Genomic DNA, 55,940 nt, shown 5'->3' on the forward strand with positions numbered 1-55,940 from the left:
GGCGGCGGCTGCACCAAGTCGCGCATGGTGATGTCCTCGTACAGCAGCGCGCTGTAGCCCATGATGCGTATGCCCATGATCCGGTCCTGATCGGACTGGTGTTCCAGGAGGATCAGCAGATACAGCATGATGCCGTCGCGCCGCCGTACGCGCCAGACCAGATCGCCGCGCCGATCGCGCTGCCAGCCGCTGACGTAGTTGGTGGGTAGCGGCTCCAGGGTGTCCAGATCCAGCATGGCCAGCAAGGCGGGGGGCAGGATGCCCTGGAACAGGGCGCGGACCATGTGGGGGCTGCTGAACAGCTTGCGGTAGTACTGGTCGTACAGATTCATGCGCGTGTCCCAATGAAAACGTATCAGGGACACTTACTTTATGCCGGATCACGGGCGATTTGTCTGGTGGCGCATGGTTTTGTCCATGGCGGGAAATACCGGCGAGATAATCCCGAGAACGGCATGGACAGCGCGGCCGATATGCCGCAATGCCCATGCAGGGCCGTCATCATGCGCCGAGGCGCGTAGCCCATCGGTTCAGGCGCGCGCCGATACGGCGGCGCAGCGGCAGGAGCGCCAGCCCCAGCAGGCCGGCCAGCTCGCCGCCCAGCGCACCGCCACCGCCGCCACTGCCGGTTTGCACCGGAGGCGTGACGGGATTGGGCGGATCCGTAGACTCCGTCGGGGTTCCGCCAATATCGCTGTAGTCCACGACCCGGCTGGACTCGGTATGCGCGATACCAAGCAGGATGGGCTGGCTTGCGCCTTGCACGATGAGTTCTCCGTCTTTCTCAAATTGCGTGACATATTTGTCGGAGTACTTGACGGGTGTAGTGACATCTCCAGTGGCCGATGGCAAGTAGATGAGAACTTCCACGCTTTTGTTGCCAGACATCACGCGATACTGTACCGACTCCTGGTGCGGGAGACGGTTGTTCTTGCCACTCATGACAGTTTCAGCCGTGGTGTTCAGGAACAAGCGACGCACCACCAACCCTTCCGGCACGCCCTGGGGAAATTCCAGCGTGATGATCGTATAGTTGGCAAATGCAGGCAAACCATTGTCCAAACCATCCGATTGAATGGTTTTGGCGCTTTGCTGCAGCCGCGATGCGTAATTGTTGATCCAGGTAGCCGTGTAGTTTGCAAAATTGGCACCGAACAGCCGTTGTCCTTCCTCTTCATAGGCCGCGGCCACGGCGGGCAGTTCCGCCGTGGCCCACTCGCGCAGTATCAATGCGCGATCGCGATCTTTAATGCCATTTGCAATGAGAACCTCCAGATTATTTTTTGAGCTCTCGTAGTTCGGGGCGGCGGGGTCGAGCGCATCCAATGTAGCTTGGCGGGCATCAATACTGGTGGTGAGCTTTGTCACCCCATTGCTGGAGGTCGTGCCGCCGTCGAACAAAACCGTGTTACGGACATCGGCGTAGCGAAAGAATCGCGTTTGAGCGTTGTTGAAAAGACTGGTGCGCAGGAATACTTGCCCCATGGACCAGTCCAGTGGTTTTCCCGACTCTGGATGCACCGTGGGCAGTATTTCCAGAAAATCCGCAGGAATCGGCAAAGCCGCCGCACCGCCCAGGCCCGCGCCATCGAGCGTTCTGCCAGACCCGCTACGCGCAGGGAAATCACCTTCGCTATGGTGGGCAATAAAATAATCGCCTTTTTTATTCACCAGATTAATGAACTCGCCATTTCTCAGCTTCATGCCATTCAGCCGAGCCTGGTAGTTGTCCGCGTGCCCGCTGATGGGGTGGCGTTTGATGATTTCGGTTCCCTCGGCAACCGCGCCTTCCTGTTCTTCCCACACATCATATATACCGTTGTTGTTGGTATCTTTCGGAAAGAACGGATAAGGCCCAATTTTCTCGGCGGCCCGGCCCTGGTCATCCATGCAGGGGTTCAATCCCAGCAGCCGGGCCTCCGCATCTGTGATGCCATCCTGGTTGCAGTCAATTGGCAGGTCAGGGTACATGACCGGTGCATAGAATGCCGGCGCAACGAGGAAAGGCAATGTCTGCGCGGTCAGACTGCCGGGGATCCCCTTGTTCAGCTCTACCAGAGCAGGATGTTCCGCGCTGCTGGTAGCAGGCAGAGGTTCGATGCTGAGCTGCTTTGTTGCCGGGTTCTGAGTAACGCGGAACAGGCTTTCAAGATAGGCCAGCGGATAGCCTGCCATGTCCAGATAAAACTGCAGCGAATGCTTGACTGTATAGGTACCATCACCGTTGTCCTGGAGTGTGGCCGAAATATCCTCGTTGCCCGTCTGCTCCGGTGCAAGCGGACGCGTCTGCCTCGTTACCTTTTGATAACCGAAACTTCGCGGGACAGGCTGAACGGTGATCAGTTCCATGGCGAAGGCGCGGGTGGGCGCGAATCGCACCACCTTTGCATCAAAGTCCCATTCCCAGAAACTGGGGTGGAAACCATAGGCGGGCCGATTGATGGTCGTGCCGTCCTCAGTCGTGAAAAAATAGAAATACGGCGCATTCGACGGGTAGCCTGCGGGCAGTTTTTCCGATGGAACGACCAGAGGTGCGTTAACCTGGAAATTATACTGGCCGATGTATTTTCCGGTGATTCCAGCCGTTCCGGCGGAAGCTGCCTGACACAGCGAGACCAATGTGAACGCAAGCAGAAGATGATGTTGAGTAGACAGTTTCATGAATGTATGGATATCCCGTTGGGTGCGCCCTGCTGGGCGCACCGGAAAAATGCCACACCGTAAAGATGTGGCTGGTTTATCAAAAGGGATGCATTAAGTTAAGGGCAAGTGATACTCACCGCCGGGTCCAAGTACGCGGTACCCTGCCAGTTGCGTTCCGCCAGATAGGGGAAACCGTATCCGGCCGGAATGCTCGTTCCCACCACGCCATCGGCGCCTGTCGCTGTGGCTTCGTGATCGATGGTGGCAATGGTAAGTGGCCCGGTGGGGCCGCCGGCCTGAGTGACTTCCAGCGTGCTTGAGACGAACCCAAATGGATTTCCAAACCCCGGATTATTAGCCTGGAAGCGGTAATACACTGTGTAGTAGCCATCACCGTGATCGTCGATGGGGAAAGTTGCAGATGCCCCTCTGAAGTAGTTGCCAACGGTGTATCCGAAACTACCTACCAGTGGGGGTTGCGCATTGACCGTGCCATTCGAAAAAGTGGCGCAACGGTTATTGAAGTCGAATTCCCATGTGCCGGGCGCATTACCCAATCCCTTGAGCACCGGCCCCGGGGGCGATCCCTCCAGGTTGTATATCTCGAGCGGATCATACGTTCCGCTGTACTTGCCCGTGATGCCCGGCGTACCCGCCAATGCGCTGCTGCCGATGCCTGCCGCCGCCAGCACCGTTGCGACTAAGGTCAGTTGACGAAGTTTCATTGCTAACTCCTTGCATAAGGAAGAGTGATTGATCCCGGTGGCCGGGCTTCCACGTACGAAGACGAAGCCACCAGGAATTGCCGAGGGGCCGGCGATGGCCGCAGCCATCGATGGCGCCCCCCTGTACACGCAATACGCGCACAGTCAAACAGCATCGAAGGAAAATTCCCCATGGCACACCCTTTCGTTTTTTTCAGGTGCCAGCAAAACATCGAATGCGAATCGGGATCATTATCTGTATCGACCACAAACACAGCAAATGACAATTGTCAAGTTGGCGAAAAAACTGTTAGCGGGTTGGATGTGGGGTCTGGACATGGGACGACACGCACATGCAAACTCGGCACGTGCGGATGGAGGAAGCGGAATGGCGGGCAGAGCAACTCACCGCGATTTGCCGAATAAAGAATGACGTCCGCGGGACGTTAACAAGCAACAGGACCCATTTCGGAACGCGACTATCTTGAATAAAGGACGCAGCGATGCCCACAGCCATCTCGCCAAGCCAGATCAACCTCTATCAAATCAGCGGCGCTCAAGGCCTATCCGCGACCAGCCTGACGACAGTGAGGCTGGAGTCGGAGCGGCCTGAAATTGCGCTTTCCGAAGCGCCTGCGCGAGAAATTCCCGCCACTGAATTCACGCATGGCACTGTCACCCGGTACACGTCGGCCCAACTTGAAATGCGCCCGGTAGATCGCGCGGACGCTGCGCTCATGAGCGTGATAGAGCCGGATGGATTCCGGAACCTGCTGGACGCGATACGCCAGGATGGCGACTGGCGCGCAATTCTGGAAAAGTTCTCGCAGCGGATTCCGTCCAATCCCCAATGGCTGAACGACGACTATCGACTGCCGGCCGCCCAATTGCTGGAAAGGACGCGCTACTTGATGGATCTATCCACGATCTGATTGCCTATCGGGTAAGCTGGCGGATTCCAGCAACCAAACTATCCCGTAAGGAATGGCCATGCAAGATCCATTTGGCGACCCGCTCCCCGCCTCCGCCGCCAACAAGAACTACCTGATGCTTGTTTCCGTGTCGAAAGACAATGCGAAGGCGATTCAAAATGTATTGACGAACCTGAAGGAGACTGTCGATAAGAATGCGTGGCCGCTTTGGGTGGACTCCAAGGGCCTGGGCGTTTTCATCAAAACAGATCTGGTTGCCGGGGAGATCCGCCATGCCGCGTTCCAGGGCGTGGCTGGCGACTTCACGGATATCAAGGATGCGCTCGTCGTGGAGGTCGGCCCGGACTGGTACGCCAGCGACGACTCGCCGATGAAAAACTGGCTCACCGCGCACGTGGGCGCTCCTTCAGTCCCGCCGCTCGATTCTCGCTTGAAGCGCCGGAAAGGCGGGCCCAAGCGTGCCTGATGCCAGCCGTAGCGGCAATACGGAATTGCGAACAGAGGAAACGCGGATAGGGACGAGTAAACGGCAATGAAAAACAGCATAGAGATCGGTCTGGTGCTCGATACCGAAACCACCGGCCTGCGGTCATCCGACGAATTGATTGAATATGCCCACGTGATGTTCAGCTACGACAAGGCATCCGGGGAAGTTGTGGACATACTGGACGAGTATTGCGAGTTTCGCGAGCCGTCCGTGCCTATTGGAAGGACGGCGCAAAAAGTGAACGGAATCAGCATGGACATGGTCCGTGGAAGGTTTCTGGACGAGACGCGCATCGCCGGCGCCATGCTCGCGGCAAGAAAAATCTATGCCCACAACATGGGGTTCGACCGCCGCTTCGTCAGCGGGCTCTACCCCGGCCTGCAGAATTTGCACTGGGTTTGCACCATGAGCAATATCAACTGGCTTGCGCAGGGTGTCAGAAGCCGGAAGCTGGACGACATACTGTCGTTTTATGGGATTTCAGACGGCGCCCGGCACCGCGCCCTGGACGATGCCAAAGGAACCCTCTCCGCCATTCAGCGGCGGGATGTCCAGACGGGGCTGCCGCATATCGTGGCGCTTGCAAAGAACAGAAAGAAGCTGCTTACCCAGTACCCGGGCGTAATGGAACCCCGTCAATGCTGAAAACTGCCGCAGGGCGCCGCCGGCCCAAGGCGGTGCTTGCCTCTGCCGTTCCGCCACTCATGCGATGCAGAGTAAACTGTGCGGCTTCAACCAGCCCTTAGCCCTTTAGATTTAGAGATAGCCCTTATGTTGTTAAAAGCCCTGCGTTCCGGCCTTGGCCAGTTGATCGTGCTGGGCGACGCCGTCAGCCGCCCGCGGCCGCAACGCCGTTCGCCAGAAGGCCAGGCGGCGGTAATCAGGGAAGCCGCCGGCCTGTCGCTTTACCAGTTTCATGCCTGCCCGTTCTGCGTCAAGACACGGCGCAGCCTGCATCGGCTCAACGTGCCGATAAGCCTGCGCGATGCAAAGAACGATCCGGCGCACCGCGATCGCCTGTTGGCCGGCGGCGGCAAGATCAAGGTTCCCTGCCTGCATATTCAGGAACAAGGCCAGTCGCGATGGTTGTACGAATCGAACGAAATCATCGCTTACCTGGAACAGCGCTTCGCCGGGATCGCCTGATCCGTTTTTTCGCTGGACTGTTTGAGCGCGCCTTGATCGATATCGCGCCAGGCGCTGCGGCAGCATCCATAGATGCCTTGTGCCGGCTGGCGCCGCCCGCCCATTGCCGCGGCTGCCGTCCGCGGAGGGCGGCGCTGGCGGCCTGGCGCCCTCTCCGGCTTCGAATATCAGCCTGCTGATATATCCCCGCGCGCTATTGCCGCAACGGCGCCAACCCCTTTACTCTCCTTACTCGTACTCGGCCATCGCGGGCGACCGGACCATCTTGCCGGCCGGCTCCCCGCTCTGAGGCATGGCGAGAAATCCGATTATTGGGGTCACAATGCTCACTCGAAAACTGGGTGAAATCGTTAGCAGCGCGGTACGTTCCGGAACGAGCGAATCCGCCCGCGAAGCCGCGAAGCCAGGAATCATCGATACCGTGGCGACAATGCTGGCCGGGCGCCGGGAAGCGCCGGTGACGATTCTTCTACGCGCTTGCGGCGCATTGCCGGCCGGCGCGGCAAAAGAAGTCGCGGGACTCTCGGCCACGCGGGCGGCCGAGGCCGCGCTGATCAACGGCGTGGCGGCGCATGTGCTGGACTTTGATGATGTGGCATTGCGCGGCCATCCGAGCGCGGTCATGGTGCCGGCGATACTTGCGCTGGCGGCGGAGCTGGGCAGCAGCGGGCGCGAGGCGCTGGATGCCTACGTCGTCGGCTACCAGGTATGGGGCGAACTGGTTCAGCGCGAACCCGGAATGCACCACATCAAGGGCTGGCACCCGACCAGCGTCTTTGGGTCAGTGGGCGCGGCGGCCGCATGCGCGGCGCTCTTGCGCCTGGATGCCGGCCGCGCCGCGCATGCAATCGGTCTGGGCGCAACGCAGAGCGCGGGGCTGATGGCGAATTTTGGCTCGATGTCGAAGTCGTTCCAGGCCGGCCGCGCAGCGCAGGCCGGTGTCTGGGCGGCCAGGCTCGCGCAAGAGGGGTTCACGGCGGGCGCCGATGTGATCGAGCATCCGCAAGGTTTTCTGAATGCCTTTTCGCCCGCGGGCAAGGCCGATACAGAACGGCCGCTCGCCGACCCGGCGCAGGGATGGACGATAGCGCAGCAGCCTGTCAGCATCAAGAAGTACCCCACCTGTTTTTATACGCACCGCACGCTGGATTCGATTCTGGCGGCGCGCGCGCTGACGGACATTCCGGCAGACCAGGTCAGGGACGTGCAGGTACACATGAGCCGCGAACACGCTACGGTGCTGCGCAATCATCGGCCCGAGACCGGGCTGGCGGCGAAGTTCAGCATCGAGTTCGCGGCGGCGAGCGCCCTGCTGTTCGGCAGGGCGGGACTGTCCGAGTTGACAGACTCCGTGGCGCAGGATGCCCGCGTGCAGGCGCTGATGAGCCGTGTCTCGACAGTCCTGTCGACGGACTATTCCGCCGAGTGGCAGGGCGCGGCTGTGGCGGACTGGGCGGTCATCCATCTCGCCGATGGCCGGCGCATCAAGACGGCGCCCGTCACGCACGCCCAGGGGCATGCGATGCGCCCCCTGGAGAAACCCGATCTGGACGCGAAATTCGGCGACTGTGTCCGCGCCGGCGGGGCGGGCGTGGATGCCGATAGATTGCTGGGCAAGCTATGGCGCCTGGAAGATGAACCGATATGCGAACTATGGAGCTGAACCGGGCATGCCCGGCAAGGCCGGCCAGCGCAGCTGGCAATTCCTGAAGAACCCTTACTTTGACGGACATACATGATGAGTACAGCTACAAGCGCGTCGTTGAACGGCGATGTGATTTCCATGGAAATCGGCGAGGATTATGCGGACATCCGCGCATCGGTGCGCCGCGTGTGCGCGGACTTCCCCGATGAGTACTGGTCGCGCAAGGACGAGGCCGAGGCGTATCCCACCGAGTTCATCAATGCCCTGACCGGGGCGGGCTTCCTGGCGGCGCTGATTCCGGAGGAATATGGCGGCACGGGCCTGCCCTTGCGCGCAGCCGCCGTGATCATGGAGGAAATCTGCGCGGCGGGCTGCCATGCGGCGGCCGGCCATGCGCAGATGTATATCATGGGCACCATTCTGCGCCACGGCAGCGACGAACAGAAACGCAGATACCTGCCCGGCATCGCGGCGGGCAAGCTGCGCCTGCAGGCATTTGGCGTGACCGAGCCCACGACGGGCTCGGACACCACCCAGATCAAGACGCGCGCCACGCGCAGCGCTGACGGCTATGTGCTCAACGGGCAGAAGGTCTGGACCTCGCGCGCCGAACACTCCGACCTGATGCTGGTGCTCGCCCGCACGACGCCTGCCAATGAGGTCGCCAAGCGCATCGACGGCATTTCGACCTTTCTGATCGATATCCACGCCTGCCTGGGCAAAGGGCTGGAAATCCGCCCCATCAAGGCCATGGTCAACCATCATGCGACCGAGGTGTTCTTCGACAATCTGCATATCCCGGCCAATGCGCTGGTCGGCGCCGAAGGAAAGGGCTTTCGCTACATTCTCGACGGCATGAATGCCGAGCGCATGATCACCGCGGCCGAAGCGCTCGGATCGACGCGCTGGTTCCTGCGCGCGGCGACGCAATATGCCAATGACCGCGTGGTGTTTGGGCGCCCCATCGGCGCCAACCAGGGCATCCAGTTCCCGCTGGCGCAGGCGCATATCCAGTCGGAAGCGGCGGACATGATGATACGCCGCGCGACCGCGCTGTTTGAAAGCGGCAAGCCCTGCGGCGCCGAGGCCAACATGGCCCGCTATCTTGCCGCCGAAGGCCTGTGGAACGCGGCGGAAGCCTGCATGCAGACACATGGCGGCTTTGGATTCGCCCGCGAATACCACATCGAGCGCAAGTGGCGCGAGGCCCGCCTGGCGCGGATAGCGCCTATTTCGACCAACCTGATCCTGGCGAATATCGCCCAGCACACCCTGGGCCTGCCCCGCTCTTATTGACCTGGCCAGCCGCCGCCGCGCCGCTGATCGAGAAGGACACGCTATGCAATACGATATGAATGAATGGATAGGCAAACGCCAGGTCACCGAAGACGAAATCAGCCTGACGCTGGTACGCCGCGCCGCCGCCATGACGGACCTGGACCCGGCCGCCTTCCACCGGGGAAACGAGCTGCCGCCGCACTGGTACTCGATGTTCTTCACCCCTAACGCGCGCGCCTCGGAGATCGGGCACGACGGCCATCCGAGAAAGGGCGACTTCCTGCCGCCCGTGCCCCTGCCCCGCCGCATGTTCGTGGGGCGCGAGGTGGAGTTCCTGCGGCCGCTGATCATAGGCGCCGAGGCGCGCAAGGTCTCGGAGATCGCCTCCATCACGCCCAAGTCGGGGCGCTCCGGCCAGCTGGTATTCCTGCAGGTCAAACATACTATCGAACTGGACGGGGAAGCCGCCGTCGTCGAACGCCAGAATGTGGTGTACCGCGAAGCCACCGAGCCCGGCGCCGCCCCCGAAGCCAGCCGGGAAACGCCCGGGGCCGCCGCACCGGCCTTCGCCTGGGAGCAGGCGCTGACGATAGACCCGGTACAGCTCTTCCGCTACAGCGCCCTTACCTGGAACGGCCACAGGATACACTACGACGCGGATTATGCGCGCCAGCAGGAAGGCTATCCCGCCTGCGTGATGAACGGCGCCCTGACCCTGCACCTGCTGATCGGCGCCGCCATCGGGCAGGCGGGCGACAAGCGGCTCAAGAGGCTGGTCGCAAGACTGTCCAGCCCCTTGTTCCTGGGCGACACCATACGCCTGTGCGGCGGCCCGCTGGCGCCAGCGGGAGACATGCTTGCCATGGACGCCTGCGCGATAGGCCCGGGCAAGCGCAGCGCCGCCACGGTACAACTGCAATTCAGCACGCCGGGGAGCCCGGCATGAACCATCGCGATCTTCCCCTGTGGCGCTCCCTGATGTTCTGCCCGGCCAACGCCGAGCGCTTTGTCGCCAAGGCGCACGAGCGCGGGGCCGACGCCGTGATTCTCGATCTGGAAGACTCGATCGCCCTATCGGAAAAGGCGCATGCGCGCGCCAGGCTCGGCGCGTCCGCCGCCCATATCCGCACAGGCGGCGCCGATGTCATCGTAAGAGTCAACCGGGAACTGACGCTGGCCGTGCCCGACATGGAAAGCGCGGTGTCGCCCGGCGTGTCGGCCATCATGCTTCCCAAGGTCAAGGGGCCGGAACACATACAGCTGCTGGCCGAAGTGATCACGGCGCGGGAACTTGAACTGGGCATGGCGGTGGGCCACACCAAGATCGTCGCGCTGGTCGAGACCGCGGACGGCATGGGCAAGATCAATGAGATCGCCAAGGCCCATCCACGGCTGGTCGGCATGGCGGTCGGCGGCGAGGACCTGGCGACCGAACTGGATGCCGAGCCCAGCGCCGACAGCCTTTACGTAGCCAAGATGCTGGGCGTGATGGCCGCGCGCGCGGCGGGCATCCTGCCTATCGGGGTGCTCGCCAGCGTGGCCGGCATCGACGGCGACGACGACAGCTACCAGCAAATGCTGGCGCGCTCGCGGCGGCTGGGATTTGCCGGCGCGACCTGCGTCCATCCGCGCCAGGTGCGCCTGTTGAACGAGGCCTTCAGCCCCGGCGCGGCGCAGGTCGATCTCGCGCGCCGCATTGTGCAGGCCTACGAAGCCGCCGTGCAGCGCGGCGCGGGCGCCATCGCGCTCGACGGCCGCATGATAGACAGGCCGGTAGTGATCCGCGCGCAGCGCCTGCTGGCCCAACTCGACGCACAGAAAGGCGTTTCCTGAAATCCACTTAGTGAGAAGCACATTGATGTCCAGCACCCAACCGCTAGCCGGCTACGTCGTCGTCGAAATCGGCCACAGCGTGGCCGCCCCCTATGCGGGCCTCGTCCTTGCCGAGCTCGGCGCCGAGGTCATCAAGGTCGAAAATCCGGACGGCGGCGACTCCGCCCGCGGCTGGGGGCCGCCTTTCATCGGCGACATGGGCCCCCACTTCAGCGCTTTCAACCGCAACAAGGCGAGCATCGCGGTCGATCTCGGCGATCCGGATCAGCGGGATGCGCTCAAGGCGCTGATCGCCGACCGCGCGGATGTCGTCATCTGCAATCTGCGCGCCGGCTCGGCCGACAAGCTGGGCCTGGGATCCGAGGCCCTGACCGCGGCCAAGCCGGCGCTGGTGTACTGCGAACTGGGCGCCTTTGGCGCCGGGGGGCCGCTATCCCACAAGCCGGGCTACGACCCGCTGATGCAGGCCTACTGCGGCGTGATGAGCGTCACAGGCGAAAGCGCGGAACGCCCGCCCGTGCGCGTCGGGGTGTCCATGGTCGACATGGGCGCGGGGCTCTGGTCCGCCATAGGCATCCTGGCCTCGCTGCTGGCGCGCAAACAATCCGGGAAAGGCTGCCGCGTAGAGACTTCCCTGTTTGAAACAGCCGTGGCCTGGGTGGCGACTCCCATGGCCCGCCACCTGATGGGCGGCGGGCCGCAATTGCCGCAGGGTTCGGGCGCCGCAGGCATCGTTCCCTACCAGGCCTTCCGCACCCAAACGGGGTGGCTGGTGATAGGGGCGGGCAATGACAAACTGTTCGCGGCATTATGCAAGGTCATGGGCCGGCCGGAGCTCGCGGCGGACCCCCGGTTTGCGAAGAACGGCGACCGGGTCGTGAACCAGGAAGAATTGCTGCCCATCATCAAGGCCTATGCGGCGGGCCATGAGAGCCAGGCGCTGTCCAGGATACTGGACGAAGCCTCCATCCCCAACGCGCCGGTGCAGACGATAGCCCAGCTTGCCGAAGACGACCACGCCCGCCAGCTTGGCCTCGTGCAGAAGGCCGACGGCCGCGAGACGGTAGGGCTGCCCATCCGCTTCGACCGCGAGCGTCCCGCCTACCGGTCCGCGGCGCCATCGCTGGGAGAGCATACCGGCCGCATTTTTGCGCCATATCTTGCGGCGGCAAAGCGCTAGACGTCCATCGCGCCGCGGCGCATTGCCAGCGTCCGGCGCGCCATGCGCCGCTTTCGAAGGCGCCATGACAGGATTAAACTAGCGTTTCCCATCCGGTCGTTTTATCAGGCGTGCGCTGTCGCGGCAACGCCCCACAGGTGCTGGCTCACTATGATCTCTTCCGATGAATTCGCGCTGACCTCCTACATCCCCAGCGAGCCCTACGGCAAATCAGTGGGCGCCATTCACCGCGGCCTGGAAATCCTCGAGCTGTTTTCAGTGGAGCAATGCCCCCTGACGGTGAACGAGGTTTCCGCCAAGCTGGGTTATCCGCAGTCGAGCACGTCCGTGCTTTTGCACGGCCTGCATAACCTGGGCTACCTGATCCATGACCGCCACGCGCGCACCTTCTATCCCAGCGTACGGGTTACCTTTCTGGGGATGTGGATGCATCACCGCCTGTTCAATGAAGGCAGCCTGCTTCAATTGATGGAAAGCCTGGCCAACAGCACCGGGCACGTCGTGCTGCTGGCCATCCGCAATGGACTCTATGCGCAATACATGCACATCGTATCGGCCCGCACGTCGCGCGTCGGCGTCAAGCCCGGCCTGATGAGGCCGATCTGCCGGGCGGCCGTCGGCAAAGTGCTATTGAGCGTGCTCGACGATGGCGAAGTCCGCCGCATCGCGCGCAATGCGAACGCCATGGACAGTTCCCTGGCGCCGCCGGTCGACATAGACGCCTTGGTCGGCGACGCGCAACAATGCCGCCGCACCGGCTTCGCCTACAGCCGGGAGGACGTGACACCAGGGTCTTCCGTTATTGCCATGCGCATCCCGGTCGATGTGGCGGGCGTGCCGCTGGCCATAGGCATTGGCGTCAACGCGCACGAGTTCGACGACATGAAGGATCGCGTGGAGTCCATCCTGCAAACGACTCTGCGCGATCACTTCAGCCCCGAGCATGTTTCCCGGGATATCAGCCGGTCCTGGATGCCGGCCCAGCCGGCATACGGCGTGGGGCGACCCTGACCGGCCTGTCCTTACCGCAGGTTGATGTTCGCTTCTTTGACCACGCGCGCCCACTTTTCGTTTTCGGCGTGTATCATCCTGGCGAATGCCTCGGGCGTGCGCGGATTGGGCGCCAGCCCCTGCGCGGCCAGGTGTTTGACCAGCGTGGGCGTGGTCAAGGCATAGTTGGCCGCCGCGTTCACCGTGGCGATGACATCTTGCGAAGTGCCTTTGGGCGCGAGGATGCCATTCCAGCCGACCGTGACGCAGTCCGCAACCGTTTCGCTCACGGTAGGGATGTCGGGCAGGGAGTTGAGGCGCTCGCCATTGAATACACCCAGCGGCCGAAGTTCGCCCCCCTTGACCAGCGACAGCGCGGCCTCAAGGCTGACAATGGCGATATCGACGTGCTTGCCCATCAGATCATTGAGCGCCGGCGCGCTGCCCTTGTAGGGAACATGCAGCAGCTTCACGCCGCCCATGGTCTCGAATAATGCGCCCGCCAGGTGCGCCGCGCTGCCGGCCCCGTAAGAACCGTAGCTCATGGCTCCCGGGCTCTTGCGCGCACGCTCCATGAGGTCGGCCACGGAAGTGATGGGCGAGTCCTTGTTCGTCACCATGATCAGCGGGATCTCGGAGAGGACCGCGATGGGCTCGAAGGTTTTTTCGGGATCGTAGCGCGTCTGGTAGACATGCGGATTGATGGTGAAAGAGCTCGACGCGTACAGCAAGCTGTAGCCATCGTTCTTCTGATGGGCGACATAGTCCGTGGCCACCATCGTGTTGGCGCCGGGCTTGTTTTCCGGAATCACGGTCACGCCCAACTTGCCTTCCATTTGCCCCGCGACAAGGCGGCCGAGCGTGTCCGCTCCGCCGCCCGGCGTATACGGAATGACGAGCCGCACGGGCTCTTTGGGATACGTGGCCGCATTCGCGGCGCCGATGGCCGATGTCATGGTCATGGTGACCGCCAACACGGCGGTTGTTATTATGTTCATTCCTACCTCCTGTGCTTGTAGTGGCTGCTAGTATCCTGGCGGCGCCAAGGGGGGTCAAGACAGGCGGAAGCGATATCAACCCGCTGATATTTTCCAGGTGCCGGTTTACTATCGGCTACTCGGCCGCGCATGCCTGGCGGAGCAACCCAGCTACCAATGGAGGTATTCCATGTCCATGATTTCCAGAATCCGCGGCGGCGTCTTTATTGGCCTCGCCTGCTGCGCGATGGCCTTGCCCGCGCATGCTGAAAAAGCGGACGCGGCGCTGGCCGGCCCGCTGACGCTGGTGGTCGGCTACGCCCCCGGCGGCGCGGCCGATACGGTGGCGCGCGCCTACGCGGAGCAATTGCGCAAGGACGGCGCGGGGGCCGTCATCGTGGAAAACCGGCCCGGCGCCTCCGGCCGGATCGCGCTCAACTACGTGAAAGACTCAAAACCCGACGGCCGGACCATGTATCTGGTTCCCTCGCCCCTGCTGACGATTTTCCCGCTTACGTACAAGGCGCCAGGCTATGACGCGGAAAAGGATCTGCGCGCCGTCGCGACGCTGGTCGATATCCCGACTGCCATTGTCACGGGCGCGTCGCAGCCATTCGACGGCATGAAAAGCTATGTGGAGTGGGCCAAGAAAAATCCGTCTTCGGTCACCAGCCTGGGCGTCGCAACGCTGGGCAGCTCGGGCCATCTGGGGATACTCGCCGTCAATGAAAGCCAGAACATGAAGATCGAACCGGTGGCGTACCGGGGCGCCTCGCCGATGCTCATCGACGTCGCCAGCGGCGTGGTGTCGATCGGATGGGACGCCGTCGCCAGCATGATGCCCTTATACCAGGCCGGGAAGATCAAATTCCTGGGCGTCAGCGGCGCCAAACGGCTCGACGCCCTGCCCGAGGTAAAGACGCTCGCGGAGCAGGGCTTCCCCGAGTTCAAGGCGGCCACCAGCTTCTATGGCATCGTGGTGCCGTCCAAAACGCCCGACAACACGGTCGCGGTGCTCGAAACCGCGTTCCTCAAAGCCTCCGGAGCGCCCGAGCTGCAGACGCAGCTCGCCGCCAAAGGCCTGGTGATGGCGCCCGCCAAAGGCGCCGACATGGCGCAACGCGCGCGCGAAGAGCTTGCCTCCTGGCGCCCCGTCGTGGAGCGCACCGGCATCGTGATGGATTGAACATCAGAATACAGGCTGGCGAGCTATTCCTGTAGCGCTTTCGAGGACGGAGGCAATCCGCAGCAGCTCATCGTCGCTGCCATAACGGGTCACCAGCTGGATGCCCGTGGGCAGGCCATCGCGGGCCAGCCCGCAAGGAAGCGTAATCGCGGGATGGCCCGTCATATTGAACAGCATGGTCCACGGATACCAGTGCGTGCGAATGCCGTCATACTGCCTGCCGTCCATCTCGAAAGGGTCGAACAAATCCATATCCAGCGGCAGCGCCGTCCTGCTGATGGTGGGCATGACGAACAGGTCGGCCGTGTCGAACAAAGCCTGCACGCGCTTGAAAAGCGCCGCGCGGGCGAACATCGCCTCCTGGTAGTCGACAGCGCTGAATTCCCCCGCCGACAGAATCTGCCGCCGAAAGGTCGCGCTGAACGTGTCCCCATGCTGTTCGATCAGGGGCAGGAAGCGCGCCCGCCAGACCGTATGATTGATCGTGCGCCAAATGGGTTCGACAATGAAGTCCCTGGCTTCGAAAGGCTCCAGCGCGGCGCCAAGGCCGGCCAGGGTTTGTAGCGCCGCATCGAAAGTTTCGCGCACATCGGCCGAGACCGCCCGCCCTTCGGGGGCGTAGCAATAGCGGATGCGTTTCCCGCGCAAATCCCCCTGGTGGCGCGCCGCTGCGGCGTAGTCCGCGCGTTTCAGGCCGATAGACCACGGGTCCAGCGCATAGTCGCCGCTCATCACCTGCAGCATCAATCCCGTATCCGCGACCGTCCGCGTCGTGGGCGTGACATAAGTCTGATTGCCGAACAGGTCTTGCGCCTGGCTGTGCGGAATGATGCCATTGCTCTGCTTGATGCCCACCACGCCGTTGCAGGCCGCGGGGATGCGGGTCGAGCCGCCGCCATCCGTGGCAACCGCCAGGGGCGCAATGCCCGCGGCCGTCGCCACCGCGGCGCCGCCGCTGGAGCCGCCGCTGGTTCGGCCGGCATCCCACGCGTTGCGCGTCTGCCCGAACAAAGGCGAGCGGGTGAACGGCTGGGAACCGAATTCCGGCGTAGTCGTTTTGCCGATCAGGATGGCGCCTTCGGCTTTCAGCCGGGCAACGCCGGGGGCGTCTTCCGCAGGGATGTTGTCTTTGTAGAGCAGCGTGCCGAATGTCGTGCGCACGCCTGCGGTATGGACCAGGTCCTTGACGGTGCAGGGAATGCCGTGCAGGCGGCCCAGGGGCTTGCCTTGCATGATGGCCTGCTCGGCCTGCCGCGCCTGCGCCAGCGCCTGCTCGCCGCATAGGGTGATAAAGCAATTCAGGAGAGGCTGGAGCTGCCCGGCGCGGTCCAGACTGGCTTGGACGATTTCCACGGGAGAGAGTTTTCTTGCACGGATCAGGGCGATCAATTCCGTGGCGGAGAGCGTATGCAAGGCTGTCATGTGCGGCTCGCGGTAGACGATGAAGGACTTATTGTAGAGATGAATCTTCATTCAACCCCATGCATCGCCGCGCAACTTCCCGCTACAAGATAGAGTATGCTAACGTACGTAAGTAATGTGAGAAAAATTATCAATTCTGTTCAATTTGCTATATCCCTCAAGCATGCATGAAACAAACGCTGTAACGCTCTGCGCTTCGTGTCGCCACCTTTCCCTAGGTACGGGGGGAGAACAGCCCCACGCTTCCATGCGTCTGCAAGGCGCCCGCCCGCCGGAACAATACGACGGCGCGCTCGAACGGCAATATCGCTGCATCGAATGCAATACGATATGGCTGCGGCGCACCGACAAATGGGGCATAGACGCCGGGTTCAGGCTGCTGCCCTGAAAGCCGGCGGCGCGCCTTCCTTGCGCCGCCGGCCAGCCGCCCCGTCTTTCGGGCCGCGCCGCCGGCCAGCCGCGGCGCGCGCGGCATAAAACATCTCTTGTCTTTATACTTGACACTTAATGTGTTGAACGAAAATTCCAGGCAGCGTATTGTTACGTGGGCCCGGTTTCTTTTTTTGCCTGTGTTTTCATCGAACCGCGGGAAATGCTGCTTGACAGCGCGTTGTAATTTGCCAAGGGCCTATCATGGATACGATGAAGTCTGAAATAGCCGCCTCCGATTCGCTGGCCGCAAGCGAAAGCGCCAGGGCGGACGCCGGCGCGACGCAAGCCGTCCAGATAGAAACCATCGCGCCAGAGCCGCGGCCGCGCATGGACGCCGGTGGACTGGCGCTTTCGGTGCTGGCCACGATCGCTTTCATCTTCGCCCTGCAATGGGCCCGGGAATTTTTCATTCCCCTGGTCTTCGGCATACTGATAGCCTATACCTTGAACCCCCTGGTCGTATGGCTGGAACGCTGCAGGATTCCCCGCATCGCCGGCACCACCCTGGTGATGCTGGCGCTGTTCGGCTCGGCCAGCATTGTTCTTACCTCGGTCTACAACGAGGCGCAGTCTATCGTGGATGAACTGCCCATCGCCACCTACAAGTTCAACAACGCCCTGAAACGAGCGGACAACGGCGAGCTGGGCGCGCTGGACAAGCTGCGCAGCGCCGCCGACGCCTTGAAAAAGGCCGCGAGCCCCACCACCGCCGAGGATGCGCAAGGCGCCGCGGCCGCGCCCAGCGCCGTCAAGCCGCCGGATTTCAATCTGAACGAATGGCTGTGGGCCGGTTCGCTGAGCGCCGCCGCCTTCGCCGGGAAGCTGACGGTGATCCTCTTCCTGGTGTTCTTCGCCCTGCTGTCGGGGGATACATTCAAGCGGAAACTGGTGAGGATTACCGGCCCTTCCTTGTCGAAGAAGAAAATCACCGTCCAGATCCTGGACGACATCAACAGCTCGATACAGCGATATATGCTGATGCTGCTGGTCACGAACACGCTGCTGGGGCTGGTGACCTGGGCCGTGCTGCACTGGATAGGCCTGGACAATCCGGGAGCCTGGGCGGTCGCGGCGGGACTGCTGCACATCATTCCCTACTTCGGGACGGTGATCGCGGCGGCCACGACCGGCTTTGCCGCTTTCCTCCAGTTCGAATCGTTCTCGATGATGATGCTGGTCATTGCCGCCACGCTGGCGATCGCCTCGATCGTAGGCACGCTGGTCACCACATGGATGACCGGCCGCATCGCGAAAATGAATGCCACGGCCGTTTTCGTGGCGCTGCTGTTCGGCGGCTGGCTGTGGGGAGTCTGGGGCCTGTTATTGTGCGTTCCCATCGTCGTCGTTGTAAAAGTCATTTCAGAACATGTCGAAGGGATGCAATCCCTGGCCGAACTGCTGGGCGAATAGCGGCCTTTCGCATAGAATTGCCAGACGGCACCCTCAATGGTCGCACACACGAATATGCCGGGCGGCAGTCTATCCGCGCGTCATGCCCCCCGATACCCTGGATGCTGAATGAACAATTCCAATCTCTATTTCCGCACGTTCCTGCTTTTACTGGCCGCGGTCACCGTGGCATTCATCTGGGTCCTGCTGCCCTTCTACGGCGCGATCTTCTGGGGCGCGATCCTCGCCATCCTGTTCACTCCCCTGCACAAGCGCCTGCTCGCCAAGATGCGGGGGCGCCCCAACCTGGCCGCGCTCACGACGCTGCTGATCATCATTCTGATCGTCATCATCCCGACCATACTGATCACAGGCGCGCTGCTGCAGGAAGGCGCAACCGTCTACAAGCGCATCAGCTCGGGCCAGTTCAATCTGGGGGACTATTTCGAACAAATCGTCAGCGCCATGCCGCCGTCGGCGCACGATATTCTCAACCGCTTCGGCGTCGGCGACATTTTCAGCCTGCGCGAAAAGCTCTCGGCCGGCGCCCTGCAAGGCAGCAAATACCTGGCGACCCAGGCGGTAAGCGTGGGGCAAAACACCTTCGAATTCCTGATAGGCATGGGCGTCATGCTTTACATACTGTATTTCCTGCTGCGCGACGGCGCCCACCTGGCGCGCCACAGCAAACAGCTGATACCGCTAAGCGAAGAATACAAGCAGCATTTGTTCCGCAAGTTCGCCACCGTCGTCCGCGCCACCGTCAAGGGCAATATCGTCGTGGCGATCACCCAAGGCGCCCTGGGCGGCATCATGTTCTGGTTTCTCGGCATCGAAGGCGCCCTGCTGTGGGGCGTGCTGATGGCCTTCCTGTCCCTGCTGCCGGCGGTCGGCGCCGCCTTGATCTGGCTGCCGGTGGCCATCTACTTCCTGGTCACCGGCGCCATCTGGCAAGGCGTGGTCCTGGCCCTGTTCGGCGTACTGGTCATCGGCCTGGTCGACAATATCCTGCGCCCCCTGCTGGTCGGCAAAGACACCAAAATTCCGGACTACGTCATCCTGATTTCCACGCTGGGCGGGCTGTCGGTATTCGGGCTCAACGGCTTTGTCATCGGGCCCTTGTTCGCCGCCCTGTTCATCGCCTGCTGGGACTTGTTCCCCTCGGCGATCCGGATGAACCAGGAAGAATGAACATCGGTCGCGGGCGCCTTGCCGGCGCCCCTTCCATGCGGCGCCCCTTCCATGCGGCGCCAAGACAGGCCGCGCTTGCGCAGCCGCTGCCGGCCTTCCTAGCTTCCCAGGAACAATATGGCAATATTCACGGCCAGCGCCACCGTCCACACCAGGGTGCGCACCATGCCGTAGCCGGCCAGGTATATGCCCAGATAGACCAGGCGCAGCAATATCCAGGCGCCCATCAGGCTGGCAAGCGCAGTGGCGTCGGCCATCTGGTACAAAGCAAACAACACCGCGGCGAAAAAGAAAGGCAAGCCTTCGAACAAGTTGGTCTGCGCCGCATCGGCCCGCGCCCGCCAGCCCTCCTGGCGCGCCAGCCAGGATCGCGGATTGTTATTGTCGTAGCCTTTGCCGCCCGCCTTGGACACCGCCGCCGCGACAAAAGGCAGTACGGCCGCAATCAGCATCAGCCATGCAATAGTGTTCATATCTCCTCCAGATGCTCTCGGTTTACGGACCAGGCACCGCGGCGCCCATGCCTTGCAATATAAGCTGCCGGAAGGGATGCCGCCTAGGGGATTATAGGAAGGCCCCCGCATCCCCAACAAGCATTGAAAGAATATGTATAATAACGGGCTTGGCAGGACACAGGCTCGCAGTATGCGGCCTTTATTTATGCCAAAAGCCGATGTAGCTCAGTTGGTAGAGCAGCTCATTCGTAATGAGAAGGTCGGGGGTTCGACTCCTCTCATCGGCACCAATAGAATCAAGCACTTGCGCCAACCTGAAAAGGTTGGCGTTTTTGTTGGGCCAAGGCCCCTGCTTCCGGCCCCGCCCCGATAGCGCCTCCAACGGCATGGGCTTTTCTTGCGCGTTGAGGTTTACCCCTATATACCCGTGGGCGGCTTTCGTGCAAAATTTTGTGATCACATATCAGATATCACGATAAAACAAAAAGAGACGACGGCAGCAGACTCATATGACTCACCCATTATTCAATATAGAAAACAAAGTCGTAGCCATTACGGGCGCGGGAGGCGGCATTGGCCGCGCGGTGGCAAAGGGATTCGCCGAGTCGGGCGCCCGGCTTGCGCTCATCGAGAATGCGGAAGCGAATTTCGAGGCGCTGCGCGGAGAGCTGGCCGCCTTGAACGCGCACGCCGCCGGATACTACGTCCTCGATGTCACGGATCGCGAGGGATGTTTTTCCTGCGTCAAACAGATAGTCGAAAAATTCGGACAAGTGGATGTCCTCATCAATCTTGCGGGCATCAATCAGCGGATGCGTCCGGAGCTCTACACAGAAGCCATCTATGACCGGATCGTCGACGTCAATTTGAAGGGCACCTTCCAGATGTGCCAGGCCGTTTATTCCTTCATGAAAGCGAACCGCTACGGAAAAATAATAAACGTGGGTTCGATCACGGCAATCGCGGCCAATCAACACTTGCCCGTGTACGCCGCGACCAAAGCGGCGATCAACCAACTGAGCAAATCATTGGCGTGCGCCTGGGCGCCTGAAGGCATCCATGTGAACGTCGTGCATCCGGGCTGGATAGACACCGCTCTTTCCCGCCAGGCGCGTGTCGACATTCCGGGGCATGCCGAGCGTGTCGTGGCAACGACGCCCGCCGGGCGCTGGGGGCTGCCTGAAGATCTCGTGGGCACGATGCTTTTCCTTGCCGCCCCAGCCTCGGACTTCATTGACGGAGCCAATATCGTTGTAGATGGTGGCGTGACTTCACAACTATAAAACTGAACGGAAGACAGATGAATTTAAGCTCTATCGGCGCCAGCACGCCAATGGTCAAGTACACGTTCTCGGACGCCGACTGGGAACGGATTTCGCGCGCGGATGCTTTACGCATCACCACCCTGTTCCTGACGGCCCGGCGCTTCGAAGAAAAAATACTGCAACTCGACAAGCTCAATCTGGTGCACGGCCCCGCGCATTCCAGCATTGGCCAAGAGGGAGGGGCCGCCGGCAGCATCGCCGCGCTTCCGATCGACACACTCATCAATGGAACGCACCGCGCGCATCATCAGTGCATCGCCAAGGCAATCAATGCGCTTTATGGCGAAGGGTTCGACCCCTTGGCGCATGGCCTCAAACCGGAAATGCGGCGCGAAATCCAGGCTATGCTGCAAGAGATCCTCGGCCTCAAAGGCGGCTGGACGGGAGGCCGGGGCGGTTCAATGCACTTGCGCAAGGAATCTCTGGGCATTATGGGAACCAACGCCATTGTCGCAGGCGGCCTGCCCATAGCCTGCGGCCATGCCTTTGCAGAGAAGGCGCGCGGCGGCAAGCGGCTCACGGTCTCCTACTTCGGAGACGGCGCTGTGCACCAGGGCGCCACACACGAGTCCTTGAATCTGGCTGCGCTGTATCGGCTGCCCATTCTTTTCTTCCTGGAAAACAACGGCTACGCCGTGTCCATGAGCGTGGCACAGTCGACCTTTGAAACGCAGCTGCTGACGCGCCCTTTTGCCCACGGCATTCCCTCTATCCATGTTGATGGCGCGAACCCGGTGGCCGTATGGCTGGCCACCAAATGGGCGGAAGAACAAATATCCGCCACGCAAGGCCCGGCGTTCATTCTGGCCGATGTCTATCGCTACTACCACCAGAGCTCATCCATTCCAGGCAGCGCTTTTGGCTACCGCACGAAAGATGAAGAAGAATCCTGGAAGGCTCGCGATCCCTGGAAATTCCTTCAGGAATCTCTGCCTGCCCGAGGGCTGCTGACAATGGATGAATTGTCCGCGCTGGACAAAGATATAAGCGCCAGCGTTCAGGCGGCCGCAGAATCATGCATCGAAGGAAAGGGGTCCTCTTCCCGCATCAAGGCGGATCTTTGGCCCGCGCCAGAGACCGTCGACAGCAATCTCAATAGCGACGGAAGCGAACTTCAGGCATTGAACTACAAAGAATTCGAAGACTACGCGCAAGCCGATATGGAGCCGCTGACTTACATTGCGGCGATCTCCAAGACCATGGGCAACGCCATGGAAAAGGACGACAGCATATATATTTTTGGTGAAGATGTCGCCAATATGGGGGGCGGCACCGTCGGGGCGACCCGGGGGCTCACTGAAAAGTTGAAAGGCCGCATTATCAATACGCCCATTACCGAAAATGGCTTTTGCGGCCTGGCGACTGGCGCCGCGCTTTGCGGTTTGCGTACGGTCGTGGAGCTGATGTATAGCGACTTCTTCCTGGTGGCGGGCGACCAATTGCTCAACCAGGCGGGGAAGATCCGGCATTTATTCAATGGCACGGCCTCGGTGCCGCTAGTTCTTCGCGCCCGGGTGCCAGGCCTGGAAGGCTACGGCTCCCAACATTCGATGGACCCCGCCGCGATATTCAGCGCCTTCCCGGGCTGGAGGATCGTGGCGCCGTCCAATGCTTTTGAATATGTCGGCCTGATGAATTCGGCCCTGGCCTGCAACGATCCCGTACTGGTCATTGAGCCGCAAGAACTGCACACCCGATCCACGCCAGTCCCGAAAGACTTGAACTATTTCATCCCTCTCGGGAAAGCAAAGCGGGTCCGGCGTGGCGATGACATCACGCTGCTGGCGACACTGACGATGGTCAAGGAATGCTGCGATGTCGCTGATGAAATGAACGCAAGCGCCGACGTTATCGATTTGCGCAGCCTGTCTCCCAGGGACATCGACTATGACCTCATAGGCGAATCCGTCCGCAAAACGGGGCGTGTGATCATTGTCGAGCAGACTACCCGGCCGGCCAGCATCGGCGCATTGATCGCCGACGAAATCCAGCGCCGCTACTTCGACTATCTGGACACTCCTGTGCAACGGGTGACAGGGAAATGGGCGCCACCCGTTGTCTCGAAAGCCCTTGAAGCGGCTGCCCTGGCCAACAAGGACGACATTCAAAAAAGCATCATCCAGGTGATGCGCGACTGCGGACTGGCGAGGTAGAAACGATGTCGCCCTTTACACTCGAAAACAAGCACATATTGATCACGGGAGCCGCAGGCGGCATCGGCCGCGAGCTGGCGCAAATCTGCGCGGAACTGGGCGCGGTGCTCATCCTGGCCGACCGCCAGGCCCCTACCGACCTGGCTTGCGCGCTGCGGCGGCAAGGCGCGAAAGCGGAAGCCATAGGTTTTGACGCAGGCGACAAAGCCTCTATCGAAGAGGCGATTGCGCGCCTCGGGCGCATAGATGTCCTTGTGGCGAACGCGGGCTACTGCCCCTGGGACAGCTGGGACGACGAGAACTGGGAATCCGTGCTAAACGCCGTTATCGATGTGAACCTGGCTGGCGTCATTTACCTGACGCGCTGTGTTCTGAAGAAAATGATAGCGCAAGGCTCGGGACAAATGGTGCTTGTCACTTCAGTCGCGGCCCGAATGGGCGGGCTGAAGGCGAGCCCTCATTACGTCGCCGCCAAAGGCGGTGTCACTAGTTTCGTGAAATGGCTTGCACGTGTTGCCGCCCCTCACGATATTCCAGTGAACTGTGTCGCCCCCGGCGCCACACAGACCGCGATGACGGAAAACCAGGCGATCAGCACGGACGGCATTCCCATGGGCCGCATGGCCCATCCGCGGGAAATCGCGCTGCCTATCGCCTTTCTTTGTTCGGAAGGCGCAAGCTACATAAGCGGTGCCACACTAGACGTCAATGGTGGCGTCTATATGAACTAGGCCGGATGCAGATGGATCTCACTCTAATAAACGGTTTGCGCAAACAGGCGCGCGTCACGGTTGCCGAACAGGCCTATACGGAAATTCGTCAACTGCTCATGACAGGATCGATTTCACCAGGGGAAAAAGTGACCCTGCGCGGATTGGCCAGCGCGCTGAATATCAGCCCCATGCCGGTACGCGACGCAGTCAGCAAACTGGTGGCGGAAGGCGCGTTGCAAATGCTGCCCAACCGCACCTTGCAGGTGCCCAAGCCAACGCTCCAGGCGTTTCGTGAGATTGTGAAAATCCGCTGTTGCCTGGAAGGCTTTGCCGCCCTGGAAGCGGCGCAGCACATCAGCGAGGCTGAATTGAATAAGGTCCGGTCAATAGCGGAAGAATATGAATCTTTGGCAAAAAGAGCGCCGTTCGATGCCTTCCTGACAATCGAAACCAACCGGCGCCTGCATTTTTCGGTCTACCAGGCCGCGGGCATGCCGCAACTCGTCGGCATGATCGAGAACATATGGCTGCAAATTTCGCCTTTGTTCTCCCTCAGTATGAATAATCAGAAACGCACCGTCGAAAATTGGGAATCCTTTCGCCATCACCGCGATCTGGTCGCCGCTTTGACCGCCGGAAATGGCGAAGGCGCAAGAGAGGCAATCGTTTCGGACATCACAGACGCAGCCAGGTTCATCGAGAAAACAGGCCAGTTGGAAAATTAAATGGGCGAGACAATGTCGATTCATATTTATATGCCCGCGATAGGCGCGGGCACCACACAAGGCAGCATTGTTCAATGGAATGTCGCGCCAGGAGACTGGATCCAGGAGGGGGAGATCATTGCCGAGATTGAAACCGACAAAGCCGTCATCGCGCTCGAAGCCGTGGATAGCGGACGGCTGGAATCGATTCTGGTGCAGGCTGGAGAGCCCAATGTAGCCGTAGGCGCCCCTATCGCGCTGCTATCGGGGGCAGCCGGCACGACGGAGGCAGGCGCGGCACCGGCAGACGTGGCAGAGGCAGACGTGGCAGAGGCAGGCGCGGTAGAAGAATGCGCGGTGGAACCGGATGATCCAGTCCGGCGCCTGCTCGCCAGCCCGGCGGCGCGCCATATCGCCCGTTCTTTGGACATCGATCTGAAGCAAATAAAGGGCTCGGGCCCGAACGGCCGGATCGTGAAATACGATGTGCAGCAAGTCATCGAGGCAAAGGCCATTGAAGCAAAAGCGGGCGCCAAGGCCGACGTCGCATCGAAGATGGCCCATCCCGCAGCCGACAGGCCGGCCAATGGCGCGGCTGGCGGCGCAAATGCGCCTGCCGCGGCGCCCGCCAATCTGGCGGCCCATACACCGATGCGCCGAACGATTGCCAAGCGCCTTTCAGAATCAAAGCGCGAAGCGCCGCACTTCTATCTTGAAGTGGAATGCCGCATGGACAAGCTCATCAAGCTGCGCCAAAAAATCAATGAAGCCACGGACTTCAAATATTCATTGAATGATTTGCTCTGCTATGCCATCAGCCGGGCATTCAAAAACAATCCCGTCGTAAACAGCCAGTGGCAAGAAGAAGGCATGTATCAACGCCCTACTCTTGATCTCAACGTTGCCGTCGCAACGGAAGCAGGGCTTATTACGCCCCTCCTGCGCCGATGCGATCAGCTGTCGCTGTCGGAGATGGCCCGGGAAATTCGCCTGCTGGCTGAATCCGCCAAACAAGGCCGCTTGAAACCCGACCAATATGAAAGCGGCGGCCTCACCGTTACCAATCTCGGGATGTATGGCATAACCCGCTTCAGCGCCATCATCAACCCGCCGCAATCGGCCATCGTGGCCCTGGGGGCGGTCGAACAACGCCCTATTGTGATCAAAGACAAGGTGAAGGCCGGCGCCGTTATTTCAATCACACTTTCAGCCGATCATCGCGTTGTGGATGGCGCCGTCGCCGCCCGATTCATGGGCGACATCAAAAATCGCATCGAAAACCCCATCAACCTGATCTTATAAGTAAATTTAGGAGACATACATGAAAACCAGAAAGACTATTGCCGCGTTAGCTTCCATTCATTTTTTCGCGCTGGCGCTGCCGGGCATTGCCACCGCCGAAATAAAAATAGGCTACAACAGCGACATGTCGGCAACCGGGTCCGCTGATTTCGGCGTTTCAGCGCTGGCGGGCGCGCGACAGGCCGCCGACGAAATCAATGCCGCGGGCGGCGTTCTGGGCGAGCAAATCCGCATCATTGCCCGCGACGATGTGGGGAGCCCGCCCAAATCCATTCAAAATACCAATGAACTCGTCAACAACGAAGGCGTTCATGCAATATTGGGCGGCGTGAACTCAGGCAATATGCTGGCATGGATGCACATTGTCCAGAACAAGAAAATCCCCGCGATTTCTCCCTCGGCCACGGCGACCGAGATTACCAATCGCTATGCGAAACAAGGGCAGAATTATATTTTCCGCGTTTCCATGCGCGACCTGGACCAAATCACTTTGCTTGCCGCTTATGCCGCCAAAGCAACGAAGAACCAGAAAGTCGCCATTATTGCCGACTCCACTGGATATGGTCAGCAAGGAGCCAAAGACGCCGCCGCAGTTTTAAAGCTCCACGGCATCACTCCCGTCACCACTGAGAAATTCGGGCCCTCCGACACGGACATGACATCCCAGTTGAACAAGATTCGCGCGAGCGGAGCGGATACGCTGATCGTTTATGCGCTGGCCGATGCGAACGCACATGTCATGCGCAGCCTGGACAAGATCGGCTACAACCCCGTCACACTGGGTTCCTGGGCCAACTTGAGCTCGCCTTTCTTGCGTGTCGCCGGCCCCGACCTGGCCAAGAGAATGATCTTTTCCGCTTCGATCACCGAAGACTCCACGCCCGAGTCGCGCGCGCTTTACGACACCATCATCCGTAAAGACGGAAAATTGCCAACCTATGTCTTTGCCGCCCACGCCTATGATTCCGTGAAATTGCTGGCTGCCGCTTTCGAGCAGGCAAAAACGACCGACGGCGAGGCGGTACAGCGGGCGCTCGAAAACCTGAACGGGGTCAAGGGCGTCATTAAAACCTACGATGCGCCGTTCACCCCAAGCAACCATGAGGCGCTTTCTTATAAAGATTTCCGCTTGGTGCGCTGGGTCGACGGCAAGGTCGTTTCCGTCGAAGATGAAATAACGAAGAGCCTTACACCGGCTGATTTAAAACAATAAAAAACATGCGATAGGGGCGAAGGCGCCAGCCTTCGCCTATTGCAATGCCGCCAGGCGGATTCAGGCCGCAATGCGTCGGCTCCCCTGAGCCATTCGCCAACCCTTTCTTCCGGAACCGCTCCATGACTGATACTGCGCAAAAATTCGATTACGTCATTGTAGGATCCGGCGCGGCCGGCGCGATTCTGGCCAACCGTCTGAGCGCCCATGGCGCCTCGGTTTGCCTGCTGGAAGCCGGCCCGCCGGACAACCATCCCTTTCTTCACATCCCGGCGGGTTTCATCAAGGTCATCTTCAATCCCCGGTATGCCTGGCTTTTCTCGACCGAGCCTACAGACAAGACCAACGGGCGCAGCATTCCGATTCCACAGGGCCGCACCCTTGGCGGCTCCACGTCCATCAACGGCCTGGTCTACAACCGCGGGCAGGACGGCGACTTCGACCACTGGGCGCAATTGGGCAACGACGGCTGGTCCTTCAAGGACGTGCTGCCATACTTCAAGTCCATGGAGCGGCGCATTGGCGGCGACGACGGGTACCGCGGCCGCCAGGGCGAGCTGCCCGTCAGCGACATCGACTGGATTCATCCGATCTGCGAAGCATTTATCCAGGGCGCCATGCAGCAAGGCATGCCGCGCACCGCCGATTACAACGGCGGCCCGCAGGACGGCGTCGGCTACTTCCAGCGCACGATCCACAATGGCTGGCGCATGAGCACTGCGCGCAGCTTCCTCAAGCCGATACGCGGCAGGGCCAACTTGCATATCAAGACGCATTCCCTGGCGACCCGCATCCTGTTCGAAAACAAGCGGGCTGTCGGCGTGCGCTATTCGCATCCATCGGGCCGGGGGCCGGCTCGCACTGTGCTGGCCAACAAAGAGGTCATTGTTGCCTGCGGCGCCATCAATACCCCCAAGCTGCTGCAGTTGTCGGGCATTGGGCCGGCCGCGCTGCTGCAAGAAAAAGGCATCGCGGTGGTGCACGATCTGCCGGGTGTAGGCGAAAACCTCAGCGACCACTATTCTGTGCGCGTGGTGGCCAAGGTCAAGGGGGAAAAAACACTCAACGAATTGGCGCGAGGCCTGAACCTGGGCGCGCAGGTCCTGCACTGGATGCGCAAAAAGCCCAGCATCATGGCGCTGAGCCCGTCCCTGGTGCACTGGTTCTGGAAGTCCCAGCCGCATCTGGACTGCGCCGACTTGCAAGGGGTTTTTACACCCGCAAGCTACAAGGAAGGCTATGTCGGCCGTCTGGATAACTTCTCCGGCATGACGGCCGGCGTCTGGCAGCACCGGCCGCTGAGCCGCGGCTACGTTCGCATCCAATCGTCCGATCCGTTCGAGTCGCCTATTGTGCAACCCAATTACCTGGAGCATCCCGATGATCAGCGGACGCTGGTGAACGGTATCAAGCTGGCGCGCAAATTGTTGCGGGCGGACGCCCTCAAGCCCTATTTCGAGAAGGAAACGCTGCCGGGCGATATGTGCCAATCGGAAGATGAGCTTTTCGACTTCGCGCGGCGCTTCGGGGTTTCTTCCTACCATGTGAACGGCACCGCGCACATGGGGCCGCCTTCCGACAAGCGGGCCGTGGTCGACCAAGAGCTGCGCGTCTACGGCCTGCAGAATCTCCGCATCGTCGATTCATCCGTCATGCCATCCATCCCTTCGGCGAATGTGTGCGCATCGACCATGATGATAGGCAATCGGGCCGGCGACCTGATCCTCGGCAAACGGCATTCATAAAACTTCAGGAGACAGAATGTTTACATCCATCGCCCATAGCTCCGGCGCCTCGGGCCGGCAAACCACAGCGGTGCAAGCCGGCAATATGGCCGGGGCAAGCGCGCGCGCGCAGGCCGGCCGTTCTTTCAGGTAAAAGCAAATGGATATTCTTCAAGCGATTTTCAGTGGCCTGGCGATGGGCAGCGTATATGCTTTGGTCGCCTTCGGGTTCAGCATTACGTACACCACCACCAAAACATTCAATTTCGGCCAGGGCGCATTTCTTGCCGCGTCAGGCCTGATCGGCGTCAGCGCGGTGCTGTTCTACAGCCAAGGCAAGCTCATCGGCTTTCCGGCGCCAGAGGATGTGACATGGCCGTCGTTCGTTTTCGCCCTGGTGGTCAGCGCGGCGATCATGAGCCTGCTGGGCTATGTGCTCTACCAGACGGCCATCAAGCATTTTGTCGGCGAGCAAGGGCTATCGTGGGTAATGAGCACCATTGGCTTCGGCATCCTGGTGCAGAACATCGCCCTGATGATCTGGGGCCCGGCGCCCCTGGCACTGGCATCGCCCATGGGCGACGGCGTAATTCATATCATGGGCGCCGGCGTGCGGCCGCAGGAAATTCTCGTATTCTGCGTCACCCTGGTGTTGATGGTCGCGTTCGACTGGGCGCTGCACGCCACCAAAATGGGCAAGGCCGTGCGGGCCGTGGCCTTCAGCAAGTCGACCGCGAGCCTCATGGGAATAAATGCCAATGCCGTTGCCATCAGTGTTTTTGCCATCAGCTCCGCCCTTGCCGCGATAGCCGGCGTCATGATCGCGCCTATCGCCACGGCCTCGGTATTCGTGGGCACGCTGCTGGCGCTCAAGGCGTTTTCGGCCGCTATCCTGGGCGGGCTGGATAATCCGCGCGGCTGCATCTTCGGCGGATTCCTCATCGGGCTGCTCGAATCGCTCATCGGGCTGTGGTACTCCAACCTGCGCGAGATCGCGGTGTTTGCCTTGATCATCGTTGTCCTGTATTTCCGGCCTGCCGGTCTGCTCGGCAAAGTCCATGTGGAAAAAGTATGAAATCAGCCAAGATTCTCTTTCCGTGCCTGATTGGCGCGGCCCTGATAGCGCTGGCCTACTCCGGCCTCAATGATTTTTACCTGCTGATCCTGTTCAATATCGGCGTCTATCACATTGCCGCCTCAGGCTTCAACATCCTCGTGGGCCAGGCAGGGCAAAAATCCCTGGGGCACGCCGGCCTCTTCGGGGTAGGCGCCTACACGGCGGCGCTGCTGACCGTCAACCACGGCGTGAACCCGTGGCTGGCGCTCCTGGCCGCGGCAGTGATATCGGCTGTGTTCGGCATCCTGATCGCCATTCCCGCCTTGCGCGTCAAAGGGCCGAGCCTGGCCATGATTACCATAGCCTTCGGCCTGCTCATCGAGAAGATCGCATCTGAATGGACGGACGTTCTCAAAGGGCAGGAAGGCTTCTACGGGATTTCGCCGCTCAGCATCAACGGCGTGCCGCTGGACAGCCGGCAGTGGGTGGTGGTGGTCGTGGCGCTGGGGCTGGCGTGTTATGCCATGACGTCGCTGCTGCTAAAGGGACGGTTCGGCCGCGGGTTCGCGGCGGTGCGCACGTCGGAAATCGCCACTGAATGCGTAGGGATCAGTGTCTTGCGGTTCAAAATACTCGCCTTCGTCATCAGCGCGGTGACCTGCGGAATCGCAGGCGCCCTGGTCGCCCAGCAAAACCAGTACATCAATTCCGACTTTGTGAATTTCAATCTGTCGGTATTCCTGCTGGTGCTCGTGTTGTTTGGCGGCCGCACTCCCGCCGGCGCGTTGCTCGGCGCAATACTGCTCACTGTGATAGACGCCGTGCTGGCGCGCTGGCCTGAAGTGCAGCATTTCGCCTATGGCGCCATCCTGCTGTTTGCGCTCTATGCCATGCCCGATGGCCTCGCCGGCGTCATCTCGCGGCTGACACGCAAGCGCGCCAAAGCGCCGGCGGGCGACACGGGCGACACTACCCTGGACGGCGCCTGGACCACGCCAGGGCCGGACAATGGGCCGGGCGCCGGCCAAGAACTGCTGCAGGTGCGAGATCTCTACAAAGCCTATGGCGGCGTCGTGCCAACGAACAAGCTGTCGTTCTCGCTCAAAAAGGGCACCATCACGTCATTGATCGGGCCCAATGGCGCCGGCAAAACGACCACGCTCAATCTCTTGTCGGGGCTGGTCAGGCGCGATTCGGGCACGATCACCTTCAAGGGACGGGAAATCAGCAGCGCTTCGCCCAACGCCATTGCCGCGCTGGGCCTGGGCCGCACGTTCCAGAACCTGAAACTTTTCCAGGGCCTGACCGCTCTCGAAAACGTCATGGTCGGGCTGTATCGCGTGCAGAAATCGGGCTTCTTCTCGAACTTGCTGGGCTTGCCGGGCAGCTTGCGGGAAGAGCGCGAGATCGAACGGAAAGCCCACGATGTGCTGCGCTTCTTCGGGATGGAACAGCACGCCTGCGATATTGCGGACAGCCTGCCTTATGGCTTGCAGCGCCGCCTGGAGATTGCCCGGGCGGTGGCCGCGGTGCCGGACCTGCTTCTGCTGGACGAGCCCGCGGCCGGCCTGAATCCCAACGAGACTGAGGCCCTGACGGAATTGATCGTCAAGCTGCGCGACAAGGGATTGACCATATTGCTGATCGAGCACCACATGGACCTCGTGATGGCTATTTCAGACCACGTCATCGTGCTCGACTATGGCGTGAAGATTGCCTCCGGCCTGCCGGATCACATTCAACAGAATCCCAAAGTGATCGAAGCCTATTTGGGCGTGCCAGCCTAGGAGCTGTATCTATGCAACGCTTATTAAACGTCAAGAATCTCTCGGTCGACTACGGGGCCATCAAGGCGCTCAAGCAGGTTACGCTGCATGTGGACGAGAATGAAATCGTTACCCTGATCGGGGGCAACGGCGCGGGAAAAAGCACCCTGATGCGGGCTTTGTCCGGCATCGTGCCTGCCAGCGGAGCCGTAGAGTTCCTGGGCGAAGATCTGATGCCCGTCAGCGCCCACAAGCGGGTAAGCGCGGGAATCGCCCACGTACCGGAAGGCCGGCAGGTCTTTCCCGACCAGACCGTGCTGGACAATTTGCTGATCGGCGCCTACCTGCGCAAGACATCGCGCAAGAAACTGGAACAAGAGATCGATCACTTTTTCGATTTGTTCCCCCGCCTCGGCGAACGCCAAAACCAGGTGGCGGGCACCTTGTCGGGCGGGGAACAGCAGATGCTGGCCATCTGCCGCGCGCTTATGAGCAAGCCGCGCCTGCTGATGCTGGATGAGCCCTCGCTGGGACTGGCGCCGCAAATCGTCGCCGATGTGTTCAAGATCATCCGGTCGCTGCGTGAGCAAGGCATCACTATCCTGCTCGTCGAACAAATGGCCAACCAGGCGCTGGCAATATCGGACCGCGCCTACGTGCTGGAGGTCGGCTCCATCGTCATGCAGGGCACCGGCGAGGAATTGCTGCACAGTGAGAAGGTGCGCGAAGCCTACCTCGGCAAACAGAAACGTTAGGTCGCTCCGGCCGGCCAGACCCGCGCGGGATCTGGCGGCCGCAACCCGGCTAGCGCACTATGAAGCCGGCGGCGACGGGGTCGTTCTTGTCGATGATCCATCGCGCCGTGCCCAGCATGCTGGCGGTGCCTTTGACGGTCGGGCGGACGCCGCGCTTGCCGTTGAGGTCCACCTCGCCCAGCAGGCAGCCCTCGAAGGTGCCGCTGCCCAGCAGCCCTTCGGATTTGATGGGCTGGTTGAAGCCGAGCTTGCCGCGGGCTTCGAACATGGCCATCATCGCGCTGGTGCCTGTGCCGCCGGGCGAGCGGTCGAGTTGTCCGGCGCTGAATACATGCACGTTCTTGTAGAACGCGCCGGGGATGGTCGGTTGATGCCAGAAGGTGATGAAGTTCAGGTCATTGATGTGCTTTTGCGTGGGATGCTGGATTTTGTATTGCTGGTTGATCTGGTCGCGGGCGATCAGGCCCATTTCGATCAGTTCGCTGCCATTTTCAGGGGAAATCCGCAGGCCGGTGTCGGACAAGTCTATGATGCCGAAATAGTTGCCGCCCCAGACGATATCGGCCTTGACCTCGCCGTATCTGGGTAGCGTGATGGACAGGTCCTGGGTCTCGACATAGGCCGGCACGTTCTCGAAGCAGGTGGAATGGACCTGGTCGCCCGTGGATTCGACTTCGGCGGTGACCAGGCCCGCGGTGGTTTCGAAACGGATGGTCGTCCTGCCGCTGTCGCCGCGCGGCACCATGCCCAGCGACACCATGACCATGGCGACGGCAATGGTGCCGTGGCCGCACATGTGCGAATAGGTTTCGCCATCGATGTAGATCAGGCCCGCGTCGTAGTCGGGGCTGGACGGCGGCGTCAGGAACACGCCGAACATGTCGTTGTGCCCGCGCGGCTCGCGCATCAGCGATTTGCGCACCCAGTCATAGTTCTGCGCCAGGAAATTCCGTTTTTCCAGGATGGTGGACTGGGCGGGATAAGGGATGCCATTGTGGATGATGCACAAGGGCTCGCCTTCGGTGTGAGTATAAATAACATCAAAAACTTCCTGCTTCAACATATGCCGCTCCTAAGTATTTTGGCGATTGTTTTTTGTGTCGGAAAACACGTCCAGTCCGATGGTCATGTCCAACAGCGTGATGACGACTACGGAAATGAAGATGGTGATCGCGGACACCGCGGCAATGCCTGGGTCCACGGAATACTGAACGTAGTTGAATAGCTGCACGGGTATCGTGTTCAAGGCGCCGGTGGTGTTGAATATGGATAGTTCGACATTGATCCACGAAGTGATGAAGCCGAAGATGGCGCCGGTGATGATGCCCGGCTTGAGCAGCGGCAGCGTGATTCTGCAGAACGTCGTCCACGGCGAGGCGCCCAGATCCGCCGAGGCCTGCTCCAGCACCACATGGTCGCGGGTGAGCACGCTGGAGACCGATTTCAGGATGAAGGGCGTCACGATCACGATGTGGCCGACGAGCAGCGCCATGAAGGTCTGCGAGAAGCCGAGGTAGCCGGTGAACTGCAGCAGCGCCGAGCCCAGCACCAGGTAGGGCAGCACCAGCGGCGACGCGAAAAGCGCGGCCAGGATGTGCTTGCCGGGAAAATCGTGGCGCGCCAGCGCCAGGGCGCTGGGAATGGCGATGGCGATCCCCGCGGCGGTGGCGCAGGCCGCCAGGACCGTGCTGACCAGGAAGGACCTCACATAGGTCGGATCGGCCAGCACGGCGCCATACCATTTGAAGGTCAGCCCTTGCGGCGGGAAGCTCAGGTAGCTGGCCGTCGTCAATGACGCGCCGATAATGACCACCAGCGGCAATAACAGAAAGGCCAGGCAAACCAGCGCAATGGCTCTGATGGTTGATCGCGCGAGCATAGTCAATTCCCTCCCTTGACGCGGCCGATATGGTTGGCGATGCCTATCAGGCCCAGCGTGAACACCAGCAGGACTATGCTTAGCGCGCCGCCATAGTTGAAGTTGAATACCGTGCTGTACTGCTGGTAGATCAGCATCGGCAGGACGGTTACCCTGCCTCCGGACAGCAAGGCGGGCGTCACGTAGGCGCTGACCGCCAGGGCGAACACCATGATTGCGCCCGAAGCCAGCCCCGGCAGGGAAAGGGGAAACGTGATGTGGAAAAAGGTTCTCGCCGGGCTGGCGCCCAGGTCCTTGGAGGCGGCTTCCAGCGATCGGTCCATCCGCGCCAGCGCAGTCCCCACGGCCAGCACGACAAATGGCAGCAGGATATACACCATCCCTATCAGGATGCCGCCTTCGCTGCCGATGAAGCGTACCGGCCGCTGGACGAGGTCCAGGTAGCGCAAGGCGTCGTTGACCAGCCCGTTGCGCCCCAGCAGTATCATCCAGCCGAACGAGCGCACGATATTGCTGGTGAACAAGGGCACGACCAGAATAATGATGCAGGCCCGCCTCCACCAGGGCGAGCGGACTATCCTCACCAGGTACCACGACAGCGGGTAGCCCAGCAGCAGGCATATCACGGTGGTAAAAAAGGCGATGCGGAAAGTGGTCAGGATGACGTCCCAGTGGTACTGATCCAGCAGGACTTTCGCATAATTGGCAAGGCTTGCGCCGCCGGTGGACGGGTCCAGGAAGCTGGATGTCAGCACGACGCTGAGCGGCACCAGGAAAAAGGCCAGGAAGAACAGAAACGGCAGCGCGATCAGCTTCAGGGCCATGGACACCTTGCTCGACATGGCTAGGCCTCGACGAAGTGAACGCGCTCGGCCGGAAACCGGACGTTGACCAGGTCTCCTTTGCGCAGGCTCAAGTCGTTCGCGCCGATGCGCCTTACTTCCACATGGGCATCGTTGAGCTGCAGGTAAATAGTGGTGTAGCTGCCTATGCTGACCACGTCCAGCACGCGCGCCTGGCGCGTTCCCATCGTATGGGCGTCGTCCGAACGCCGGACTTCAATGTCTTCGGGGCGAAACATGGCGACGAGGCCGCGCTTGTCGTACGCATCGGCCTGCCGCAGCGGCATGTCGCAGCAGGTGAGGCGCAGCTGCCCGCTGGCGTAATGGCAGTCCAGCAGATTGGCGTCGCCGATGAAGTCGGCGACGAAGCGGCTCGCGGGCCGCTTGTAGATTTCGTCTCCCGTGCCGATCTGCTCGATGGCGCCCTGGTTCATGACGACGATGCGGTCCGCCATCGCCATGGCCTCTTCCTGATCATGCGTCACGAAGATGAATGAGATCGCCAGTTTTTCCTGCAGGGCTTTGAGCTCCCGCTGCATGCGCTTGCGCAGTTTCATGTCCAGCGCCGACAATGGCTCGTCCAGAAGCAGCAGCTTGGGGCGGTTCACAATGGCGCGGGCCAGCGCCACGCGCTGGCGCTGGCCGCCCGACATGTCAGCGGGATAGCGCGCCGCCATTTGCGACAGGCCCACCATTTCCAGCGCTTCCTGGGCGCGCGTCCTGGCCTCGGCCTTGCCGGCGCCGGTCCGCAAGGGGCCGTATGAAACGTTGTCCAGCACCGACATATGCGGGAACAGGGCGTAGTTCTGGAAAACCGTGTTCAGGGTCCTTTTGTGCGGGGGCACATCGGTGATGTCTTTTCCGTCGATATGGATGCGCCCCGAGTCCGGCGTCAGGAATCCCGCGAGCGTCGCCAGCAGCGTGGTCTTGCCGCAGCCGCTGGGCCCGAGCAGCGCAATGAATTCGCCGTGCATCACGTCCAGGCTCACATCGCTGAGGGCCTTGAATTTTTTTTGGTAGGTCTTGTTAAGCTTGTCAACGGATAGCAGAGCAGCCATGTCAGTCAGTCCATACTCGGTTGTGTGCGGCGCTGGAGCGCCCGGGCGGGCGCCGCGCCGGCCCGCCGGCGCGGCCAAGGGCAAGGGCAAGGCGCGCGTGTCGCGGGCTTATTTGTTGGCGACTTCGCGGTTCCAGTCGCTGGTGATGGAGGCGCGCAATTTGTTGATTTCCGTCCAATCCAGCAGGTTCAGGTCGGCGATGCTGCCGCCAACGCCCCAGGGCATCTTGCCGGCCACCGCCGCGCTTGGCTTGGCGCCCTTGACCGCTGGCCCCAGGTACAGGCTATCGGCCAGGCATTGCGAGGACTCTGGAGTCAATGCCTGGTTGATGAATTGCGCGCCGTTGCCGCCTTGCGGCGAGTTCTTGACCAGATGCAGGCGCGCGTCGGTGGCCCATACGCCTTCTTTGGGAACGGCAAAGCCTATGGGCAGGCCTTTGTCGGCCAGTCCCCAGGCGCCTACGTTGAAATGGGCGCCGATGACCGCCTCGCCCGACTGGAAGGCATTGCTCGCCGCGCCCGAGCTGTCAAAATACGACGCCACGTCGAGATCATGCAGTTTCTTGTACACCGGCGACAAGCCCGTCAATGGCACTTTCCAGATATTGGCCAGGAAGGCGATGAACGGCACTCCCGCCGAGTTGGCCGGCGAAGGAACCACTACCGCGCCGGCATAGGCCGGGTCCCACAGCGCATCCCACGAAGCGGGCGCCTGGGTGATTTCTTTTTTGTTATAGGCGATGCCTAATGAATAAAAGCCCGCGCTGACCGCGAATATATCCTTGCCCCCGGCCTTGTACACGGCGGCCGGCTCCAGGTTGGCGATGTTGGGAATGGCGGCTTGCGTAAGCGGCGCGAGCAAGCCATCCGCCTGGGCCAGTTCGCTGATGCCGCCATCCAGAAACGCCACGTCGATGACCGGCTTGCCCTGCTGCTGGCGCAGCTTGGCCAGCGTGGTGTTGGAGGTGCCGATTTCGGGAACGACCGTGACCCCCGTTTTCTTGGTGTAAGGGTCGGCGATGCATGTCTTGAACGCGTCGCCCCAGTTGCCGCCATACCAGGCGACCCGCACTTCGCTTGCGTTGGCGCCGGCGGCTGCGGCCAATAGGGCCGCCAGCCCCATGAGCGCCGGCGATTTCAGTGGCAGTCTTGTCTTCATTGTATTTTCTTCCTGTGGCTTATACATCAGCAGATGAACGGCGCTAAGGGCCTCGTTATGGATTCGAGGTTTTGGAGACCTTATGTTGCATCGATTAAGAGCCGGGAAATTGTATTTAAAGGACGAAAACTAGTATATTTACGACACATCCGCGCCTGATGCGCCCCTTGGCCCTTAAGCGGACAGCCCTTCCATGCTTAGCGAACGTCCAGATTCCCGTATTGCCGCCAGGCCGCAAGAGGATGCGCCTTCGGCGCCCCTGCGCGTGGGCATCGTGCTGCTGCATCAATTCACCCTGACCGCCTTTGCCGGTTTTCTGGATGTCTTGCGCCTGGCCTCCGACTACGGCGGCAATAGCCGGCAGATATTGATCCGCTGGCGGGTGATGAGCGTGGACGGCGCGCCGCGGCGGTCCAGCGCCGGCACCCTGCAAGTCGAGCTGACCGATCTGGGCGATGTCGGGGACTTCGACTATATCGCGGTGTGCGGCGGCAACAGCTACACCAACACCACTCCCTCCAAGAAGCTGTCGGCCTGGCTGGTCCAGGCGTACAAGCATAAGGTCATATTGCTGGGCCTGTGCACCGGCACCTTCGCCATTGCCCAGGCGGGCATAGTCGGCAACCGGGCGGTATGCGTGCATTGGAATGTCATTGAGGAATTCCAGCGGCAGTTCCCCACCATAAAGTGCAATGTCGACAATTTGTTCGTGGACGCCGGGGCGCTGGTGACCTGCGCCGGCTCCACCGCGGCCATCGACCTGGCTTTGTATTTGTTGACGCGCCACTATGGCAAGGAAAAAGCGCAGCAGGCCTTGCGCCACATGATGCTGCACAGCATCCGGCCGGCGCGTTTGCCGCAGGCCCATTTTTATATCGACCTGGACCAGGTGAGCGACCTGCGGGTGCACAAGGCGGTGCATTTCATAGAGCAGCGCATCGACGATTTCCCGTCGGTTTCCAGCATAGCGGCCCATGTGGGCGTCAGCCCCCGCCAGTTGGAGCGGATCTTCAAGGCCGCCCTGAACACGACCCCGGCCGCGCTGCACCGCGTGATGCGTTTGCAGTACGGCAAGTGGCTGGTCACCAATACGCGCGACAGCATTACGGAAATAGCGCTGAGCTGCGGGTTTTCGGACAGTTCCCATTTCGCCCGGGAGTTCAAGCTGCTGTTCGGGGAAACGCCGCGGACTTTCCGGGGCGGCTAAAGCCCCTGCCGGCATCCAAATATCCTTACAATACCTGTCACAAATTCTCGCATAAGGACTGATTATGGACGCCGATTTCTGGCTGGAGCGGTGGCGCGATGGGCAGACGCGTTTCCACCAAGACAGGGTGACGCCATTGCTGCAAAAATACTGGCCGTCCCTGTCCCTGGAGGCGGGCAGCCGCGTGCTGGTGCCGCTATGCGGCAAATCGCTGGACCTGGTCTGGCTGGCGCGGCAAGGCCACCAGGTGCTCGGGGTCGAGCTGTCGCCGCTGGCCGTGGATCAGTTCTTCGCCGAGAATGGCCTGCGGCCCGAGGCCCGCGATTCGGCCCTGGGCCGCCACCATGTCGCGGGCAACATCGAGATCATCTGCGGCGACATTTTCGCCCTGGATCAGGCCACGCTCGCCGCATGCGCCGGGGTCTATGACCGCGCCGCCCTCGTCGCCCTGCCCGCCGGCATGCGCGAACGCTATGTGCGGCATGTGTACGGGCAGCTTTCGGATCAATACCGCGGGCTGCTGCTTACGCTGGACTACCGCCAGGAACAGATGGACGGCCCGCCCTTCTCGGTACGGGAGGCCGAAGTGCTTTCCCTGTATGGGACGCATTCCGACGCCCAGGTCATAGACCGGCGCAGCATCCTGGACAAGGAACCCAAATTCGCCGAGCGCGGCCTGACCGGGCTGGACACCGTCGTGTATCGGCTCGGCCGCAAGGCCGCAGCTTCCACGGCTTAGGCCCTGTACTCTTCCACCGCCGCTTTCAGGAACACCTCGACCAGTTGCAGCCTGGGCGAGGAGCGCGCCCAGATCAGGCCGAAGCGCCGCGGCGCGCAGGGGCTGGGCAGCGGCAGGCTGACGACGTTCAGGCCCTGTTTCCACAGGTTCCATGCATTGGGCACGATGGCGACCCCCAGCCCTTTGTTGACCATCAGGGAGATGGATTCGGTGGAGGCCAGCTCGAAGCGCTCCTTGGGAACGATGCCGGCTTTCTTCAGATATTGTTCTATCTGCTGGCCGACCCAGCTGTTCTTGTCGTAGCGGATAAAGGATTCCTGCCTCAGCAGGTCGTGCGCGCTCTTGCCCTGGTGCCTGGCCGACGCCAGCAAGAAGAAATGTTCTTCGCTGAGCAGCCGCCAGCCTATGCGCTTGGGCATGGCGAAGGGCGGCTCCAGGGCGATGGCGGCATCCAGTTCATTGTTTTCGACGCTGGGATAAAAGTCGCTGGACAAGCCGGGCCGTATGGACACCTGCAGGGAGGGATAACGGTCGATCAGCGTAGCCAGGATATTCGGAATCGTGCTGTTCAATGAGGTATTGCCCGCCCCCAGCCTCAGCTCGCCCCTTATTTCCTGGGTATTGGCCAATGCCGTCAATGAATCGATGTCATCCAATATTTTCTGTGATGTTTCCAGGATGCGGTAGGCCGCGTTGGTCAGGTGCACGGTCTTGCCCGAACGGGTGATGAGCGCCGTCCCGAGCTCCTCTTCCAGCGCCTTCATTTGCTGCGCCACCGCGCCGTGGGTCACGTTCAGGCGGCGGGCGGCCTCGGCCATAGAGCCGTGGCGGAAGACGGCTATCAGGGTATTCAGGAATCGGGTATTCATAAAGATAGAATATATATCTTTTAAAGGTAGCCAACAAACCCCTGGGCCGACCGGCCGCTGTGCATAATCGCCTTTCCAGGAGACAAAAACATGCGCAGCAAATTATTTGTACCGGCATCGCGGCCGGAGCTGTTCGCCAAGGCGATGGACAGCAAGGCGGACGCCATCAGTTTCGACTTGGAGGATTCGGTCCTGCACGAGCGCAAGGGCTATGCCCGCGACGAACTGGGCCGGCTATTCAATGGCGGCGCGTTCGAAGCGGGCAAGCGGCAGACACGCAAGACCATTATCGTGCGCATCAACCCCTTGGGCACCGAGTACTTCGCGCAGGACCTGAAGGCCGCCTGCCATGCCCACGTCGATATCATCAATATCCCGAAAATCGACTCGGCCGACGATGTCATGGCCTTCATCGGCCTGCTGGCCGAGGCCGAGCAGGCATTCAACGCCAAGTCGGACAGGAAGGCGGATATAAAAGTCCTGGCGAATATCGAAACGCCTGTCGCGCTGCATAACGCCGCCGGGATTGCCGCGGCCCACCCCAAGGTGTGGGGCCTGCAACTGGGCCTGGGCGACATGTTCGAGCCCCTGAATATCGCCCGCTATGACGCGCTGAATGTGCACGCGGTCATGTTCGAGTTGCGCATGGCTGCGGCGCGCTCCGCTTGCGTCGTATATGACTCCGCCTACGCCGACGTGGCGAATGCCGACGGCTACCGGCGCGAGGCCATGCAGGCCAGGAGCCTGGGCTTCCTTGGCAAGACCTGCATACACCCGAGCCAGGTGGCGATAGCCAATGAAGTCTTCAGCCCGAGCGCGCAGGAAGTCGCATGGGCCGAGAAAATCGTGGCGGCCGCCGCCGATAACGACGTCAACGGAGCTTACCTCGTCGACGGAAAAATGATAGACGCGCCCTTCATAGCGCGGGCACGATTCATCATCAACCAGGCGCAAGCGCTGTCGTCCGACGGCCGTGACTGATACGCCACACAGGAGACTACACATGACAAAAGCAAAATCGCCCGCTGCGCTGCGCATACGGATAGGCGGCGCGCTGCTGCTGGCGGGGTTCGCCGCGGCGCTGGCGCCGCTCGCCGGCGCCGCCGCGCCCTTTCCCAATGGCCAGCCCATCACCCTGGTCGTGCCCTATCCGCCGGGCGGGTCGAATGATTCGTTTGCGCGCGCCGTGGGCGCCAAGCTGGGCGCGTTGCTGGATACTTCCGTGGTCATCGTGAACAAGGGCGGCGCGGGCGGTTCCATCGGGGCGGCCCAGGTGGCGCGGGCCAAGCCGGACGGCTATACGCTGGCGGCGGTATCGTCCAGCTTCACCACCAATGCCGCCATACAGGGCGACCTGCCTTTTGACGCCGAAAAAGACTTCAAGGCCGTGGCGCTGATGGCCAAAGGCCCGTTCATTGTCGCCGTCAAGCAAGGCCTGCCGGCCAAGTCTATGGCCGACCTGATCGCCCTGGCCAAAAAGGCCCCCGGCGCCATCAATTATTCCAGCTCGGGCCCCGGCAGCAGCAACCAGTTCGCCACCGAAATGCTCAATTCGGCCGCGGGAATCAAGATGACGCATATACCGTACCGCGGCATGGGGCCGGCCACCGCGGCCCTGATGGGCGACCAGGTCGACGTGCTGGTCGCCAGCGGCCCCTCGCTGCTGCCGGCCATCAACACGGGCAAGGCCCGGGCCATCGCCATCACCAGCCTCGAGCCCAGCCCCATCGCGCCGGACCTCAAGCCCGTCGCCGACGCGGTTCCGGGCTATGAATTCAGCCTGTGGTGGGGCATCCTGGCTCCCGCCGGCACGCCCGACGCCATCGTCGACAAGCTGAACGAGGCCGTGCAGCAGGTCGTGACCACGCCGGAAATGAAAGCCTTCTTCGTGCGCGAAGGCGCCGAATTCGCCACCGCATCGGCGCGGGACTATCAGAAAATCATCAAGGACGACATTGTCCGGTGGAAGAAAGTCGCCGCCGAAAGCCATATCACCGTCCAGAAATAATCGCGCCGGGCCCGCAACGCCGGGCTTGCGCGCCAAGGTTGCACATTCATGGGGCAGTCAATGTCAGTACAAAGTTCAGCGCCGCTGGCGGGTATCAAGGTTTTGGATCTCAGCGCCTACATAGCCGGTCCATACGGCTGCAGCCTCCTGGCCGACCTGGGCGCGCAAGTCATCAAGATCGAACCGCCGGACGGCGACAACCTGCGCAAGTATCCATCGACGCTGGCGGCCGAAAGCCGCGCCTTCCTGGGCGTGAACCGCGGCAAGGCCGGCCTGTGCCTGGACCTCAAAAAAGAAATGGGCTATGAAGTGCTGGTGAAGCTGGTGCAGGAAGCCGATGTGCTGGTGCACAATTTCAGGCCGTCGGTGCCGCCCCGCCTGAAAATCGATTACGAAACCCTCAGCCGCATCAATCCACGGCTCATTTATTGCTCCATGACCGGCTATGGCAAAACCGGCCCGCTCGCCGACAAGGCGGGCTACGACCAGGTGCTGCAGGCCCGCAGCGGCATCTGTTCCGCGCAGGGCAGCAGAGAGCAGCCCGAAATCGTCTACGGCTCCGCCGTCGACTACTATGCCGCGGCCATGGTCTCGTCCGGCGTCAGCGCCGCGCTGTACCAGCGCGAGCGCAGCGGGCGGGGGCAGGAAGTCTGCGTGTCGCTGCTGGGCAGCGCGCTGGCCATGCAGTCGGCGCGCCTGATCATGGCCGAAGGCGAACCCAGGCACATAGACCGGGACATGCGCTCGGGCGGCATAACCGGCATACACCCGACCAAGAGCGGGCACCTGTACCTGTCGGCCAATACACCGCATTTCTGGAACGCCTTGTGCGCCCTGGCCGGCGTGCCCGGGCTGGCCGCCAACGAAAACTACGACACGGTCAAGAAGCGCGCCATCCATGCCGGCGAAATCGTCCCCGTGATCCGCCAGGCCCTGCAGGCAAGGACGGCCCTGGAATGGGAAGAGGTCTTCGGCACCGCCGTGCCATGCTCGGCGGTGCGCCACGTCGAGGACATGTTCGATGATGAGCAAGTGGCCGACCAGGGCTTCATCGTCGATCAGCACCACCCGAAAGTAGGCGGCTATAAAGGCGTCGCCAGGCTGATCAAGTTCAGCGGCGCCGAAGACAGCCCGCCGCCCTGCGGCGCGCCCGTACTGGGCCAGCATACGCAAGACATCCTGCGCCGCCTCGGCTATAGCGATGAACAGATACGGGCGGGGCTGGATGCAGGCGCCGTGGCGGGCCCGCGCGGCGGAGGCTAGAATAAACGCCTATGCGCCGACTCATGCTGCTACGCCACGCCAAAGCCGACAGCCCCCAGGGCATCGATGACCACAGCCGCCCGCTCGCCAGGCGCGGGCGGATAGAAAGCGCCGCCATGGGAAAATACATGGCCGGCCAAGGGCTGGCGCCCGACCTGGCCATTGTTTCGACGGCGCGCCGCGCCCAGGAAACCTGGCGGCTGGCGCAGCCCGCCTTCGCGGCCGATACCGTCCGGCGCGACGATGGCCGGCTCTACGGGGCTTCGGCGCAGGAAATGCTGGCCATCATTCAGGAAAGCCCGGCATCGGCGCATGTCCTGCTGCTGGTCGGGCACAATCCCGGGCTGCAGCAACTGGCCGCCGGGCTCATCGCCACGGGGCGGCCATCCGCCGTCTCCCGCCTTCAACGGGAATATCCGACGGCCGGCCTCGCCGTGATCGACTTTGCCGCCGCCGACTGGCGCCAGGTGTCCCCGCGCAGCGGCCACCTTGAACGATTCGAAACTCCTGAATCCTGACTGGCGCTATTCCAGCGTGAAGCCCACCTTGATCGACACCTGCCAGTGCGCCACCTTGCCCTCGACGACATGGCCGCGCGTTTCGGTAACGGTGAACCACTGGATGCCGCGCACGGTTTCATGCGCCTTGGCGATGGCCGTGCTCACGGCGTCTTCGATGCTTGCGCTGGACGAACCGGTCAGTTCGAGTTGCTTGTAGACATGATGGCTCATGGGGCCGCTCCTTATGGTCGATGGGCTGTGCAAGCCCCATCTTAGGGCGTTTGCCCCGGAACCACAATTGCCCGCGCCGGCTTCAGCGGCTGCCCGGGGCAATGACCGGCTGGCCCGACAGAATGCCCTGGTACGGCGTCAATGCCTGGCCTATCTTGATGCTGTCCTCTTCGATATCGAAGAAGCGGATGTCCTTGCTGTGGGCGCTGCCCCGGATTTTCACCACCGAGATCACGCGCTTCAATTGCCCGGTAAGCTCGACATAGCGCAGCATGAGGATGGCGTCGGCCAGAAAAGCGTTGCCATATGAGCTGAAACGCAAATCCGTGTAGCGGTCTTCCAGTTCCGCCGTCATCAATACGGTCACCCCCATTCCGGTGAGCACCGCGACCATCCGATAAAGCGATTCGCGAAAATCCTCGCGGAATGCAGAAGCCAGCGCCAGCTCGAATCCGGCGAGGGAATCTATCACCACCCGCTTTGCCTGCATGCGGTTGATCATGCCAACCATGTTATGCAGGGTTTCGTCTATCGACAAATCGAGCGCGCGGGTGTCGATCAGGCCGACATCGCCATTGTCGATGAGCTTGTGCAATTGATAACTGAGCAGTTGATTGGGGCTTTTCTCGAACGCGGCGATCACGCCCGGCTCGCCCTTGCGCACGCCTTCGGCCAGGAACTGCGTGGCCAATATGGTTTTCCCCGAGCCGGAGGGGCCCACGGCCAGCATGGAATAGCCGATGGGCAGCCCTCCGCCCATCATGTCGTCCAGCAAAGGCACACCCAGCGACAGGCGCTTGTCGCCCGACAGCTGGAGCTTTTCCGCCAGCGGCGAAGCAATGATCGTGCGCGGGAAAATATGCAGGCCATCGCCGCCTATGCGGAAGGTATGCAGCCCCGGGCTTTGCGCCTGCCCGCGCAATTTGACGACCTGTATCTTGCGCACCATCGCGTCGCGGTGCATCAGCTGGGACAGCCAGAGGATGCCATCGGCGACCGTGGAAACGGGGCTCGATTCCGTTTCGGGCGCCGAATATTCCCCGATCAGGAAAGTCGTCGCCTGCCAGCTTGCCATTTGCATGCCCAGCTGCTGCACGAAGCGCTGCAGGTTGAGCGGGCCATCATCGGTGGCCCGGCTTGCCTGTATGACCGAGCGGAAAGAATCGACGAATACCAGGGCGGGCGAAAACTTGCGCACTTCTTCGAGTATGCGCGCCAGCACCCGGTCGAAGTCCCCATCCAGGAGATCGGCGGAAAGGTTGACGAACTTGATGGAATCACGGGTTTTCCCGATATCGAAGAAAGAGAACTGCTGCTGGTAGCGCAGCATCTTCAATGGCGGCTCTCCCAATATCGTAAAGAACAAGGCGCGGCGGTCCGGATTCGCCAGGGAAAACATGATTTGATGCGCCAGGGTCGTCTTGCCGCAGCCCGGCGTGCCCGCGATCAGGTTGAAGGAATATTCCGGAAGGCCTCCGCCCAGCAATTCATCAAGCCCGGGAACTCCCGTTTCCAGGCGGCGTATGGTTACTTTCTGATTCATCGTGGAAATTCCTTGTCGGCCGGAATCAAGGCGTCATCGCCCCAAGCCGAGCGTAAAATGCTGGTCGCGAACTGTTCGCCAATCAACAGGGCCAGCGTATCGCTGAAAATGATCAGCAATGCGATGCTGGCGTTGCTGGCTTCTGTATAGTCTTGCCCCTCGAGGCTGGATTTCAAATCCGCAAATTGGGCGCTGTTTTCCTGGGATGCATCGCCGCAAGCGAGCCACGGATAGGTCTCGCTGGCAAGGTGCACGCTGCGCGAATAGAGCGACAGGAAGCTTGTTTCACCGATGATGGAGCTCAGTTCGTAAGCAAGCCGGCCCCACAGCTTGATAGTGACATCAACAATGCCGGGAGCATGGCGCAGAACCGCCCGTTTTATCAGCAGGTGCCGTGGAGCTTCGATTAGTGTCATAAACTCCCCAATGACCAATTACATTTTGCTGGGCTTGCGCCCTTTTCTTTTTGCCACATTGTATCCGGGTTTCGTACTAATCCCCCGATAGCGCCGCGGCGCCCTTGCCGGCCGGCTGGCCTAGAAACGCTCGTAGCCCAGCAAATAGCGCCACTGGCCCGGGGCCAGCCGCGCCATGGGCGCGCGCCCGATGCGGATGCGCTTGACGCCCAGCACCTGCAGGCCCACCTGCCGGCACATGTCCGCGATCAGGCCGGCGGGCGGATTCTTGAGGGCGAAGCGCAGCCGTGTTTCGTTCTGCCAACTGACTTTGGCGGGCGGCAGCGGCGCGCCGCGCCACGACAAGCCATGGTTCAAGCGCGCCAGCCCCTCGGCCGACAGCTCGCCCGCCACCTCGACCACGTATTCCTGCTCTATCCGGGCGGCGTCTTCCACCAGCTTGCGGACTATGCCGTGTTCCTGGGTGAATACCACCAGCCCGCTGGCGTCCGGGGCCAGCGGCATGATGAGTTCCAGGCCAATCAAGTCCCTTTTCACCAGATGCCGGCCTGAGCGGTCGTCGGGCGCCTGGTTCGCCGGCACGAGCAGATCCGACGCGGGCCGGGACCGCGCGCCGCTGCCGTAGCCCGGCGGCTTGTGCAGCAGGATGGTGGCCGGCTTGTGGTCCGCGGCGCTGGCGTTCTCGGCCAATTCGACCTGTTGCCGCGGCCCTATGCGAAAACCGGGCTCTTCGACCACGTGCCCATCCACGCTGACCCAGCCGCCCTGCACATAGTTCTCGGCCTCGCGGCGCGAGCAGGAAAGCAGGTCTGCAAGGTATTTGCTCAGGCGCAGGGTTTCGGTCATTGCGGGCCAGTCGGATAGGCGCGCCGTGGCGCGCGCCGCAAGGCTAGGGGAATGCCACGAGGCATTGTAGACGATGGCCTCGGCGGCATGCCGCAAGAGGCCCATCCGCGCCGCAAGGGTCTATGCCCTGCCTTTCATAGGCAAGGGCTAATTACCCTCAAGAAATTTCTATTTGTCCTAATTAATGATGGCCCCTATGATGGGCTCGCCGCGGCACACAGGCGCGGTCCGCGCATGGCGCCGGGAGACCGGGCAATAAGCTGGCTGCCCGGAAAAACAACTATTGAGCTAGGGGCAATATAAAAATGATGAAAAGATTAGCGCTTTGTTTACTTGGCTGGATAATGGCGGCGCCGCTCGCACAGGCGAATGCCGACTATCCGTCGCGGCCGATCCGCCTGATAGTGCCCTTTCCCGCGGGCAGCGCTACTGGCGCCATGGCCCGCGCCCCGGCGCCCATCGCCGCCCTGTTGAACAAGGTGTTTACGCAAGAACTGCCCAGCCGCCATGAATATCGATAGCGCCGTCAATCTGGACGATATACGCAAGCTCGCAAAGAAAAAGCTGCCAAAAATAGCTTTCGATTTCCTGGAGGGCGGCGTGGATGACGAACGGTGCCTGGAACGCAACCGCAAGGCGTTCGAACGCCATGCGCTGATTCCACGCTACCTGCGGGACGTATCCCGCCGCGATCAGTCCATGACATTGCTGGGCCGCAGCTATTCCAGCCCCTTCGGCATTTCGCCCACGGGCATGGGCGGCCTGTTCAGGCCCAAGGCGGACCTCATGCTGGCCGAGGCGGCAGCCCAGGCCAACATCCCCTACCTGATGTCCAGCGCGAGCAACGATTCCCTGGAAGCCGCGGCCAGGCTCGCCCCCCGCAACACCTGGTTCCAGATGTATGGAACCCTGGACGACCGCATCAATGCCGACATGGTGCGCCGCGCGCGCGACGCCGGCATCGAGAACCTGGTCATCACCGTCGATGTCCCGGTCAATTCGAATCGCGAGCGCAATCGCAGGAATGGCTTTTCGAGGCCGCTGAAAATGACGCCCGCGATAGTCATGGAAGCGCTGGGCCATCCGCTCTGGATCATACGCTACCTGATGACCGGCGGCGTGCCGATGATGGAGAACTGGGCGCCCTACGCGCCCGAGGGCGCCACGCCCAGGGAAGTGGGCGAACTGTTCGGCACGCTGACGCCGGCGGCGATGGTGAATTGGGAAACCCTGGAGCGCTTCCGCGGGATATGGCCGGGTAAGATGGTCGTAAAAGGCATTCTGCATCCGGACGATGCGCTCCAGGCGGTGCGCGCCGGCGCCGACGGCATCATTGTGTCCAACCATGGCGGACGCCAGCTCGATGCGATACCGTCGCCGGTGGAAATGCTGCCGGCCATCCGCGGCGCCGTGGGCGATGAGGTGGAACTGATGCTCGATAGCGGCGTGCGGCGGGGCTCGGACATCATCATCGCCATTTGCCTGGGCGCGCGCTTCGCCTTTTTCGGACGGCCGCCGCTATACGCCGTGGCGGCCGCTGGCGCCGAGGGCATCCAGAAAACGATACAGATCATGCAGAAGGAAATCGACATGGTCATGGCGCAGATTGGATGCGCCTCATTGACGCAGTTGCATGCGGGGTATTTATATACCGGCAGCAGCGCCTGATACCGGATCCCACGGCGCGGTTCTCATAGCGGCACGATCAGCTTCAACCGGGACTTGCCGCCTCCAAAACGGTTCCTGGCCGTGCCGGGGGCCGATATCGTCACGGACCTAGCCGAAACGCACCGAAACCGAACCAAGGTTTTGCATGCGCAGCGTCACGGCGTCTCCCGCCCGCAGCGCCACGGCCTCGGTAATGCCGCCCGACAAAATCAATGTGCCCGCCGGAATTTCCTCTCCCCTGAGCCCGAGCTGATTGGCGAGCATGGCGACCGCCGCCGCGGGATGGCCGAGCACCGCGGCCCCCGCGCCGAAAGCCACGGGCTCGCCGTTCTTTTCAAGCACGACGCCTATCGAACGCAAGTCCAGGCTGGCGACATCGCCCATTCTGCCGCCCACAACGAATCGGCTGGACGAGCAATTGTCGGCAACGACGCTCTTGAGATCGAATTTGAAGTCGCGGTAACGACTGTCGATGATTTCTATTGCGGGCATCACGAAGTCTGTCGCGGCGAGCACTGCGCCGATATGGCAACCCGGCCCGCGCAATACGCGCTTGGTCACGAAAGCGATCTCGGGCTCGACCTTGGGATGGATGAGCTCGCTGGTCTTGATCAGGCCGCCCTCGGGCACGCTGAAATAGTCCGCCAGAAAGCCGAACACAGGCGCCTCCACACCCATCTGCTTCATTTTGGCATGAGAAGTCAGCCCCGCCTTGAGGCCCGCTATTCTGGCGCCGCGCGCCATCTTGCGGCGCTTGATCGCATTCTGGATCGCATAGGCGTCGTCCCAGTCCATATCGGGATAATCGTCGGTGATCTTGTGCGTGTCTATCGCGCCCAGTTCACAGGTTTCCAGCCGTATGGCGAGCCGCTCTATGGTTTCCTGGTCTAGCTTCATGCTGGGACTCTCCTTTTGTCAGGCGCCTGCCCGCCCGCGGCCGTCAGGCAAAACGCGTGGCGCAGCCACCGATCCCGCCTACGGTGAGTTGCAAGTTGTCGCCCGGCTTGACGGCCACCATGGCACCCAGCGCGCCCGACAGAATGATTTCGCCAGCCTTCAGCGGAATGCCCAGCGCGCCCAGCGTATTGGCCAGCCATGCAACGGCGTTGACCGGCGAGCCCAGCGCCGCCGCTCCTGAGCCCGTAACCACGACTTCGCCGTTCTTTTCGAACACCATGCCGCAAAGCGCAAGGTCCACCTTGCGCGGATCGACCAGCGCATTGCCAAGCACCAGCGCGCCACACGAGGCGTTATCGGCAATAGTGTCCTGGATCGCTATCTTCCAATCGCGGATGCGCGAGTCGACGATCTCGAAACAGGCCATGACGCCTTCGGTAGCGGCAAGCACATCGGCCGCGCCCACTCCGGGGCCCGACAAATCCTTCTTCAACAAGAAGGCAATCTCGCCTTCCGCCTTGGGCTGAATCAATGAGTCGGCCGGTATGGCCTGCCCTTCGCCATAGATCATCGCGTCAAGCAGATAGCCGAAGTCGGGCTGGTAAACGCCCAGCATATTCATTACCGCCAGACTGGTGACTCCGACTTTCTTGCCGACAACCCGCTCGCCCGCCTGAAGGCGGCGCTCGATCATGCGCCGCTGCACCTGGTAGGCATCCTCGATGGACATGCCCGGATGGCGCTCACTGAGCGGGGCGACAACTTCGCGATTGAGCCATGCCTGGTACAACTCGTCGCCAAGCTGCGCGATACGGTTCTCATCCATTGCTGCGCCCCCTCAAAGCTTGATGCATATGTTTTTCAGTTGGGTATAGAATTCCAGCGAATGCACGCCGCCCTCGCGGCCTATGCCGGATTGCTTGGCGCCTCCGAACGGCGTGCGCAAGTCGCGCAGGAACCACGAATTGACCCAGGCCAGACCGGTCTCCATTTGTCCCGCGACGCGATGGGCGCGAGCCAGATCCCTGGTCCAGATGGCGCATGCCAGCCCGTAGTCGGTGTCATTGGCGCGGCGCACGGCTTCCTGTTCATCATCGAAAGGCTGGATCAGCGCGCAAGGCCCGAAAATCTCCTCGCGCGCGATGGGCGTATCGTCATCCAGACCCGTCCAGATGGTGGGCTGCACCCACGCGCCCTCGGCAAGGTCCTCGGGAAGGTCGGGCACCCCGCCGCCGGTCACGACAATGGCGCCCAGCGACTTTGCCTTGTCATAGTACGACAGCACTTTGTTCTGGTGCTCCTTGGAGACCAATGGCCCCATCCCGGTGGCGCAGTCCTCGGGGCGGCCGAACTTGAGCGCTTCAGCGCCCTGCTTCAACGCCGCAACGAACTGGTCGAGGATGGCGCGTTCCACGTAAACCCGCTCGGTGCCCAGGCACACCTGTCCGCTGTTGGAAAACGCAGAAAGCAGAGTGCCTTGGACCGCCTCGTCGAAATCGCAATCCGCGAAGACGATGGCGGCATTCTTGCCGCCGAGCTCCAGCGACACTGGCCGCGCGCCCTGGGCCGCCGCCTTCATGATGGCCGAACCGGTGCGCGTTTCGCCGGTGAATGTAATGGCGTCGACGCCCGGATGTGTCGTCAGGAATTCGCCGGCCGACTGCGGGCCGAAGCCATGGACGACGTTGTATACGCCCTCGGGCACGCCCGCCTCGTTCATGACTTCGCCCAATAATGTCGCGGTCTGGGGAGTGATTTCGGACGGCTTGACTACCACCGTATTGCCGCAAGCCAATGCCGGACCCACTTTCCATGTCATCAGTAGCAGGGGCAGGTTCCATGGACATACCGCCGCCACCACGCCCACCGGCCTGCGCAGCGCGTAATTGAGCGCGCCGCGCCCATCGGGCGTTGCCGTTTCAAAGAATTCGGTCGGCACGCTGGCGACGATATCGGCAAACACCTTGAAATTCGCGGCGCCGCGGGGAATATCGATATGGGCGGCCAGGCTGCGCGGCTTGCCGGTGTCCGCGCACTCGGCGGCCACGAATTCATCGAACCGCCTGTTGATGCCGTCGGCCACCGCGTTGAGCAACTCGACCCGCCGGGCTAGCGTCATGCCGCCCCAGGGCCCTTTGAGGGCGGCCCGCGCGGCCCTGACGGCGCCGTCCACCTGCGCCCGGCCAGCCTCGTGGACTTGAGCGATGAGCTTGTTGTCCAGCGGGGAGAACTTGTCGAATGTCCTGGACGTGGCAATGAACTCGCCATTGATGAAATTGAGAATCTGTTTCACGTATCGGCCCTCCCGCCGTAACTTGATGAGGCTTGAATCCTGATATCGTCGACGCCGGTCATAAGCCGCCAGGACTAGACATGTGCGGTGTAATTTATCGATATAATATATTTATATCGAGATTTTTACAATATCTAAATCAGATCGAGCTTTTTGTCGGCTAAAATCATTCACAATTTTTCGATAAAACTTAATAATTTCATGAACCTGAAACCATGAACGAATCCGTCGCCATTGCGGCAACAGACGCTCGAGAGCCCAAGACCCTCGTCGAGGGCGCCTACAACCGCTTGCGCCGCGACATCATCGAAGGTGTGCATCGGCCTGGCGAAAAATTGCGCGTAGAGCATTTGAAGGACCAGTACGATGTGGGCGCGGGCACTTTGCGCGAAGCCTTGCTGCTGCTGATTGCCGATGCGCTGGTCGTTGCCCAGGGGCAGCGGGGCTTTCGCGTGACGCCCATATCATTGGCCGACTTCGAAGACATCACTCGTTCGCGCCTGTTGATAGAATGCGAAGCGCTCAAGCAATCAATCGCCTGCGGCGATGAGGCCTGGGAAGCGAATCTGGTGGCGGCGTTCCACCGCCTTTCCATCGTCGAGCAAAAACTCGCGGCCAACGATACGCGCAACACCGAAGAATGGGAGAAGCGCAACCGGATCTTCCATGACATGCTGATTGCGGCCTGTCCTTCCCGCTGGATTCTGCGTTTCCAGCAAGTCCTCTACCAGCAATCGGAACGATATCGCCGCCTCAGCATGTTGCGCCGGCCGATTTCCCGCGATGTCCATGCCGAACACCAGGCCTTGTTCCAGGCAACCCTCGACCGCGACACCGTCCGCGCGGTCTCCATCCTTTCGGAGCATATTCTGCGTACGCTGGATGCGGTCAAGCACATGGACGTAGATTTCTTCAAAGAACATTCGAATCACCGCTCCTCCGCGGACAACAACGCCAGACCGGAATGAGCCCTGGCTGGACCTGGACTTGGACTTGGACTTGGACTTGGACTTGGACTTGGACTTGGACTTGGACTTGGACTTGGACTTGGACCTGCGGCCGGCGCTCAGCTCACCACGGCCAGGAAGCGGTCGTTCAGTTTCCGATCGTGATAAAAAATGCCGGTGCCGACCTCGTCCCACGTCCATTTGATGGGCTGCCAGTCGGGATAAGCCTGATAGCCTCCGCAGAACGTCTCGAAACGGTTGCCCGAGGGATCGAAAGCATAGATCGTAGTGCCGCGCGTAACGCCATGGCGCGTGGGGCCGATATCTACGGCGACCTTGTTCATCGACATGATGTCGGCGGCGCGCAGCACCTTTTCCCAGCTGTCCAGCAAGAATGAGACATGATGCAGCTTGCCGGGCTCCGGATGGCGGACAAAGGCGATATCGTGCGCCTTCATCGAGCATGACAGCCATATCGCCAGGTCGTTCACGCCATCTTCCAGCACCACATGCTCGACAAGATAGAAGCCCAGCACATTGACAAAGATATCTTGCACTTTTTCGATATCGGGTCCGTACAAGAGGCAGTGGTCCATGCGGGAGGGCGCGATGCCGGACTCGGCGGCCGGGGTCCAGGGCGCCGGATTCACATAGGGCATGCCGTTGCCCACGTCCGTCTTGTCCGCGTAAAGCTCAATGATGTGGCCGGACGGCAGCTCGAAACGGACCCGCTCGCCGGTCTCCAGCAACTCGCCCGCGGGCATGCGTTCGGTCGCCAGGCCGTATGCCTTCAAATCCGCGTCCAGCTTGGCCAGCGTCGCTTTATCGGCCACCTTGAAGCCGAAGAAATCAAGCCCCGCCTCATCGGCCTCCCGCAGGATAACGCTATTGTGGTCGCGCTCGTCCCAGGCCTTCAAATACACCCGGCCTTGTCGATCCCGCCCGGTTTCGACCAAGCCGAGCACGTCGCGATAATGCTTGACGCCTTCATCGAGGCCCAGCACGCGGATCTGGGCGTGGCCCGGGCGCAGTACACCAGTCATTGCCATGTCATGTCTCCTTTCGATTTCGCGGGTACCGGGGGCCCCGCCATTTTCTTTGGAAGAATTCTATCATAATTTCGAGAAATTTAATTAATTACGAAATTATTCTCAATAGGCCAGAACGCTGGATGCCCGCGGCGGGTTTCAGGAGGAGTGCGGCCCCCAGGCGCGGCCCATCCTGCCGACCACCCTGAGAACCAGGTCGCTGCGCGGAAACAGCTTGCAGGCCAGCACGATGCCTTCGGCTTCTTCTTCGACGGACAAACAGGAGCGGCTCATCTTGCGCGTGGCATACTGCCCCGCCGTCACATGGACTTTGCAGACGCCGCATCCGCCGCCGCGGCAGCCTACCGGGATTCCGCGCCGATGCAGCGATTCCATCGATTGCAAAAGATCCTTCGAGCCCCCGCAAATAATGGTCTCGCCGGTTCCCTCGATGATCACCGTATAACGACTTTCCATCTCGCTGCGACTCCTCATAAATTCTCGATATTATTATATTTATTCGTGATTCAGGCAATAGCCCAAAACCGGCCTATTGGCGCCACGGACGGCGGGGGCTCTGCGCGGGCGCGCCAGCCCGCGAGCCCTGTCATAGCGCGGGATAGTAGAATCCCGAGAGACAAGCCGGACGACGCCCGCTTGCACGCCCGAGGAGACAAAATGAAAGCTGTTGGCTATACCACGTACCTGCCCGTGGAAGATGAACGCTCGCTCATCGATCTGGAGCTTCCCATCCCCGCGCCCGGCGCAAGAGACCTTTTGGTTCGTGTTCAGGCCGTCTCGGTCAACCCGCGCGATATCAAAAGCCGCAAGACCCTGCCGGCGGCACCCGGCGCCCCCATGGTGATAGGCTATGACGCCTCGGGCATCGTCGAGAAGACCGGCCCCGGCGCAACGTTGTTCCAGCCGGGCGACGAAGTGTTTTACGCGGGCGTATTGAATCGTCCGGGCTCCAATGCCGAGTTTCAATTGGTCGATGAACGCATCGTGGGAAGAAAACCCGCAACGCTGGACCACGCCACCGCGGCGTCCTTGCCGCTTACCGCGCTCACCGCGTACGAAATGCTGTTCGATCGTCTGGCCGTCGAGCGCCATGCCGCGGCGCCACGTTCGCTATTGATCCTGGGCGGCGCCGGCGGCGTGCCATCGATGGCCATCCAGCTGGCCCGGCATGCCGGTCTGACCGTCGTCGCGACGGCTGCGCGCGCCGAAAGCGAAAAATGGGTGCGCGAACTCGGCGCGCAGCACGTCGTCGACCATTCCAGGCCGCTGGCCGAACAGATACGGCGGCTTGGGATAGGCGATATCGACTATGTGTTTTCCACGCACACCAATGCCGCGGTCTGGTCCGAGATCGCCAAGATCATTGCCCCTCAAGGCCGATTCGGCCTGATCGATGATCCCGAGCCCCTGGACCTGCGCGTATTCAAGGCAAAAAGCGTGTCCATACATTGGGAAGCGATGTTCACCCGCCCCATGCTGCAGACCCGGGACATGATACGGCAGCATGAAATCCTGACGGAAATAGCCGGCCTGGTCGACACGGGCGTCATCCGCGCGACGGCCACGCAGAATCTGGGCGCGATCAACGCCGCGAACCTGCGCAAAGCCCATGCCTTGATCGAAAGCGGGAAAACCATAGGGAAAATCGTGCTGGCGGGTTTTTGACTTGCGGCGCTACGGGTATCCACCGAGTGGCGGCGCTTGTTTGTTCTATAAAATTGATTCATATCATGAATACCTGCCCATGATATGGATTTGATTGATTAACACCTGCCGCCCCGTCTAGCGGCGAAGGAAACCGGAAAATGTCCATTGCCACCCCTTACCGCCACCCCAATCCCAAGGAAGCCTTGCCCGAAATCGTGGTCCAGCATGCCGTCCCGCAGGATGAGCGCGTTTGGGTGCCGCAAGCGGAAAATGTCTGG

The 55,940-nt window shown here is 61.3% G+C and carries 57 protein-coding genes and 1 tRNA gene (1 of these 58 running past the window's edge); 37 read left to right on the plus strand and 21 right to left on the minus strand.

Annotated elements, in window-relative coordinates:
- The 3 genes from BUB23_RS23820 to BUB23_RS23830 all read right to left on the minus strand — a co-directional run.
- On the minus strand, window positions 1-332 hold a 332-nt coding region (locus BUB23_RS23820), incomplete at its 3' end, for an Rpn family recombination-promoting nuclease/putative transposase (RefSeq protein ID WP_143161113.1).
- A gap of 169 nt (window positions 333-501) precedes the next feature.
- On the minus strand, window positions 502-2,661 hold the full coding sequence (locus BUB23_RS23825; RefSeq protein WP_143161114.1) for a hypothetical protein: 2,160 nt from the start codon (window positions 2,659-2,661) through the stop codon (window positions 502-504).
- A 98-nt stretch (window positions 2,662-2,759) separates the two neighbouring features.
- Complete coding sequence (locus tag BUB23_RS23830; protein WP_073109090.1) at window positions 2,760-3,368, minus strand: hypothetical protein; 609 nt, start codon at window positions 3,366-3,368, stop codon at window positions 2,760-2,762.
- Between the two features lie 94 nt (window positions 3,369-3,462).
- Between BUB23_RS23830 and BUB23_RS26895 the strand changes: the two genes are divergently transcribed.
- From BUB23_RS26895 to BUB23_RS23885, 11 genes are all read left to right on the plus strand, one after another.
- Window positions 3,463-3,780 carry a hypothetical protein gene (locus BUB23_RS26895; RefSeq protein ID WP_143161115.1) on the plus strand — a complete coding sequence of 106 codons (318 nt, stop codon included), beginning with the start codon at window positions 3,463-3,465 and terminating at the stop codon, window positions 3,778-3,780.
- A gap of 70 nt (window positions 3,781-3,850) precedes the next feature.
- On the plus strand, window positions 3,851-4,279 hold the full coding sequence (locus BUB23_RS23835; protein ID WP_073109097.1) for a hypothetical protein: 429 nt from the start codon (window positions 3,851-3,853) through the stop codon (window positions 4,277-4,279).
- 58 nt (window positions 4,280-4,337) lie between these two features.
- Window positions 4,338-4,745, plus strand: coding sequence for a hypothetical protein (locus BUB23_RS23840; RefSeq protein ID WP_073109101.1), 408 nt, complete (start codon window positions 4,338-4,340; stop codon window positions 4,743-4,745).
- A 66-nt stretch (window positions 4,746-4,811) separates the two neighbouring features.
- Entirely contained in the window at window positions 4,812-5,411 is a 600-nt protein-coding gene (locus BUB23_RS23845; RefSeq protein ID WP_073109104.1) for an exonuclease domain-containing protein, read from the plus strand.
- 126 nt (window positions 5,412-5,537) lie between these two features.
- Window positions 5,538-5,912, plus strand: a complete 375-nt coding sequence (locus tag BUB23_RS23850) for a glutaredoxin family protein (RefSeq protein ID WP_073109108.1) — start codon at window positions 5,538-5,540, stop codon at window positions 5,910-5,912.
- A 322-nt stretch (window positions 5,913-6,234) separates the two neighbouring features.
- Window positions 6,235-7,575, plus strand: coding sequence for an MmgE/PrpD family protein (locus tag BUB23_RS23860; protein ID WP_073109120.1), 1,341 nt, complete (start codon window positions 6,235-6,237; stop codon window positions 7,573-7,575).
- A gap of 75 nt (window positions 7,576-7,650) precedes the next feature.
- Window positions 7,651-8,853, plus strand: coding sequence for an acyl-CoA dehydrogenase family protein (locus BUB23_RS23865; protein ID WP_073109337.1), 1,203 nt, complete (start codon window positions 7,651-7,653; stop codon window positions 8,851-8,853).
- Between the two features lie 43 nt (window positions 8,854-8,896).
- Window positions 8,897-9,781 (plus strand): HTD2 family dehydratase, encoded by an 885-nt coding sequence (locus tag BUB23_RS23870; RefSeq protein ID WP_143161117.1) that lies wholly within the window; start codon window positions 8,897-8,899, stop codon window positions 9,779-9,781.
- On the plus strand, window positions 9,778-10,668 hold the full coding sequence (locus BUB23_RS23875) for an HpcH/HpaI aldolase/citrate lyase family protein (protein WP_073109129.1): 891 nt from the start codon (window positions 9,778-9,780) through the stop codon (window positions 10,666-10,668). Before BUB23_RS23870 ends, BUB23_RS23875 begins: the two co-directional genes overlap by 4 nt.
- Window positions 10,669-10,693: 25 nt before the next feature.
- Window positions 10,694-11,848, plus strand: a complete 1,155-nt coding sequence (locus tag BUB23_RS23880; protein WP_073109133.1) for a CaiB/BaiF CoA transferase family protein — start codon at window positions 10,694-10,696, stop codon at window positions 11,846-11,848.
- Window positions 11,849-11,998: 150 nt separating this feature from the next.
- A complete protein-coding gene (locus BUB23_RS23885) occupies window positions 11,999-12,859 on the plus strand; it encodes an IclR family transcriptional regulator (protein ID WP_073109138.1) in 861 nt (286 codons plus the stop codon).
- An 11-nt stretch (window positions 12,860-12,870) separates the two neighbouring features.
- Here BUB23_RS23885 and BUB23_RS23890 read toward each other — a convergent pair whose 3' ends face one another.
- Window positions 12,871-13,836, minus strand: coding sequence for a Bug family tripartite tricarboxylate transporter substrate binding protein (locus BUB23_RS23890; protein WP_084136226.1), 966 nt, complete (start codon window positions 13,834-13,836; stop codon window positions 12,871-12,873).
- Between the two features lie 169 nt (window positions 13,837-14,005).
- On the opposite strand from BUB23_RS23890, the gene BUB23_RS23895 reads away from it, so the two are divergent.
- Window positions 14,006-15,001: a Bug family tripartite tricarboxylate transporter substrate binding protein gene (locus BUB23_RS23895; RefSeq protein ID WP_073109142.1), complete on the plus strand. Its 996-nt coding sequence runs from the start codon at window positions 14,006-14,008 to the stop codon at window positions 14,999-15,001.
- A 3-nt stretch (window positions 15,002-15,004) separates the two neighbouring features.
- Here BUB23_RS23895 and BUB23_RS23900 read toward each other — a convergent pair whose 3' ends face one another.
- Window positions 15,005-16,423: an amidase gene (locus tag BUB23_RS23900; RefSeq protein ID WP_073109341.1), complete on the minus strand. Its 1,419-nt coding sequence runs from the start codon at window positions 16,421-16,423 to the stop codon at window positions 15,005-15,007.
- A gap of 247 nt (window positions 16,424-16,670) precedes the next feature.
- Between BUB23_RS23900 and BUB23_RS27110 the strand changes: the two genes are divergently transcribed.
- The 3 genes from BUB23_RS27110 (at window position 16,671) to BUB23_RS23915 (ending at window position 19,435) form a co-directional block, all read left to right on the plus strand.
- On the plus strand, window positions 16,671-16,811 hold the full coding sequence (locus BUB23_RS27110) for a hypothetical protein (protein ID WP_178372390.1): 141 nt from the start codon (window positions 16,671-16,673) through the stop codon (window positions 16,809-16,811).
- 254 nt (window positions 16,812-17,065) lie between these two features.
- Window positions 17,066-18,265: an AI-2E family transporter gene (locus BUB23_RS23910; protein ID WP_084136233.1), complete on the plus strand. Its 1,200-nt coding sequence runs from the start codon at window positions 17,066-17,068 to the stop codon at window positions 18,263-18,265.
- 108 nt (window positions 18,266-18,373) lie between these two features.
- On the plus strand, window positions 18,374-19,435 hold the full coding sequence (locus BUB23_RS23915) for an AI-2E family transporter (RefSeq protein WP_073109153.1): 1,062 nt from the start codon (window positions 18,374-18,376) through the stop codon (window positions 19,433-19,435).
- Window positions 19,436-19,533: 98 nt separating this feature from the next.
- Here the strand turns inward: BUB23_RS23915 and BUB23_RS23920 are convergent, their stop codons facing one another.
- The gene (locus BUB23_RS23920; protein WP_073109158.1) at window positions 19,534-19,908 is read right to left on the minus strand and encodes an MAPEG family protein; all 375 of its coding nucleotides are present in this window, start codon (window positions 19,906-19,908) and stop codon (window positions 19,534-19,536) included.
- 196 nt (window positions 19,909-20,104) lie between these two features.
- On the opposite strand from BUB23_RS23920, the gene BUB23_RS23925 reads away from it, so the two are divergent.
- From BUB23_RS23925 to BUB23_RS23975, 11 genes are all read left to right on the plus strand, one after another.
- Window positions 20,105-20,180 (plus strand) — tRNA-Thr (locus BUB23_RS23925).
- 219 nt (window positions 20,181-20,399) lie between these two features.
- Window positions 20,400-21,173 carry an SDR family NAD(P)-dependent oxidoreductase gene (locus BUB23_RS23930; protein ID WP_073109161.1) on the plus strand — a complete coding sequence of 258 codons (774 nt, stop codon included), beginning with the start codon at window positions 20,400-20,402 and terminating at the stop codon, window positions 21,171-21,173.
- Between the two features lie 17 nt (window positions 21,174-21,190).
- Complete coding sequence (locus BUB23_RS23935) at window positions 21,191-23,368, plus strand: alpha-ketoacid dehydrogenase subunit alpha/beta (RefSeq protein ID WP_073109164.1); 2,178 nt, start codon at window positions 21,191-21,193, stop codon at window positions 23,366-23,368.
- Between the two features lie 5 nt (window positions 23,369-23,373).
- Complete coding sequence (locus BUB23_RS23940; RefSeq protein ID WP_073109167.1) at window positions 23,374-24,099, plus strand: SDR family NAD(P)-dependent oxidoreductase; 726 nt, start codon at window positions 23,374-23,376, stop codon at window positions 24,097-24,099.
- An 11-nt stretch (window positions 24,100-24,110) separates the two neighbouring features.
- Window positions 24,111-24,806, plus strand: a complete 696-nt coding sequence (locus tag BUB23_RS23945; protein WP_073109345.1) for a GntR family transcriptional regulator — start codon at window positions 24,111-24,113, stop codon at window positions 24,804-24,806.
- Complete coding sequence (locus BUB23_RS23950) at window positions 24,807-26,087, plus strand: dihydrolipoamide acetyltransferase family protein (protein WP_245801370.1); 1,281 nt, start codon at window positions 24,807-24,809, stop codon at window positions 26,085-26,087.
- 19 nt (window positions 26,088-26,106) lie between these two features.
- Window positions 26,107-27,300 (plus strand): ABC transporter substrate-binding protein, encoded by a 1,194-nt coding sequence (locus BUB23_RS23955; RefSeq protein ID WP_073109170.1) that lies wholly within the window; start codon window positions 26,107-26,109, stop codon window positions 27,298-27,300.
- A gap of 122 nt (window positions 27,301-27,422) precedes the next feature.
- Window positions 27,423-29,045, plus strand: a complete 1,623-nt coding sequence (locus BUB23_RS23960; protein ID WP_073109172.1) for a GMC family oxidoreductase — start codon at window positions 27,423-27,425, stop codon at window positions 29,043-29,045.
- Window positions 29,046-29,184: 139 nt separating this feature from the next.
- Window positions 29,185-30,099, plus strand: coding sequence for a branched-chain amino acid ABC transporter permease (locus BUB23_RS23965; RefSeq protein ID WP_073109175.1), 915 nt, complete (start codon window positions 29,185-29,187; stop codon window positions 30,097-30,099).
- Window positions 30,096-31,868: a branched-chain amino acid ABC transporter ATP-binding protein/permease gene (locus tag BUB23_RS23970; protein ID WP_073109178.1), complete on the plus strand. Its 1,773-nt coding sequence runs from the start codon at window positions 30,096-30,098 to the stop codon at window positions 31,866-31,868. The genes BUB23_RS23965 and BUB23_RS23970 overlap by 4 nt, the downstream gene beginning before the upstream one ends.
- An 11-nt stretch (window positions 31,869-31,879) precedes the next feature.
- Complete coding sequence (locus BUB23_RS23975; RefSeq protein ID WP_073109181.1) at window positions 31,880-32,602, plus strand: ABC transporter ATP-binding protein; 723 nt, start codon at window positions 31,880-31,882, stop codon at window positions 32,600-32,602.
- Between the two features lie 49 nt (window positions 32,603-32,651).
- Here the strand turns inward: BUB23_RS23975 and BUB23_RS23980 are convergent, their stop codons facing one another.
- The 5 genes from BUB23_RS23980 to BUB23_RS24000 form a co-directional block, all read right to left on the minus strand.
- Entirely contained in the window at window positions 32,652-33,665 is a 1,014-nt protein-coding gene (locus tag BUB23_RS23980; protein ID WP_073109185.1) for a proline racemase family protein, read from the minus strand.
- Window positions 33,666-33,674: 9 nt separating this feature from the next.
- On the minus strand, window positions 33,675-34,481 hold the full coding sequence (locus BUB23_RS23985) for an ABC transporter permease (protein ID WP_073109188.1): 807 nt from the start codon (window positions 34,479-34,481) through the stop codon (window positions 33,675-33,677).
- Between the two features lie 2 nt (window positions 34,482-34,483).
- A complete protein-coding gene (locus BUB23_RS23990) occupies window positions 34,484-35,323 on the minus strand; it encodes an ABC transporter permease (RefSeq protein ID WP_073109191.1) in 840 nt (279 codons plus the stop codon).
- 2 nt (window positions 35,324-35,325) lie between these two features.
- Window positions 35,326-36,381 carry an ABC transporter ATP-binding protein gene (locus tag BUB23_RS23995; protein ID WP_073109193.1) on the minus strand — a complete coding sequence of 352 codons (1,056 nt, stop codon included), beginning with the start codon at window positions 36,379-36,381 and terminating at the stop codon, window positions 35,326-35,328.
- Between the two features lie 108 nt (window positions 36,382-36,489).
- Window positions 36,490-37,539: an ABC transporter substrate-binding protein gene (locus tag BUB23_RS24000; protein WP_073109196.1), complete on the minus strand. Its 1,050-nt coding sequence runs from the start codon at window positions 37,537-37,539 to the stop codon at window positions 36,490-36,492.
- A gap of 193 nt (window positions 37,540-37,732) precedes the next feature.
- On the opposite strand from BUB23_RS24000, the gene BUB23_RS27625 reads away from it, so the two are divergent.
- A complete protein-coding gene (locus BUB23_RS27625) occupies window positions 37,733-38,746 on the plus strand; it encodes a GlxA family transcriptional regulator (protein ID WP_073109199.1) in 1,014 nt (337 codons plus the stop codon).
- 64 nt (window positions 38,747-38,810) lie between these two features.
- Entirely contained in the window at window positions 38,811-39,485 is a 675-nt protein-coding gene (locus tag BUB23_RS24010) for a thiopurine S-methyltransferase (protein WP_073109201.1), read from the plus strand.
- Here BUB23_RS24010 and BUB23_RS24015 read toward each other — a convergent pair.
- Window positions 39,482-40,354 (minus strand): LysR family transcriptional regulator, encoded by an 873-nt coding sequence (locus BUB23_RS24015; RefSeq protein ID WP_073109203.1) that lies wholly within the window; start codon window positions 40,352-40,354, stop codon window positions 39,482-39,484. The two genes, BUB23_RS24010 and BUB23_RS24015, sit on opposite strands and share 4 nt — an antisense overlap.
- Before the next feature lie 90 nt (window positions 40,355-40,444).
- Between BUB23_RS24015 and BUB23_RS24020 the strand changes: the two genes are divergently transcribed.
- The 4 genes from BUB23_RS24020 to BUB23_RS24035 are packed head-to-tail and all read left to right on the plus strand — an operon-like array spanning window position 40,445 to window position 44,143.
- Entirely contained in the window at window positions 40,445-41,335 is an 891-nt protein-coding gene (locus BUB23_RS24020; protein ID WP_073109206.1) for an HpcH/HpaI aldolase/citrate lyase family protein, read from the plus strand.
- 22 nt (window positions 41,336-41,357) lie between these two features.
- Complete coding sequence (locus tag BUB23_RS24025) at window positions 41,358-42,362, plus strand: tripartite tricarboxylate transporter substrate-binding protein (RefSeq protein WP_073109208.1); 1,005 nt, start codon at window positions 41,358-41,360, stop codon at window positions 42,360-42,362.
- Between the two features lie 60 nt (window positions 42,363-42,422).
- The gene (locus BUB23_RS24030; protein WP_143161118.1) at window positions 42,423-43,625 is read left to right on the plus strand and encodes a CaiB/BaiF CoA transferase family protein; all 1,203 of its coding nucleotides are present in this window, start codon (window positions 42,423-42,425) and stop codon (window positions 43,623-43,625) included.
- An 11-nt stretch (window positions 43,626-43,636) separates the two neighbouring features.
- Entirely contained in the window at window positions 43,637-44,143 is a 507-nt protein-coding gene (locus tag BUB23_RS24035; RefSeq protein WP_073109212.1) for a SixA phosphatase family protein, read from the plus strand.
- A 6-nt stretch (window positions 44,144-44,149) separates the two neighbouring features.
- On the opposite strand, the gene BUB23_RS24040 is transcribed toward BUB23_RS24035, so the two are convergent.
- The 4 genes from BUB23_RS24040 to BUB23_RS24055 form a co-directional block, all read right to left on the minus strand.
- A complete protein-coding gene (locus BUB23_RS24040; protein WP_073109215.1) occupies window positions 44,150-44,356 on the minus strand; it encodes a dodecin in 207 nt (68 codons plus the stop codon).
- 82 nt (window positions 44,357-44,438) lie between these two features.
- On the minus strand, window positions 44,439-45,899 hold the full coding sequence (locus BUB23_RS24045) for an ATPase domain-containing protein (protein ID WP_073109225.1): 1,461 nt from the start codon (window positions 45,897-45,899) through the stop codon (window positions 44,439-44,441).
- Entirely contained in the window at window positions 45,896-46,315 is a 420-nt protein-coding gene (locus BUB23_RS24050) for a hypothetical protein (RefSeq protein ID WP_073109227.1), read from the minus strand. The genes BUB23_RS24045 and BUB23_RS24050 overlap by 4 nt, the downstream gene beginning before the upstream one ends.
- Window positions 46,316-46,435: 120 nt before the next feature.
- Window positions 46,436-47,257, minus strand: coding sequence for an rRNA pseudouridine synthase (locus BUB23_RS24055; RefSeq protein WP_342743868.1), 822 nt, complete (start codon window positions 47,255-47,257; stop codon window positions 46,436-46,438).
- A gap of 248 nt (window positions 47,258-47,505) precedes the next feature.
- On the opposite strand from BUB23_RS24055, the gene BUB23_RS27115 reads away from it, so the two are divergent.
- Window positions 47,506-47,682 carry a hypothetical protein gene (locus tag BUB23_RS27115; RefSeq protein ID WP_178372392.1) on the plus strand — a complete coding sequence of 59 codons (177 nt, stop codon included), beginning with the start codon at window positions 47,506-47,508 and terminating at the stop codon, window positions 47,680-47,682.
- Window positions 47,669-48,829, plus strand: a complete 1,161-nt coding sequence (locus BUB23_RS24060; protein WP_073109230.1) for an alpha-hydroxy acid oxidase — start codon at window positions 47,669-47,671, stop codon at window positions 48,827-48,829. Before BUB23_RS27115 ends, BUB23_RS24060 begins: the two co-directional genes overlap by 14 nt.
- 108 nt (window positions 48,830-48,937) lie before the next feature.
- Here the strand turns inward: BUB23_RS24060 and dmpH are convergent, their stop codons facing one another.
- The 3 genes from dmpH to BUB23_RS24075 are packed head-to-tail and all read right to left on the minus strand — an operon-like array spanning window position 48,938 to window position 52,019.
- On the minus strand, window positions 48,938-49,726 hold the full coding sequence (dmpH, locus tag BUB23_RS24065; RefSeq protein WP_073109232.1) for a 2-oxo-3-hexenedioate decarboxylase: 789 nt from the start codon (window positions 49,724-49,726) through the stop codon (window positions 48,938-48,940).
- 43 nt (window positions 49,727-49,769) lie between these two features.
- A complete protein-coding gene (gene dmpE, locus BUB23_RS24070; RefSeq protein WP_073109234.1) occupies window positions 49,770-50,552 on the minus strand; it encodes a 2-oxopent-4-enoate hydratase in 783 nt (260 codons plus the stop codon).
- 12 nt (window positions 50,553-50,564) lie between these two features.
- Window positions 50,565-52,019 carry a 2-hydroxymuconic semialdehyde dehydrogenase gene (locus BUB23_RS24075; protein ID WP_073109237.1) on the minus strand — a complete coding sequence of 485 codons (1,455 nt, stop codon included), beginning with the start codon at window positions 52,017-52,019 and terminating at the stop codon, window positions 50,565-50,567.
- A 215-nt stretch (window positions 52,020-52,234) separates the two neighbouring features.
- Between BUB23_RS24075 and BUB23_RS24080 the strand changes: the two genes are divergently transcribed.
- Complete coding sequence (locus BUB23_RS24080; protein ID WP_073109239.1) at window positions 52,235-52,987, plus strand: FCD domain-containing protein; 753 nt, start codon at window positions 52,235-52,237, stop codon at window positions 52,985-52,987.
- Between the two features lie 98 nt (window positions 52,988-53,085).
- On the opposite strand, the gene BUB23_RS24085 is transcribed toward BUB23_RS24080, so the two are convergent.
- Entirely contained in the window at window positions 53,086-54,015 is a 930-nt protein-coding gene (locus BUB23_RS24085; protein WP_073109241.1) for a catechol 2,3-dioxygenase, read from the minus strand.
- A gap of 138 nt (window positions 54,016-54,153) precedes the next feature.
- On the minus strand, window positions 54,154-54,471 hold the full coding sequence (locus BUB23_RS24090) for a 2Fe-2S iron-sulfur cluster binding domain-containing protein (protein ID WP_073109244.1): 318 nt from the start codon (window positions 54,469-54,471) through the stop codon (window positions 54,154-54,156).
- Between the two features lie 201 nt (window positions 54,472-54,672).
- Here BUB23_RS24090 and BUB23_RS24095 point away from each other — a divergent pair, with 201 nt between their 5' ends.
- Window positions 54,673-55,680, plus strand: coding sequence for a zinc-binding alcohol dehydrogenase family protein (locus tag BUB23_RS24095; protein ID WP_073109246.1), 1,008 nt, complete (start codon window positions 54,673-54,675; stop codon window positions 55,678-55,680).
- A 140-nt stretch (window positions 55,681-55,820) separates the two neighbouring features.
- Window positions 55,821-55,940, plus strand: partial view of a 2,4'-dihydroxyacetophenone dioxygenase family protein gene (locus BUB23_RS24100; protein ID WP_073109248.1) — the beginning only. Its footprint extends 387 nt past the window's final position; 120 of the gene's 507 nt are visible here — the first part of the coding sequence; its start codon is at window positions 55,821-55,823; its stop codon lies off the right edge, out of view.

The sequence above is a fragment of the Pollutimonas bauzanensis genome (assembly GCF_900129885.1).
Taxonomy (GTDB): domain Bacteria; phylum Pseudomonadota; class Gammaproteobacteria; order Burkholderiales; family Burkholderiaceae_B; genus Pollutimonas; species Pollutimonas bauzanensis.

Bases quoted from the DNA above. Each gene is read 5' to 3' on its own strand.
- BUB23_RS27110 (WP_178372390.1), top strand. From the start codon at position 16,671: ATGCGTCTGCAAGGCGCCCGCCCGCCGGAACAATACGACGGCGCGCTC.
- BUB23_RS23955 (WP_073109170.1), top strand. From the start codon at position 26,107: ATGAAAACCAGAAAGACTATTGCCGCGTTAGCTTCCATTCATTTTTTC.
- BUB23_RS23935 (WP_073109164.1), top strand. From the start codon at position 21,191: ATGAATTTAAGCTCTATCGGCGCCAGCACGCCAATGGTCAAGTACACG.
- BUB23_RS27115 (WP_178372392.1), top strand. From the start codon at position 47,506: ATGGCGGCGCCGCTCGCACAGGCGAATGCCGACTATCCGTCGCGGCCG.
- BUB23_RS23975 (WP_073109181.1), top strand. From the start codon at position 31,880: ATGCAACGCTTATTAAACGTCAAGAATCTCTCGGTCGACTACGGGGCC.
- BUB23_RS24000 (WP_073109196.1), bottom strand. From the start codon at position 37,539: ATGAAGACAAGACTGCCACTGAAATCGCCGGCGCTCATGGGGCTGGCG.
- BUB23_RS23980 (WP_073109185.1), bottom strand. From the start codon at position 33,665: ATGTTGAAGCAGGAAGTTTTTGATGTTATTTATACTCACACCGAAGGC.
- BUB23_RS23850 (WP_073109108.1), top strand. From the start codon at position 5,538: ATGTTGTTAAAAGCCCTGCGTTCCGGCCTTGGCCAGTTGATCGTGCTG.
- BUB23_RS23895 (WP_073109142.1), top strand. From the start codon at position 14,006: ATGTCCATGATTTCCAGAATCCGCGGCGGCGTCTTTATTGGCCTCGCC.
- BUB23_RS23840 (WP_073109101.1), top strand. From the start codon at position 4,338: ATGCAAGATCCATTTGGCGACCCGCTCCCCGCCTCCGCCGCCAACAAG.
- BUB23_RS23920 (WP_073109158.1), bottom strand. From the start codon at position 19,908: ATGAACACTATTGCATGGCTGATGCTGATTGCGGCCGTACTGCCTTTT.
- BUB23_RS24030 (WP_143161118.1), top strand. From the start codon at position 42,423: ATGTCAGTACAAAGTTCAGCGCCGCTGGCGGGTATCAAGGTTTTGGAT.
- BUB23_RS23860 (WP_073109120.1), top strand. From the start codon at position 6,235: ATGCTCACTCGAAAACTGGGTGAAATCGTTAGCAGCGCGGTACGTTCC.
- BUB23_RS23940 (WP_073109167.1), top strand. From the start codon at position 23,374: ATGTCGCCCTTTACACTCGAAAACAAGCACATATTGATCACGGGAGCC.
- BUB23_RS23890 (WP_084136226.1), bottom strand. From the start codon at position 13,836: ATGAACATAATAACAACCGCCGTGTTGGCGGTCACCATGACCATGACA.
- BUB23_RS23965 (WP_073109175.1), top strand. From the start codon at position 29,185: ATGGATATTCTTCAAGCGATTTTCAGTGGCCTGGCGATGGGCAGCGTA.
- BUB23_RS23825 (WP_143161114.1), bottom strand. From the start codon at position 2,661: ATGAAACTGTCTACTCAACATCATCTTCTGCTTGCGTTCACATTGGTC.
- BUB23_RS23865 (WP_073109337.1), top strand. From the start codon at position 7,651: ATGAGTACAGCTACAAGCGCGTCGTTGAACGGCGATGTGATTTCCATG.
- BUB23_RS24085 (WP_073109241.1), bottom strand. From the start codon at position 54,015: ATGGCAATGACTGGTGTACTGCGCCCGGGCCACGCCCAGATCCGCGTG.
- BUB23_RS23875 (WP_073109129.1), top strand. From the start codon at position 9,778: ATGAACCATCGCGATCTTCCCCTGTGGCGCTCCCTGATGTTCTGCCCG.
- BUB23_RS24010 (WP_073109201.1), top strand. From the start codon at position 38,811: ATGGACGCCGATTTCTGGCTGGAGCGGTGGCGCGATGGGCAGACGCGT.
- BUB23_RS23835 (WP_073109097.1), top strand. From the start codon at position 3,851: ATGCCCACAGCCATCTCGCCAAGCCAGATCAACCTCTATCAAATCAGC.
- BUB23_RS23870 (WP_143161117.1), top strand. From the start codon at position 8,897: ATGCAATACGATATGAATGAATGGATAGGCAAACGCCAGGTCACCGAA.
- BUB23_RS23880 (WP_073109133.1), top strand. From the start codon at position 10,694: ATGTCCAGCACCCAACCGCTAGCCGGCTACGTCGTCGTCGAAATCGGC.
- BUB23_RS23910 (WP_084136233.1), top strand. From the start codon at position 17,066: ATGAAGTCTGAAATAGCCGCCTCCGATTCGCTGGCCGCAAGCGAAAGC.
- BUB23_RS23950 (WP_245801370.1), top strand. From the start codon at position 24,807: ATGGGCGAGACAATGTCGATTCATATTTATATGCCCGCGATAGGCGCG.
- BUB23_RS24025 (WP_073109208.1), top strand. From the start codon at position 41,358: ATGACAAAAGCAAAATCGCCCGCTGCGCTGCGCATACGGATAGGCGGC.
- BUB23_RS24090 (WP_073109244.1), bottom strand. From the start codon at position 54,471: ATGGAAAGTCGTTATACGGTGATCATCGAGGGAACCGGCGAGACCATT.
- BUB23_RS24020 (WP_073109206.1), top strand. From the start codon at position 40,445: ATGCGCAGCAAATTATTTGTACCGGCATCGCGGCCGGAGCTGTTCGCC.
- BUB23_RS24035 (WP_073109212.1), top strand. From the start codon at position 43,637: ATGCGCCGACTCATGCTGCTACGCCACGCCAAAGCCGACAGCCCCCAG.
- BUB23_RS23990 (WP_073109191.1), bottom strand. From the start codon at position 35,323: ATGTCGAGCAAGGTGTCCATGGCCCTGAAGCTGATCGCGCTGCCGTTT.
- BUB23_RS23930 (WP_073109161.1), top strand. From the start codon at position 20,400: ATGACTCACCCATTATTCAATATAGAAAACAAAGTCGTAGCCATTACG.
- BUB23_RS24080 (WP_073109239.1), top strand. From the start codon at position 52,235: ATGAACGAATCCGTCGCCATTGCGGCAACAGACGCTCGAGAGCCCAAG.
- BUB23_RS24040 (WP_073109215.1), bottom strand. From the start codon at position 44,356: ATGAGCCATCATGTCTACAAGCAACTCGAACTGACCGGTTCGTCCAGC.
- BUB23_RS23900 (WP_073109341.1), bottom strand. From the start codon at position 16,423: ATGACAGCCTTGCATACGCTCTCCGCCACGGAATTGATCGCCCTGATC.
- BUB23_RS23970 (WP_073109178.1), top strand. From the start codon at position 30,096: ATGAAATCAGCCAAGATTCTCTTTCCGTGCCTGATTGGCGCGGCCCTG.
- BUB23_RS23985 (WP_073109188.1), bottom strand. From the start codon at position 34,481: ATGCTCGCGCGATCAACCATCAGAGCCATTGCGCTGGTTTGCCTGGCC.
- dmpE (WP_073109234.1), bottom strand. From the start codon at position 50,552: ATGGATGAGAACCGTATCGCGCAGCTTGGCGACGAGTTGTACCAGGCA.
- BUB23_RS23845 (WP_073109104.1), top strand. From the start codon at position 4,812: ATGAAAAACAGCATAGAGATCGGTCTGGTGCTCGATACCGAAACCACC.
- BUB23_RS27625 (WP_073109199.1), top strand. From the start codon at position 37,733: ATGCTTAGCGAACGTCCAGATTCCCGTATTGCCGCCAGGCCGCAAGAG.
- BUB23_RS24060 (WP_073109230.1), top strand. From the start codon at position 47,669: ATGAATATCGATAGCGCCGTCAATCTGGACGATATACGCAAGCTCGCA.
- BUB23_RS24095 (WP_073109246.1), top strand. From the start codon at position 54,673: ATGAAAGCTGTTGGCTATACCACGTACCTGCCCGTGGAAGATGAACGC.
- BUB23_RS23830 (WP_073109090.1), bottom strand. From the start codon at position 3,368: ATGAAACTTCGTCAACTGACCTTAGTCGCAACGGTGCTGGCGGCGGCA.
- BUB23_RS23960 (WP_073109172.1), top strand. From the start codon at position 27,423: ATGACTGATACTGCGCAAAAATTCGATTACGTCATTGTAGGATCCGGC.
- BUB23_RS23945 (WP_073109345.1), top strand. From the start codon at position 24,111: ATGGATCTCACTCTAATAAACGGTTTGCGCAAACAGGCGCGCGTCACG.
- BUB23_RS24045 (WP_073109225.1), bottom strand. From the start codon at position 45,899: ATGAATCAGAAAGTAACCATACGCCGCCTGGAAACGGGAGTTCCCGGG.
- dmpH (WP_073109232.1), bottom strand. From the start codon at position 49,726: ATGAAGCTAGACCAGGAAACCATAGAGCGGCTCGCCATACGGCTGGAA.
- BUB23_RS23995 (WP_073109193.1), bottom strand. From the start codon at position 36,381: ATGGCTGCTCTGCTATCCGTTGACAAGCTTAACAAGACCTACCAAAAA.
- BUB23_RS23915 (WP_073109153.1), top strand. From the start codon at position 18,374: ATGAACAATTCCAATCTCTATTTCCGCACGTTCCTGCTTTTACTGGCC.
- BUB23_RS24050 (WP_073109227.1), bottom strand. From the start codon at position 46,315: ATGACACTAATCGAAGCTCCACGGCACCTGCTGATAAAACGGGCGGTT.
- BUB23_RS26895 (WP_143161115.1), top strand. From the start codon at position 3,463: ATGGCCGCAGCCATCGATGGCGCCCCCCTGTACACGCAATACGCGCAC.
- BUB23_RS24015 (WP_073109203.1), bottom strand. From the start codon at position 40,354: ATGAATACCCGATTCCTGAATACCCTGATAGCCGTCTTCCGCCACGGC.
- BUB23_RS23885 (WP_073109138.1), top strand. From the start codon at position 11,999: ATGATCTCTTCCGATGAATTCGCGCTGACCTCCTACATCCCCAGCGAG.